Raw genomic sequence first — 57,671 nt, 5'->3', positions numbered from 1 at the left:
GAAGGGCTCTAATTAATGTTTGATCATCAAAGGTTCGTACTGTAGCCCCAAGATTCCCAATTCGCTCCCGAAAAGCTTCTATGGTAAAGTACACGACCTCTTCACCGCGTGAAATTAGCTCTTGCACAACGCCTATAGTTGGATTGATGTGTCCCTCTGATCCAATACAAATAAATAAAACGCGCGCCATCTCCATCACTCCTTAAGGCTGATTAAATAACAATCCTACGACAATATTTCATATCTTACGACTAACGTCCTCCATATTAACGCCAGCGCTTTAAAAATTTCATTTTCCATGTGTGTTTTATTGTACCTTTACAACGGGACGAGGCGTCAAAGGCGCATGCCAAGCAGCCTCGATGTCTTCAAGAACAAACTCCGTAGTGGCGATTTTAATGTTCTCTTCGGCGACCATATCAAATACACTTTTCACGGCTGATAGCATTTCAGACTTAGAAACACTCTTACCACCGCTACCCAGTAATTCGATTTTTGATGAGCGAAGAATTGAAGATGGGATTGTGATGCTTTCTTGTCCGGATGAAGTTCCAATGCTCACAAAACGTGTTGTGTATTCTGAATTTACCTTAGCGATAGCTGACATGATGGCAATGGCACTATCTCCCCAAAGATAATCCAAAACAACGTCCACACCTTCCGTTACAACTGACTTCATGGCGTTTTCGAACAATTCTTGTCCATCGTCGATAGTCATATCAAATGCAATGGCCACGTCAGCTTCGAGAGCTTGCAACTTTGATTCGCTCCGACCAGTAACTATAATCTTCTTTGCTCCCAAATACCTGGCAATCTTAACAGCTAAGCTGCCGGATGCCCCAGTTCCCCCATTAATCAGAACAGTTTGGCCAGGTTGAAAGCGAGCTCGAAATACCAATGCAGCCCATGATGACATAGCTGGGTTGGCGATAGCGGCAGCAGTAATATCATCAATTCCATCTGGTAAACGGACAATCTGCTTTTCGCTGACGACTGTTTGCTCAGCCAAGCTACCATAAGGAGCAGCAGGTAGCGCAAAGTATACGCGAGATCCATCTTCCAAAGTACCGACACCGTCAATACCGGCGATAATAGGAAAATTCATTTCTGATAAGTAATGCATACCCATTGAACCGAACTTGCTAACTCGACTCAAGGCTACTTGAGAAACGTTAATTAAAAATTGTCCGCTTGTTGGGACGGGTGAATCAAAATGACTAAATTCGGGAATTGCCCCCTTTTGTCTTACGATAGCTGCTTTCATAGATAACATCCTTCCCACTTGTATTATGTGCATATTGCACATAAATTACAATAACATAATTATGTGCAATATGCACGCATTATATTTTCTAGTAAGGGGACTTCCAGCGAAGCTGTCATGAAGTGTTCGAATCATCGTGGAAGAAAAAAATACGGATCGGGGAATACGAAAGATTCTGGCCAAATATTCAGAGGAAGCCGGACTTGTGCAAAAGCTGTCGCCGCACAGGAAACGGATGGAAGGCTATTCAGCCTGTGCGTCAGGGAAAGACAGGCCATGCGCTGCTCCAATGCAATCATTTCCATTTAATTGGAATTGGAAATTGCTGCTATGAATAATCTAGGGTAATATGAAATTAACATGATTTTGAAGGGAGTGAGCGGCATGAAACGCCGGGCTATTACTACTACTGTTATTTTAAAGGTGATTCTTAACTGAATATTGAAGGCAGACATTAGTCTGCCACTTTAAAGGATATTGCTGCTCATTTTTCTATTATTGAGAGGGTCTATTTGTTGTACCCTCTTTAAGGATTAAAAAGACCGCAGGTATAACCTTGCGGTCTTTTTGCGCGCAAAAATAAAGGAAATTTTTATGAAATGATAAGGAGAATGTCTATGTTGAAATTAAAATATCTTTTTAATAATGAGAATTTAGCCGAAATGCTTTTGGGAAACTGGGAATACGACAAGGAATCAATTGATATGTTTCAGTATTATAGAATATCTTCAAATGCTATTTATCCATTTCAGCTTGCAGGAAAAACCCGACTTTTGAGATTTGCTCCAAAAACAGAGAAAAGTAAAGAGAATATGTTAGCGGAACTCGATTTTATATCTTACCTCTGCACAAAAAGCTATGGAGCCCTTGAATCGGTTGTGTCAAAAAATGGGGAAGAGCTTGTGGAGGCGCAAACACCATGGGGTGATTACTATGCATCAGTATTTAAACGTGTATCAGGAGTACAGATTAGTAAGACAGATTTTAGTGATGGAATCGTATTTAGCTATGGAAAAGCATTAGGGAAACTTCATTATTTATCTAGTGAGTATGCACCTACTAACTACAAGAGATGGTCATACAGTGATGTATTGGCTTGGATTCAAGACGTTTTAATTGATTTCCCACAAGAAACGGCAGCATTAATGGAATCTAAACGATTGCATGAGTATTTTTCTTCTATTCCGACTACAAAACAAAATTTTGGGCTTATTCATTATGATTTTGAATGTGATAATGTCTTTTATGATGAAGCAACTGAATCTTGTAACGTTATTGATTTCGATGATGCAATGTATCATTGGTAAGTAATGGATATTGAACAGGCACTTGATAGTTTGAGAGACTGTATGCCAAGTGATATTTTTAATCAGAAAAAACAATGCTTTTTGAATGGATACCTTACTGAATATGCTATTTCAGAGGATTTTTCAGCTATTATGCCAGCATGCAGGAGGTTTGCTAATTTATATGGATATATTCGCTGTCTTAGGTCAATGTCAGAGAAGTGGGCTAACGAGCCTGAATGGTTAATAAACTTGAGAGAAATGATAATAAAATCCATGGACGAAGAATCTCTTTGTTTTGGTATGGAAATTCATTAGAACATGGAATTGATAACAAAACGGACTCGCCTTTATTTGAAGGTGAGTCCGTTTTGAATTTAAACATATATCGTTAGCCGCGTGGCGGTCCCATGGCTTGACATGCAACTAAATAGTTGCATATAATAGGGGCATGGATAAATTTACCTCGCAACTACAGACGAGAAGCTTTGGGCAGACCTAACGAACACCGGATTCACTAAGCAGTTTTTTCGGTCAAGAAATCGTTTCGCGAGGCGTATCCGAAAAGGATATTCGCAAAGATGAAGGTAGTATGGAAGTATTTAACAATGGCGGCTTGCTATTTGAAGGAGAGATGTCCAATGAAAGCATATGAAATACAAGGCGGTTTCGGAATCGAAAATGTGAAGGGGGCTGAACATCCCGTCCCGGTTCCCGGTCCTAGCGAAGTGCTCATCAAGATGCTGGCGGTTTCGCTTAACTCCCGCGAACGGGGAGTGATCGATGGATTGTTTGACCCGAACATGAAGCTGCCACTTATCCCTGTATCGGACGGCGTCGGCGAAGTTGTGGGCTTGGGGGAGATGGCGTCTAAGTTCAAGGTTGGCGACCGTGTGAGCGCGATTTTTACCCAGAGCTGGATTTCCGGCGAACCGACGAAAGTCAACTGGATCAGTACGCTGGGATATCCGCTGGGCGGGCTTCTAGCGGAATATGCCGTCTTGCCCGAGGAAGGATTGGTTCGCGTACCCGGGTTCTTAACGGATGAAGAGGCAGCCACTCTTCCTTGCGCAGGTGTGACGGCGTGGCATGCCATCGTCGAGGAGGGCAAGATTAAAGCCGGTGAAACAGTCGTCGTCCAAGGAACCGGCGGCGTCTCCTTGTTCGCGCTCCAATTCGCTAAACTCCATGGCGCTACCGTAATCATTACGTCGAGCAGCGACAAGAAGCTGGAGCGGGCGAAGGCGCTCGGTGCTGATTTCGGCATCAATTACAAGCAAACTCCCGATTGGGATAAAGCCGTTCTTGATTGGACGAAGGGCGTTGGGGCCGATCATATCGTCGATGTTGGCGGTGCGGCTACGCTGAACCGGTCGCTCTCTGCATTGCGAGTAGGCGGGCGGATCAGTATCATCGGCCTATTGACAGGAGCCCGTGCGGAATTAGACATTGGCCCAGCCATCCTGAGGAAAGCGCGGCTTCAAGCGATTAACATCGGCAGCCGAGACATGTTCGAGGCGATGAACCGTGCGATCGAACGCTGTGAGCTTCATCCCGTCGTTGACCGCGTGTTCCCGTTCGAACACGCCATTGATGCGCTTCGTTACTTGGGCACAGGTGCGTATTTCGGAAAGATTTGCATCGTATTTTAAGAGCCAACCAATAGACGGTGAAGGCCACTCGAGAGATCGTAGCGCAAGGTTTCTTTGACGGAGTGGAGAAAGGGGAAGAGAAATCTTCCCATAACATATCGAGGAGGAGATTACCTGTTATGAATCAGAGTTTTAGCACTTCTTTTACAGTAGACCAAAGCCCCGATGAAGTTTTTGCTGCCATCAACAACGTCCGCGGATGGTGGTCTGAAGAAATCGAGGGCAGGACCGACGAACTTGGGCAATTCAAGCATCACTATCAAGACATGCACCGCTGCACGATCCAAATTACCGAACTTGTTCCTGGCAAAAAGGTGGTCTGGCACATTGTGGACAACTACTTTAATTTCGTCAAAGACAAGAGCGAGTGGAAAGATACTGACATTGTTTTTGAAATCGACAAGAAGGGTGACCATACGGAAGTGCGCTTTACACACGTAGGCCTCATCCCCGCGTACGAATGCTACAACGTCTGCTCGGACGCCTGGGGCTCCTGCATAAACGGCAGCCTGCGCAACTTGATTACCAAGGGTAAGGACCAGCCCAACTAAAACGAGTAAATTGCAAATAAACACGGCATAGAAAACTCGTAAAAACGACAGCTATTATTTGGGTTGTAGTCGAAGACAAGTTGAGTTGACACAAAAACACCCTCATTCATAAAGATGATTGAGGGTGTTTTTGTGTCAAAAAGATGGGGGTATTATTACACGTAATGTGGTGGCCAAGATTGAACTAAATGACATTAAAGAAGACCAACATTCGAGAAGTTCACAAAAAAATAAGCGGCTATTTAATTTTCAACTTTACTGGCTATTACTGATGCGCAATACGTTTGCGGGTGTTGTCAGCTACGCTGGTATTACCCCAAAATGGTACTTCGTTTACGTGATATCTTAACTCTATAAACAACGTCGCAAATGCGTCAAAGTCAAGTGACTGCTGAGGAGCTCTCGCAGGCTTTTTTCTGTTGTGGACGGAACCATGAGGCTGCAAGAGCCAACAGGGAGGTCCCTATTAGTGCGATGATGACCCAGCGGTAACCATGAATGACGAAAGCAAAATCAACGGTCGAAATCGCGTTGTTCTTTCCGGAATACAGCACGTTCTTCAGGTGGACTGGCAGCGCTGCGCCGACGATGGTTAAAGAAAGCGCCGTACTCAGCACCTGGCCCAAGTTATATAGCATGGACCGCAGTCCATTCGCCACCCCTCGGCTTTGCTCTGGGACGGACGACATAATCTCCGTCGTATTGGGGGTAAGAAATAATCCGGTCCCGATCCCGATTAACAGCATGCCGCAAGCGGTGACCCCGTAGGTGAAATTGCCCCCGACTACGAGTAGGAGTAGTAGAAGTCCTGCTGTAGAAATGAGAATGCCAAGCGAGGCCAGAACTCTAATGGCTACCCTCTTGGTCAACATGCCGGCAATCGGAGAAATGACCAACATCCCTATCGTAATTGGAAGGATCCTGAGACCGGCATCGAGTGCGTTTTGGTGGAAGGCAAACTGGTAATACAGCGCGAAGAGCAGGGCGACAGCTGTGCGGGCAAAGGAATTAAAAAATGTAGCGATGTTCCCCATACCGAACGTCCAGCTTTCAAAAAGGCTTAAATCCAGCAAAGGTGATGCTGAACGATGCTCATGCCATAAAAATAAAGGGGTCAATATGGCGAATACTGCAAAACCTCCGATTACCTGCAAGTCTCCCCAGCCCAACTCTCCCCCCTCGGATAAAGCAATGATTAGACCGGCTAAAGCGACAAAGATCATGATGCCTCCATATCCGTCCACTTTTGAATGGGGCCGCGTTAGGGACTTCTCCCTTAGAATCCAGAAGCCCCAGATGAGAGCAATGATCCCGAAGGGGACATTAGACCAGAACACCCACCTCCAGCCCCAAGCGGTCGTGACCATGCCACCGACGACCGGACCAAGCACCTGTGCGACGGAAGCGGACAATATATTCAGACCGAGTCCGGTCCCGAGCTGCGATTGGGGAAACGCATCGGTGATTAGCGGTGTTGTGTTCGTCACCACGAGCGCACCTCCGGCAGCCTGTACGATCCGAAGAAGAATTAGTATCTCTACATTAGGCGCAAAACCAAGTAGTAGACTGGATACGGTAAAGATGGCCATTCCTATTAAATACATCCGGCTTCTTCCGAAAATATCCGAAATTTGTCCAAAGATTAAAATCAGGATGGTGTTTACCAGCATATAGGAAAGCAAAATCCAGCTGGAAGCTGTGGCATTTGCATGAAATTGCTGGCTTAATTCCGGCAATGCGACATTTAGCGTTCCGATATTAATCAGAACTAGGAAAGCGCCGAGACTGGTTACAGATAAAACAAACCAGGGGTACATCCGGTCGGACTTGGGGCTTCTCCTTTGAGTAATAGCGATCAACCTCCCACTATAAAGTAATGTTTTCTCCCGGTTTCTCGCTCCTTAAATATAGAAACGACCCCTGGAACCTGATAGATCCAAGGGCACATCTCAATTGGTTCAAGCTTCAGCAAGGGCAGAGATGATTTCCTGTGTTGTCCGATTACGCCCAATACGTGGAAAAATAAAATTTTTCACGTAATCGTACTCGGCTTGAGAAAATCCGGTCGTGGCATCGATCGCAAAAATTTGCTGATACCCTTGCATAAACGCTTCCCGCGCGGTCGTATCCACGCCAAGCCCAGTAGCGATTCCGCATAAGACGATGGTGTCGATTCCCCGACGGCGCAACTGCAGGTCGAGTTCTGTTCCGTAAAAAGCCCCCCATTGCTTCTTGGTGATGATATGGTCTGTCTCGACGACCCGCATTTCCGGGACGATTTCATCCCATCCCTCAGGCAGATTCAATGGTGGCGCAGGCGAATCCAACTTCGGTCTCGGGATATCCTTAAGGTCCTTGCTAGATACCCGGACCAGGGCAACCATCGAGCCTTGCTCACGGAAAGCATCTGCCAAGGCGGCAGCGTTAGATACCACCTGCTCGGCGGTATAAGGGGAGTATTGATTGCCTAGCCATTTTTGCAAATCAATGACAACCAACGCTGTTTTTTTCGGATCCAACAATTTTTCCATTCCGTATGTTCTCCTAACCAATTAGATTTGACCTTTAGTTTTATATATTAAACACTTGGTCATTTGACTTTATGTTTTATATTTTGTACCATCATTCATAAATAGTCAAGTGGGGAGATTTTGTTTATGAGTGTGACAAGGGAAGAAGTTGTAAAATCGGCGGCGAAGCTTTTTAAGGAACGGGGGTTTCTATCGACGACGATACAGGATATTGCCGAGGATTGCGGTATTGCCAAAGGAAGCGTCTATAAATATTTCCCTTCCAAGGAAGACCTTTTCAGTGAGGTGTTTGATCAATGCCATAACGACTATTTTGATCAGGTCGATGAGCTGACGCGACTTCCTGGACTCTTGCCGGAAGAACAGTTTGTGCAGCAGATTATTCTGCGATTCCGTTATTTTATAGAGTACAAGCATATACTGGTCGAATTTACGGAGCTCCCAATCCAACAAGACCCCAAGTTCCAACCGCTTAGACACAAGGTTAGGGGGCGGCTCATCCGATGGCATAGTGAGTGCTTGCTGCATGTGTACGGCGAAAAAATCCATCCGTACCTATGGGATTTGGTTTCCATCTATCGAGCGATTCTGAAGGAGTACCTATTTTGGATTGTCTATGAAGAAAAGTCGTTATCTCTCGAGGAAACGGCGAAGTTCATATTGGACAAGCTCAATGTGCTCGTTAAGCATACGATAGCTTCCGATTTGAAGCCTCTACTGAAACAAGCTTCGTTCGAGAGGTATTTAAGCTGGGGGCTTGCGGACCGCCAAGGGGAGAAGGAGCAGATTCTTACCGAACTGTTCCGGGAGCTGGATTCGGCCTTTAACGCTCTTCCGGTCGGTGCCGAACATCGTTCGGAGCTGAAAGAGCTTTACCATTTTATCCAGACGGAGGTTAGAAAAGCGGAACGGAATCTCCCGTTGCTACAAGCTTCGCTATACTATTTGGAAAGAGAGAAGGAGCTTAAAAGTCTGATCATCCAGTTGAGGAATATTATTTTTTCTTAAACTAAACCAATGGACTAAATCGGAAATAAAATCCAATGAGCTGAGTTTTCGAAAGTATATTTCGAACTAGACAAGGGGAAGTTTATTTTACCGCCGAATGCAAAGACTTCTCTGAAATATTGCCTCTGTTCGAGATCCGCGATGAGTCCGGGGTGGGTCGGCTGCCAGCCCAGCAGCTCGCGGGTCAGCGTGTTTTAGGTTACCCCTTCACAGCCCCGGCGGCAACACCCTTCACAATGTGCTTCTGCAGCACAATGAAAACAAGAATCGAAGGCAATACGGCCATCACCATGGCGGCCATTGTGTATTGCCAATCCGTCGTGTATTGCCCGACAAAGGTGTAGGCGGCAAGCGTCAACGTTCGGGTCGAATCGGACCCGTTCACCATGATGAGAGGAAGAAGGAAATCATTCCATATCCACATCACGTCCAGAATGACGATTGTAGCTGTTACAGGCCGCAATAACGGGAAAATGATTTGGAAGAATAAATAGACCCCAGATGCGCCATCCATCGTTGCACTTTCATCAATTTCCTTGGGAATCCCTTTCGTAAATCCTTGATAAATAAAGACAGCCAGTGGTATGCCGAAGCCCCAGTATTGAATCCCCAATCCCCATGTACTTTCCGAAAGATGAAATTGTTTGGCCAGCTTCAGAACGGTAATCATAATTGTTTGAAACGGAATGAGCATGGGCACGATGCAGTACATGTAGATGATGGCGCTCGATTTTGACTTCGTACGTGCCAGCTTATAGGCAGCCATCGAGCCAAATAAGATAATGCCAGAAACACCGAGCACGGTAATAATCAGGCTGTTGAGAAAAAGGCGTGGGTAATTGAGAGAGGTCCATACATAGGCATAATTGGCAAACTGCAGTTTGTGGGGCATGGCTAGCACATCGGTCATGACCTCGCCGAACGTTTTGAACGAATTGAGGAGCACGAGCAGGATCGGAAATAGGAATTGAAAGGCGATGACGACCATGATCGTTTCAAGGAAGATGAGTTGGCTTCGTTTCATTCGCATTAAGCCTCAACCTCCTTGCTTTTGAAATATCGCAGTTGAACAATAGTGATCAACAGGATTGCAACGAATAACAGCAAAGCTTTGGCCGTTCCATACCCATACCTATTGTTCTGGAAGGTGTCTCGGTAGATATCCAGCGTGATGCTGTAAGACGACCCTCCCGGTCCGCCTCCCGTTAATGACAAGATAATATCAAAGACTTTCAGCGCATTGGTTAAAGCCATGAAAACAGAAATGGTGATGGCCGGTGCCAAAAGCGGAAGCATAATCGTAAAGAATTTGCGCATAGGACCCGCGCCATCCACGGTAGCCGCCTCCAGTAATTCCATGGGAATGGCTTGCAGTCCCGCAATATAGATAACGATGTAAAAGCCAATCGACTGCCAGATCGAGACAGCAAGGATAGAAAGAAAAGCAAGTCGAGGCTCTCCAAGCCAGCTTAGATCGAATACCGCTAATCCTGTGAGAGTGCTGAGCGAAGCAAATCCTTGTGCAAAGATGAATTTCCAAATGAACCCAACAATGATGAGACTAATGATATAGGGAATAAAGAAAACCGTTCGAAGAAAGGTGGATGTTCTTAATTTTTGATCAAGCATGATAGCAAGCAGGATGGCAATTGCGTTAACAAGGATGATGTATAACACACTGTATTTCAATGTGAACAACGACGAATCAATGAAATTGGCATCACGGCTAAAAATTTGTTTGAAATTGTCCAATCCGATAAAAGTCGGGCTTTTTTGGATGCCATTCCATTCCGTAAATGAGTACCCCATGCTCATGAGGAACGGAATGAAGAAAGCAAATAGTACACAGATCACTGCTGGAAGGGTAAATAAACCGAATTCTACACGTTCCATTTTTTTATTTCCAATCCTTGTCATCACTTCACCTCAGATGTATAGTTGCCGTATAACTTTTATTATAGAGAAAGCATTTGGGGGTTTAAATGTACTTAAGTAGTCAACTAAGTGTAATAAGGTAAACTGGCAGGGGGCGGAAACACCAGATGAACAATGCGATCGCAGCGGTATTTCAACCGCTAATCAAGGCTTGTACCCGGAAACTCGTGATCAAGTTGATTTTGCTTTTTACTTCGATCATCGTTCTTGTCGTAGGGACCTTAACCTTCGTATCTTACAAAATGCTGGAGAAAGAATCAGTTGAGGCGAATCTGGCCGGAAGTACGAATAATTTAAGGCTGGTGAATAAAAATATACGCAATTATTTCGAAGAAATATCCCAATTTACAGCTCCGCAGTATCGGTATGAGCAGATTATGAACGCGCTTCGAAATGAGTCAAATGACTATACGTCCCAAATGTATTTGGAAGATTATTTACGCGTACTCTTTTATTCCAGAACGGATATTGATGTCATCGATCTGTATCTGATTGCAGAGAAGAAAGTCTATTCTCTAAAACGTGACGACAATACCGTGAGAATCACTTATAACGAGAACATTGCGAGCCAACCCTGGTTCATTCAGACGCTCGATGATAGCAAGAATAGACATGCGCAGTCTCTGCTTTCTAAGGAGCAAATGGGTTATGAAGGGCAGGATGAAGAAGCGTTTATGGCGTTTCACCGGGTGCTCCGCAACTTGGTAGACCGCAAGCCGAGAGCGATTCTATCTGTCGTGATGAATGATTCCTATCGCAATGAGATGATGATGGATAGTCGGATTAAGGAGGGGGAAGGACTCCTGCTGCTTGATGCCAACATGGTGCCGTATTACGGAAGTAACCAGCAAATGTTGACCTATTTGGACGATAAGTCATTCCGGAATCGTGTAATCAATTTAGCGCAAGGAGGGCAATTTACCTGGTCGGATCAGATAGAGAAGTATATGGTGATCGTCGATGTTGAAGAGCAGGAAGGCTGGCGAATGGTGAAGCTGCTGCCTTACAATGAGCTCTATAAAGCTGCCCAAACCAATCGAAATCTCAGTTATTCGATTGGTATTGTCATCTTGTTTTTCTCGATGTTATTAGTTATGCTCACGGCGAATGCGATAACGAAACCGATTAAGAAGCTCGCGGGGAAAATGAGAAGGTTCAGCGAGGGGGACTTCGATGTTGAAGCGGAAGTTAAAGGAAGAGATGAGATTGCTTATTTGACCAGTCAATTTAACCTCATGGTGATGCGTACTAGTAACTTGATTAATGAGAAATACAAAATGAAATTGGTTGAAAAGAATGCTATTTTGAAGGCTTTAGAAGCGGAGATTAATCCTCACTTCCTGTATAACGCCCTGCAGGCGATTTCGACGAAATCTTTGAAAAGCGGCGATGAGGATATGACAGAGATGATAGATGCTCTTTCATTAACTCTACGTTATTGCATTGGTGGCAAAGAGTTCGTTCTGCTGAGAGAAGAGATTGCGCATATTGAAAATTATATGGTGATTCAGAAGGCTCGTTTTGGAAAACGTATTCATTTCGTGTGTCAGCTTGCGGATGAATTGCTTGAGGTTGAAATTCCAAGGCTTTCGATCCAATCATTAGTAGAGAATTCGGTTAAGCATGCTGTCGAGAAAAGGGCGGCTCCCGTCACGATCACTATTACTGCACATGTCGATGGTCAGCATACGGTCATTCGCGTTAGTGACAATGGTCCTGGCATGCCTAACGATAAGCTAGAGCAGGTCCTTAATTCCTTGCGCGAGAATTGGGAGGATCGACAAGGAGAAAGCATTGGTTTGAAAAATGTACATACACGGCTTGAACTTATCTATGGCGAAGAGGCCGGAATTGATATTAAGAGTGATGAAACGGGAACAGAAACTCGTATGATGATGCCAATGAAGGGAGGCAGCGTGTATGTATAAAGTATTAATTATTGACGATGAAGAGCCGGTGAGAGAGGCCATCAAGATTTTGGGTAACTGGAGTATACTGGGAATAACAGAGATTTTTGAAGCAGAGAATGGTTTGGAAGGGTTGGAGGCTGTTAGGGAGCATCGGCCACACATCGTGTTGGTGGATATGCGCATGCCAGAGCTCGAAGGTCCTGAATTCCTTCAGAAGGCAGAGAATGAACAGCTAGATTTGGTAGCCATCGTGATCAGCGGGTATAACGATTTTAACTATATGCGGCAGGCCATTAAGTCGAATACAGTTGACTATTTGCTCAAACCCGTCAAAAAAAGTGAGATTAACCAAGCGCTGTCTGCTGCCATAACTCAATTGGAAGAGAAGCGTAAGCAGAAAGAAGAGTCTATTGAGCGTAATATGGCGATTAATATGTCTCTGCCTATGCTGAAGCAGCATACGTATTACTCAATCATTGAGAAGAACTTCAATCCGCAAACGATTAAAACCAATTTGACCTACATCCAACCGGATTATGCCAATTCCAGTCTGCAAATTCAAATGGTGCTGCTTCGCCTATTAAACTTGGAAACCATCGCTGCGTCCCGATTCAATAAGGAGATGGATTCACTCCATGATGCCGTTACGAATGTCATTAATGAACCGAATATCGATGACATGAGTTGCTTTAGCTTTGCGAATCCGAAGCTGCCGAGTGAAGTACTGATCGTCCTTTCCCACCAGGGGAAATCATCAACGGAATATCGGAACAAGGTCATTAGCATGATGAAGCGACTTGTAAGGAAGTTGGAGGAATTCATTGGTGTTGTTGCGGTTTGTGCCATAGGGCCGGTGTATCCCGATGTATTTTCACTGAGTGATGCTTATAAAGCATCCGAGCAGATTATGAATACGATTAATATGATAGATCGTAAAGAATTCGTTTTCACTGAGCCGGCCTCGCCGGAGAAGATCAAAGTGCATTCCATAGCGGCGAAGGCGCCCTTACTGCGCCAAGCTTTTGAGCATGACGGGTCTGGCATTCGCCATTCGATTATGAAAGATTATATGAACACGATTGGCTTATCTGGTTATTTAGGTTTGGGAAATGCCTATCGAAACCAGGAGGAGTTGAGCATGCTTCTCTACGATATTGCACTTGATGCAGGTGTGTCTCCTGATGCGCTCGTGCAAGCAACAGAGCCCTACAAAGGTACGATGAGCGCAGGGTTGGATTTTAAAAATGTCTCAGAGTTCGAGAAGTCCCTATTTCATCTTATGGATCATTATGGGGAGATGATCAGGACGGCTCTGCAGTCGAGTAAGGCCTTCAATGTGAATGAAATCAAGACCTACATTGACCGTCATTATTTTGAAGAAATCACCGTCGCAATGTTTACGGAAAAGTACTATTTGAGTCGTGAATATCTAATGAAGCTGTTCAAACAGGAGTTTGGATACGGTATTTATGAATATGTGCTGAAGGTCAGAATGGAGAAAGCGAAGGAACTATTGAATGATCCGACGCTAAAAATTCAGGTTATATCCGAATTGCTAGGGTATAGCAATAATAATTATTTCAGCAAAGCTTTTAAAAAATATTTTGAGATTTCACCTACGGAGTATCGCATTCATCAATGGGGAGATGCAAACTGAGCCTGATGGATTCCCACTTTATTACCCTAAACACATTACTTAATTGTATTTAGCCATGTAAACCGTTCAGGCATAATAAGGATGTAAGCAAGATCATCAAAGTGGAGGGGGGTATTATGCCAACGTTCATAAAGAAAGTACTTTCCGTTTCGGCTAGTGCAGGTTTAGCAGTCGGACTTTTGGCAGGATGCAGCAGCAGTTCAGAAGGAAGTAAGGAAACGGCAGCCGCCAAAGCAGCAGCAACAGTGTCACCTGTCGTTGAGAAAACCGCGACGATTAAAATGTTTATCGCTTCCCCGGAATATACGAATGCGTTCAATGCCTTCATCGCTGAATATAAGAAGGTGAAGCCGAATGTTAAGATCGAGCTCCAGGTTACACAAGCGGATTATCCGACGTTGCTAAAGACGAAGATTGCAGCTGCCGATCTGCCTGATGTATTTCAAACGACAGCTGGTGGCGAGCTGAAGCAGTATGGGGAGTACAGCGCTGATCTTACGAATGAACCACTCGCAGGCGTATTGACAGACAGCTCCAAGAAGAACATGACCTTGGATAATAAGCTGCTGGGCATCCCTTTCAAAATTAACTTGTTCTCACTGATCTATAACAAACAGCTTTTTGCTGACGCCGGAATCACGCAGCCTCCCAAAACGACTGCAGAATTCGAAGATGCCATCAAGAAGTTGGAGGCCAAAGGGATCACCCCTTTTGCTAATGGTTACAAAGAGTGGTGGGTTCAGAAACATATCTTCCAAAACTTCCTGGATGCGGAAAGTAGTAATCCCGAGCAGCTAGTGAATGATTTCATTGCGGGCAAAACGACATTTAAAGATCATCCGATTCTAATGAAATATTTCGATTTCGTTGATTTGACGGTGGCTCATGGATTGCCGAAGACACTGGAGAAAGATTTTGCCGCACAAACGAGTGATCTTGCGACGGGTAAAACAGCGATTATGACAGGTCAAGGTGCTTGGGCAGAAGAAGGCATTTTGAAAATTAAGCCCGATTTCCAGGTAGGGATTATGGGTTATCCAATCAATGATGATCCATCGAAATCAATGATTATTACCGGGGCAGATGCAGGCTTCCGCATCAATAAGGATTCCAAAGTGCTGCAGGAAACCAAAGATTTCTTCAACTGGTTGTATACATCGGATTACGGGAAAAGCTGGTTCCCGGATGTGGCGAAGATCATTTCACCGCTGAAAGATGGCAAAATACCTGAACTTCAGATGCCGAAAGCGATGGGCGAAATCTTGAAAACAGAAAAAGCGGGGGAATCTTCGGTTATTTATTCACTCGATAGCTTCCACCAGAAGTTCGGAGAAATTATGCAAGGGTATATCGGGAAAAGCAAAACAAAGGATCAAGCGATTGACGAAATTCAGAAGGCTTGGATTCAGTTAGGAGCTGCGAAGTAAACGGACGTGTTAGATCAGGTTATCACTCAGGGGGACACAGAGGTGTAACCCCCTAAATAACAAATAGGAGGTAAATAATAATGAGTAGAAAGACGTTTTTGATTAAGTCTGTGCTAGGTATCATGATTTTCTCTTTGATTATAAGCGTTTTACCAGTTTCGGCGTCCGCATCGTACTCTTTCACGAAGTCGGATTTGGAACGAACATTCAATGCCTTTTTAACCAACTATTACTTCAATGGCGGGGATTTCCGCACGACGTTGAACGATAGCGAGATCCACTTCTGGGAAGCGGCCTTCATTCGAGAAACGATGGTCGATGCCTCCTCTGTAACGGGCCAGTGGAAGGACAAAATTAGCGAAACCTATTATAGGTACGAGAATTCGCATTCTGCAGATCGGTTCGGAAATCCCAAATCGTGGATAGGGAATGATACGGATTGGAATGACGATTATTCCTGGCAAATCCAATTCGCCTTAGCTGCTTATGGGGCAACGGGTGACCAGCATATGCTCGATCAGGCCAAGTGGCATACCGACTTCTTCTATCGGGATTATTATGATACGACGTATGGCGGAGGCTTCTGGCGAGAGCGCGGAGTTGCTGATCAGAAGGATGTTCCGTCCAATGGTTTTGCGATATCAGCGGCTATTTTAGCGAAATATTATCCCAATGTGACGGTTCATAATAATCCGACTAATACGGATAAGACCTACTTGCAAATCGCCCAAGATACGTATACGTGGCTGAAAAGTGCCTTTATGGGGGCAGACGGAAGTATTCAAAACTCCAAATCGGTTGGACGGAATTGGGATAATAATCTGTACACCTATAATGCAGGTGTTTTCCTTGAACTAGCTGCATATCTGTACGATGCAACGAAAAACGTCAGCTACATCAACGATGGCAAGAAGGTGGCCGATTTTGCGAGGGATCATTTTACCGTTGGCAGTAAGAAAATTATCGTGTATGAAGATGCCGTGGGGGAATCAGGCCTGTACCGACCCGATCCGAATTCAAACTATGAGATTGTGTTCAAAGGCATTCTGATCAGAGGCGTTTACAAATTCATTATGCTTGCAGGACAGACGCAATACTCAGATTGGCTGAGCAACAACGCACAAGCTGCCTATACCAATAGAGGGACGAACGATCTCCTTTCCCCTGTGTGGGATCAACCTTTCGGAACGAACAGTCGAGCAACAGGTGTAGCTACAGGCCTAGCGGCGATGACGTATAGCCTGTTGAGTGGACAAAGTACGAAGCTTTCGGGCAAGGTAGAAGGGGAAGATGGCCGGAAGTACGGATCAGCTTATAATCAAGCCGATTCCAATGCTTCAGGTGGCTATGAAGTTGGAAGTATCGACCATACGGGGGCTGCCGTTGAATTCTCTAATGTGGCGGCAACCAACTCCATGACCATTGGCTACGCTTCAGCCTTGAATGGGGCCAAGCTTAGTCTCTACATCAATGGAGCCGACACGCAGGATGTTACTTTTTCCAATACAGGCAAATGGACGGGGGCTGGCGCCTACACAGAAAAGACGATTAATGTCACCATTCCGGATGGAGCCACAGTTAAATTTCAGTATGACTCTGGAGATGTCGCCGCTAATATTGATTATATAGTATTATCTGCGGCAGCTAGTGCTACTTTCTACCAAGATGCTGATTATGCTGGAAGTGCAGTCTCCCTGCCGAAAGGCAACTATACGTTAGCACAATTGAACGCTGCGGGGATTCCGAACGACTGGATGACCTCGCTCAAAGTACCGAGCGGCTGGACAGTTGACGTGTATCAGCATGATGACTTTGCCGGAACCATATGGACGTTCACCGCTAATAATCCGAATGTGGGGTCTGCGGTTAATGATCAAATGTCTTCTGTGAAAATATACTAAAGGCTGCCGCGAGGCCAATGTCATTAAGTTAAACTCAACGACAAGAGAGGGGAAAAATGGAATCCGAAACGACATGAAAAAAACACCTGTTGTTGGATGACAAGAACATTGTCCGAGTCAAGTCCGCGGAAATCGCGGATTTTCTTATTAAAGCAAGCAGTAGATAAGATGGATGGATTTTGAGGGACTGTATGTTTATGCAACTACTTTTGCTTCAACAGACAGGCTGGATAAGTAAGACATAATGTAAGAGGACAATAACATAGATCCATTTGAATCCGTGATTTGAGCGGATTTTTTACTGGTTTCCAATATTGGACATGAAGAAAATACCATTCCCGTAGTTGCTAAACGATACAGCTTGAGGGACTATTTAACATTGTACAATACATCTTTATGTCCTAAAATTCGGATTTCTTTACATGTTCATATTGAAACAAAAAATATGCGAAAACGGGCTACACAGACAGATAGGCTGTCGGTCAAAAACGGCTGTCTTTGTTCAACGAACTGGCAGGATAGTTCAAAACTTTTTAAAATAGGAAATAAATCGGTAAATTGAGGTTGAAAGATGATTAATTCTGCTGAAGAATTTGTTAGGTTAAGAATTAGCGAAACAATGGATGATTACCTGAAAGCGGCATGGGATGATGCACCTTTTGAGGTTTGGTTAGAAGTAATTAAAAAGTACCCTGATAACCAGGTGCCTCATCGACCTGCCTCGATCTTTGAAGTAACTGGCAGTTTGATGCAAAACACGGAGTGCCTGGTATTTCCCAGTTAGCAAACCGCAAGATGAAGTCACTGGATAGTTAGCTTGTTTTAATTGTGGGCTCTTCTGGGCTGCTTAGATGTACAGACGATTAAGAATTTATTTGATATTAATCCTTATTGTCATGGAGTTTATAAATTAAGGAGCATTCAGATTAATGAACTACTGTTTAGGATTCATTGATTGTATTTACATATATATATATGGTAAAATTTAGAACAAATACTTGATAAAGGGTACTTAGTGAATAAGAAAGATAAGATAGTTTTGGAGGAGAGAGAGTATGTATACGAAACAATTTCAAACCTTACTAGATGTCATCCAGGAAAGAAGCAAATTAACGGATCGAGGCATTCGTTTTATTGACGGTGACAACATAGAAACTTTTATATCTTATCATCAATTATTTATGGAAGCACGAGGTTATTTAGGCTATTTACAAGAGATAGGTATTAAACCCAAGCAAGAAGTTATTTTTCAGATACAAGAAAATAAACCCTTTGTAATAGCGTTCTGGGCTTGTTTACTGGGTGGAATAATACCTGTACCTGTAAGTGTTGGTGAAGATGATGAACATAAGTTGAAAGTATGCCGTATTTGGGAACTGCTAAATAACCCGTTTATGATTGCAACCGAAAAAGTGTTAACTAAAATAAAAAAATTCGCTTTAGAACACGAATTACCGGATTTCTATCATCAATTAGAGACGAAATCGGATATTGTGCATAATGAAATGTACAATTTTACATCTGCCCAATTTTATGAACCTGAGCCGGAAGAGTTGGCTTTTATTCAATTTTCTTCAGGATCAACAGGCGATCCCAAAGGTGTGATGCTCACGCATCGGAACTTAATGCACAATGCTTGTGGGGCTATAAATGTTGCAAAAATAAGTGCAAAGGATTCATTCCTTTCGTGGATGCCGCTTACTCATGATATGGGATTAATCGGATTTCACCTCGTGCCCATGGTGGTAGGCATTCAACAGTACTTGATTCCAACCGAATTATTTATTCGAAAACCCGTTCTATGGATGAAAAAAGTGAATGAACATCAAGTAACCATGCTGTCCTCCCCTAACTTCGGTTATAAATATTTCTTGAATTTTTTTCGTGCTGAGAAAGCTGTTGGCTGGGATTTGTCTTGTGTCAGAGTCATTTATAATGGCGCTGAACCTATATTACCCGAAGTATGTGATGAGTTTTTAAGCGTATTATCCAAATATAATTTGAAGAAAACCGCAATGTTAACGGTATATGGATTGGCTGAAGCATGTGTTGCAGTTGCTTTTCCAAATGTTGAAGAAGAATTTACTACTGTGTATGTACACCGGGATCATTTGAACCTGGATGAACAAGTGATTGAAGTAGAGAAAGATGCCGAACATGTGGCATCGTTTGTTGTCGTTGGACAGGCGATTGATTATTGTGAGTTGAAAATCTGTAATCAAGAGGGTCAAACAGTTCCAGACCGTGTTATTGGCAAAATTCTAATCAAAGGGATTAATGTTACCCAAGGCTATTATAATAATCCACAAGCAACAGAGAAATTGTTAACACATGATGGTTGGGTGTATACAGGAGATTTAGGTTTTATAATGAATGGCAATCTTGTCGTAACAGGACGGGAAAAAGATATTATTTTCATCAATGGTAAAAATATATACCCCCATGACATTGAACGTGTAGCGATTCAATTGGATGGCATCGAATTAGGCAGAGTTGCAGCTTGCGGTGTTTATGATCCTGCTAGCCATAGTGAAGAAATTGTCGTGTTTGTAGTTTATAAAAAGACGATTGAACATTTTCTACCCCTGATTAAAGAAATTAAAAAGCACCTATATATACACGGAGGGTGGAGTATCAAAGATATACTGCCCATTAAAAAATTACCTAAAACCACAAGTGGGAAGATTCAGCGATATCAATTAGCCAAGCAATATGAAGCAGGGGAATTTCTAACAGAGTCCGCATTAATTAATGAATGGGAAATGAATGTTCAAAAAGAAGAAACGACTCCTGTATCTATTGATGTTGTAGAAAACGAATTAATTTCACTATTCTCTGGAGTGATGGATGGGAAGAAGATCGCTCTAGCGGATAGTTATTTTGATATGGGGGCCAATTCGCTACAACTGGCTCAGATTGCCGAACGTATAGAACAAAAATATGGAGAGGAACTCTCCGTTGCGGATCTCTTTACCTATCCGTCTATATCCGCACTAGCAAGATATATTGCTAAAAGTAAGGACGAAACCATTCAAGTAAACAAGGCCACGGAAGACCATCCATCCTCAATAGATATTGCTATTATTGGAATGGCGCTGAATGTCCCGGGAGCGTCAAACACGAATGAATTTTGGGGCATTTTAGAAAAAGGTGCGCACCATATTCACGATTATCCTGAAAACAGGAAAAAAGACGCAACGGATTATTTACAATCGATTAGAAGTGAAATCAATGAAAACCAGTTTATTAAAGGCGGTTATTTAGACCAAATTGATCAATTTGATTATTCATTCTTTGGTTTAACGCCAAAAACAGCTCAATTGATGGATCCAAATCAACGAATATTTTTACAAACGGCATGGCACACGATTGAAGACGCTGGATATGCAGGCGATGGGATAAGCGGAAAAAACGTGGGCGTGTATGTGGGGTACTCTAAAGTCGGGTATGATTATGAACGGCTCGTGACGGCCAGTTATCCCGAAGAGATTAAACATTATGTCATTGGCAATTTACCTTCTGTTTTGGCGAGTAGAATCGCTTACTTCTTGAATTTGAAGGGTCCTGCGATTACAGTTGACACCGCTTGTTCCTCTTCTCTTGTCGCTGTTCATATGGCGTGCAAGGGCTTGCTCGTTGGAGATTGTGAAATGGCCATAGCAGGCGGGATTAGAACGGCATTGCTGCCTATCAGTGTTGGGTTAGATATGGAATCTCCAGATGCATTAACCAGAACTTTTAGCGAGGATGCTAACGGCACAGGCTTTGGTGAGGGCGTAGGCGCTGTGCTGCTGAAACCATTGCAGCAAGCCGTCGCCGACGGGGATCATATCTATGGTGTAATTAAAGGAAGTGCGATTAATCAAGATGGTAGGACAGTAGGAATTACAGCTCCTAATCCTGAGGCACAGACGAATGTGATTGAGCTGGCATGGAAAGAAGCTGGAATTTCTCCAGATTCGCTTTCCTTTATTGAAGCACATGGAACAGGGACCAAGTTAGGTGACCCCGTTGAGTTTAATGGATTGTGCAAAGCTTTTGAGAAATATACGAATCGGAAACAATTTTGTTCGATTGGATCAGTAAAAACAAACATCGGGCATTTATTTGAAGCAGCGGGGATAGCTGGATTAATAAAATCCGTTCTCATGCTTCAAAATAAGAAAATTCCGCCATTGGTTCATTTTGATAAGCCTAACCCACTAGTTAAATTTGAAGCTTCACCTTTCTATGTAAATCAAGAATTAACGGCTTTTGGTGATGAAAACAAGCCTTTAAGATGCGGGGTTAGTTCTTTTGGGTTTAGTGGTACAAATGCGCATGTTGTTTTAGAAGAATTTGTGCCTGTGAAAACAGAAAATAAAATGAACGATCAGCACAATTTGTTTGTTCTGTCTGCTACTAATGAACAGGCACTTGAAGAGCTGGTTAAAAGTTATCAGCACTATATAACGGAACACAGTGATGCGGCCATTCAACAAATTTGCTATACGGCGAGTGCAGGACGAGCTAATTTGGATTATTGTTTGGCAATTATAATATCAAATACCGAAGAGTTACATGAAAAATTAAAACGAATTGTGCGAGGAGATCGTAATCTCAAGGATGTGTATTTCGGTTATGGAAAAAAAGATAAAAAGTTCGTTTCCAATCATTTATATAAACAGGCAACGAGAGAGTCGTTGAATCAACTAGGCCAGCTATTTACACAAGGCGCGGTTATAGATTGGAACCATTTTTACGGACATGAAGTGATTCGAAAAATCCCCTTGCCATTATACCCATTTGAGCAGAAGAGATGTTGGATCGCAGTTAAACATCCCATTCCAACGGGAACCGGTTCAAATCGTAATGAGGTTCAAAAGGAGGAAAACACAAAGGATATTGAACTTAAGATAAAAAGCATTATCAGTCATGCTTCTGGAATTAAACTGAATGATTTGGATGCTAATGCCCATTTTCTCCAAATGGGATTGGACTCTATTATTCTCGAGCAAATCAGGAAAGAACTATTAGAACAGTTCGGCTTGGATATTCCTATGCAAATGTTTTTTGAAACCCTCATTAACATTCATTATTTAGTTAACTATGTTTCTGAGCATGCAATTGTAAAAGAAGACAGGGAATACACTGAAAATCATGCGGCAGCGAATCTTGCTCCTGAACCAGCATCATCTGTACAAGTATCTATGCCTGTTGCTTCCAATGCTTCGGAACAAGTTGTTCTGTCTGCCATTCATCTAATGGAATCGCAATTAAAAAGCTTGAATTTACTTTTAGGCGACCAGATGACTGCTGTGCAATCTCCTCTTTTGAAAGTCTCCAGTAATGAGGTTGAAGAGATCAAAGAGACCAAAGAAGCTAAAGTGATCAAACAAGCTGCACAATCTAAGGGAGCCAAGCCATTTATACCTTATCAATCTTTAAAAATCCATGAAGAGAGCGGATTTTCAAGTTCTCAGCAGCAGTATGCTGAACAATTTATTGCGAAGTATACCGCAAAAACAAAAGGTTCAAAGTTAAGAACAGATCAAACCCGGTTTGCTCATGCGAATAATCGCAATGTATCAGGATTTCGTTCTTATTGGAAAGAAATCGTGTATCCAATTATATCTACGAGCTCGGATGGTTCAAAGCTATGGGATTTGGATGGAAATGAGTATTTGGATTTGACAATGGGATTCGGGGTAAATCTATTTGGTCATAATCCATCTTTTATTAAACAAGTTATGGTAGACAGTATTCATGACCATTTACCTCCATTAGGGCCAATGTCAGACTTAGCAGGAGACGTCGCGGCAAAAATTTGCGATATGACAGGTGTAGAACGTGTCGCGTTTTATAATTCTGGCACAGAGGCCGTCATGGTTGCGTTGCGTTTAGCGAGAGCAGTAACGGGCCGTTCCAAAATCGTATTGTTCTCAGGGTCATACCACGGTACGCATGACGGTGTGCTAGGTGTAGCAAATCCTGGGGATGTGGTATCTTCCGCGCTCTCCATGGCTCCTGGAATTGTGAATAGCTTTATGAATGATTTAATTATTCTTAATTACAATAACCCGGAATCTCTGGATATCATTCAAAGTCTCGGCGATGAATTGGCGGCCGTACTTGTCGAACCGGTGCAAAGTCGTAGACCTGATGTGCAGCCAAGACAATTTTTACAGGAGCTTAGAAAGATTACAGAACGATCTGGAACTGCACTAATTTTCGATGAGGTGATAACAGGATTTAGAATTGCGTTAGGTGGAGCACAAGAATGGTTTGGCGTTCAAGCAGATCTGATCACTTATGGAAAAGTAGTAGGCGGCGGGATGCCGCTTGGAATCGTCGCAGGCAAAGCCGAATTCATGGATGCGGTGGATGGCGGAACCTGGAATTTCGGCGATCAGTCCTATCCCGTAGCTGCAGATAAGAAAACTTTCGTTGGCGGAACATTTTGTACACACCCCCTGACGATGAGAGTAACGCTAACCGTGCTGAATTATCTTCAATCAGAAGGAGTGAAATTATATAACGATTTAAATGAAAAAACGGATTATCTGGTAAAAGAACTGAATGATTTTTTCAAAAAGTTGAATGTTCCTATACACATGGTAAACTATGGCTCGCTTTTTAGATTTATTTCATTTGGGGATTTGGAAATGTTTTTTTACCATTTAATTTATAAGGGATTATATATTTGGGAAGGACGAAACTGTTTTATATCCACCGCTCATACGAAGGATGACATGGATACAATCATTAGGATTGTGAAAGAAACCATTGATGAACTTCGCGAGGTTGGATTTATATCTGGCGACGCACCCATTCCAGCTCCAAGTTTGATGGGAAATGAAACAGAACACGCCGCTGCTGGGATCAAGGGACAACAAGAATATCCACTTTCTTTGGAACAGAAGCATCTTCTTCTGACTTCCTTGCATGGGGAACATGCTAGTGCTGCATTAAATCAAAGTATTATTTTAAAAATGACAGGGCATTTAGATGCTCAACGATTGAATCAGGCAGTGAATCATATTGCGCAGCGTCATGATGCTTTGCGAACAATTATTCACGCAGATAGTGAAACACAACGAGTTAGACCCGTAATGGAATTTGAGTGTGCATGCATGGATTTCTCAAAAGATGTTCATGAGAATCAAGAACTGGAAATTTCCAACTGGTTATCTAACGATGCGAGTAAAGCGTTTGATTTACAATCTGAGGAACCTCTATTTAGAATCAGTTTGCTTAAACGAACAACGAATCAATATCTTATGGTACTTACTTTCCATCATATAATAGTAGATGGTTGGTCGATTGCTGTATTCGTTCAAGAACTGGAAAAAACATATTCGGCTCTTATTCAAGGAGCTCCTCTTGTACTGCCAGAGTCAACTTCATTCCGCGAATATTTAAACTGGCAGCAGATTGAACAGGAGAAAGGTACCTTTACACAAGGGATTCAGTTTTGGAAAGAGCAATTCTCCTTATCATTTCCTAATTTGAATTTACCAACGGTGCGAACCCGGGATGTTCAAAGAAGATATTCAGGAGAAAGATATTCGATTAAGCTGGATCGCCAATTAACAGAATCGCTGCGAACATTAAGTATTAATCATAAGAGCAGCTTGTTCGTAACGATGTTTGCGGCATTTCATTTATATTTGCACCAACTAACAGGTCAGTCTCATATTGTGATAGGGGTTCCTACGGCGGGACAGTCCCATATGAATAAAAATGTGCTTATTGGCAATTGTGTCAATATTGTACCTGTTCACACTACCGTTCAAACGGAGCAATCCATTGTGAACAATATGATTCACGTTAAGGAAACGTTAGCTAGTGTGATGAAACATCAGGCTGTTCCGTTGACGGTTGTCTCCGAACAATTTCCTGATTTGCCAATACCGGATGTTCGGATTTTATTTAATATGGATCGAACGATTCATCATCTTCATTTTGAACAGTTGGAAACCGAATTTATAGCGTATCCTATTAAACATGTTCCTTATGACTTATTTCTGAACATTACGGATGTAAGCCATGAATTGTGTCTGGATTTTGATTATAATACCGATGTTATTGGAAATGAAATGATGAGATTGTGGTCAGAAGGTTTGATTGGTCTGCTGCAAAATATGGTGAGTCATCCATGGATTGAGATTGCGTCCCTAACGTTATTTTCGGATGAACAACAAGAACATTTAAATGAGATGTACAACCGTTTTGTTTATGAGCGCGATTTGATCTCTAATCATATAACCGAGTTTGAAAGTCCAGTCAATGATACGGAGAGAAAGCTGGCGTTTATTTGGGAGGAACTGCTAACCGTAGATAAAGTGGGTAGAAATGATAATTTCTTTGATCTGGGAGGAAACTCGCTCAAGGCGACGGTTATGCTTTCGAAAGTGCATGAGCAGGTGCATCACAAAATTTCGATTGTACAATTTTTCAAGAATCAACATTTGAAGGAACTTGCCAGTTTGATTATAGGTGAGCAAGGTGAGCATGAAGAAGCTTTTATACCTATAGAGGTTTTGGATGTAAAGGAATATTATGAAACCTCTCCTGCACAGCAACGGATCTATTTTCTGGATCAATTTGAGCCCAATAGCATATTTCAGAACATGTGCGGGCATATCACAATTACAGGAAATATGGATGAAAGCAAATTAATTGCTTCCTTGCACAAAATGGTACAACGTCATGAAGCATTTCGAACATGGTTTCATCTTATTGATGGAGAGCTGTACCAAAGCGTGGCTCCATCCGTTGATTTTGAAGTGAAAAGGTCACAAATGAATGCGAGTCAATTTGATCGACATATGAAAGAATTCGCCCAACCCTTTGATTTATCAAAGGCTCCATTAATTCGCGCTGAATTCATTCGATTAGACCACGATCATGTAGAAATACTGATCGAGATGCATCATATTATTTCGGACGGATATTCCGTCAGCATTCTTGCGAATGAACTTATGGATGATTATGACGGAAAATATATTCCGCATGTTGAAGTAACATACAAAGACTATGTAGCTTGGCAAACTCATTTTTCGGCGGGAGAGTCCTTCAAGCAGCAAGAAAAATATTGGTTGAATCAGTTTCAAGGGGAGATTTCAAACCTTGATCTGCCTACTGATTTTGTCCGAACACCTCATTTGACTTCAACCGGATCAAGACTTTCATTCTTTTTAGAGGATCAATTGAAGGAGTCTTTGGGTAAGCTGGCCAAACAAACAGGCACAACATTATTTATGGTTTTATTGGCTGCGTATAAGGTGTTGCTTCATCAATATTCGGGCCAGGAAGATATTATTGTAGGTACGCCTATTTCAGGTAGAAATCATCCAGATGTGGAAAAAATGATAGGTGTTTTTATTCAGACAGTAGCTATCAGATCGCAACCGGTTGCGAATAAATCGTTTCGATTGTATCTCGAAGAAATTAAAAAACGATCCCTTGATGCATTGGATAATCAAGATTATCTTTTTGACAGACTTGTGGAGAAGTTGCACACACATCGGGATACAACAGGAACAGCGCTCTTCAATACGATGTATATCTTTTTAAATACGGCTTTAAATCAAAGGGAAGAAAAGGAATGTAAGTTTGAGGTTAAAGAATTAAATATGGGCGTCTCGTTGTATGATTTAATGTTAATCGTTGAAGATGACAACGACTCCATGGACATACACTTTAGCTATAAAACAGAATTATTTGCGCAAGAAACAATCGACAGGATGAAAACGCATTTTATCAATATACTTAGAAGCATTGCGAGTGAACAAGATGTTGTATTGTCAGACATCCAAATGCTTTCTAAAAGGGAACAAAACTATCTTTTAAAAGAATGTAACGACACTAAGATTGAGTATTCACGAGATAAGACGATTCAGCAGTTGTTCGAAGAGCAGTCAGAGCGAACACCCGATCAATTGGCCGTTGTATGCGGAGAGCAGAAATTGACGTACCGACAACTGAATGAACGAGCGAATCAGTTAGCGCGGACATTGAGAGCAGAAGGTGTACAAGCTGATCAATTAGTAGGTCTTCTGACAGATCGTTCAACCGAGATGATGATTGGCATCTTTGGGATATTAAAAGCGGGCGGTGCCTACGTCCCGATTGATCCGGATGCTCCAGAAGAACGTATCCAGTATATGTTGAAAGATTCGGGAGCCAAACTTTTAGTCACTCAAAGGCATCTTAAACAAGCTGTATCATTCAACGGAAAATACGTGGATTTAAACGATCAACAAGCCTACTCCGATGACAAATCGAACTTGGGGTTAGCAGAAGCTTCCAATCAGTTGGCTTATGTTATTTATACATCAGGTACAACAGGAAAGCCAAAAGGTGTTATGATCGAACACCGTCAGGTGCATCACTTAATTAAAGGTTTGTATAGCCAGGTTATTGATGCTCCAAATAAAACCTTGCATATTGCTTTACTGGCTCCTTATTATTTCGATGCATCTGTCAAGCAAATTTTTGGCGCACTACTGTTAGGTCACGCTTTGTTTATTGTGAAACAGGAAACGATTCTGGATGGGCAAGATTTATTGAATTACTATCGGCATCATCACATTGATTTAACGGACGGCACGCCTGCGCACTTGAAATTGCTTTTAAAATCAAACAACTTACAAGGCATATCGTTAACCTGCATGCTGATTGGCGGAGAGGCTCTTTCACAGCAAAGTGTAGTTGAATTAAGAGCATTATTTTCTGCAAACCGAATAACGCCGCCGACCATTATCAATGTGTACGGTCCGACAGAATGTTGTGTGGATGCGGCCACCTTTAAAGTCGTGCCAGAGCAGCTTGAATCAGCCAATGATCGAGCTTACGTGCCAATTGGCAGGACATTAGGAAATAACTGTCTGTATGTCTTGAATACAAAGGGGCATTTACAAGCAATTGGTGTAGCAGGAGAATTGTGCATTTCTGGCGATGGCGTAGGAAGAGGTTACTTAAATTTACCTGAGCTTACTGCAGAGAAATTTGTAGATGATCCGTTTGTGCAGGGAGAAAAGATGTACAAGACGGGCGATTTAGTAAGATGGCTTCCGGATGGCAACATCGAGTATGTAGGACGAATGGATCATCAAGTAAAAATTCGCGGATACCGAATTGAAATTGGTGAAATCGAAGCAGCGCTATTACGTATTGCGTGCATAAGAGAGGTTATCATCCTTGCGCGAGAGGATGATAATGGGGATAAATCGTTATGTGCCTACTACACAGCGGATTACACGCTAACGGTTAAAGAGATAAAAGAGATAATATCAAGTGATTTACCGAACTACATGGTTCCTGCCTACTTTATACGATTGGATCAAATGCCATTGACACCGAATGGGAAAATCGATCGTAGATCGCTTCCCGCTCCAGAAGAGAATATACAAACGGGGAACGAATATGTTGAGCCTCGAACATTGGTGGAACAACAATTGCTATCCATTTGGCAGGATGTGCTTGATGTAAATAAAATCAGTGTAAAAGACCCTTTCTTTGATATCGGAGGAAACTCGTTACGAGCAACAAAGCTAGTATCCAAAATAAATCAACAAATGAATACCCGTGTATCGGTAAGAAATGTCTTTGAATTACTCACGATCGAGCAGATGGCGCAGTTCATTGATCATATGGAGCGGCATATAGTTGCATCCATTCCCAAAGCGGTGGAGAAGGAATACTATCCTATCTCTTCAGCTCAAATGAGAATGTACATTATGAGTATAAAAGGCGGTAAAGAGCTTATTTATAACATGTCAGGCCTGTTTATGATCCAGGGGCCACTTGATCGTAAGAAATTAGAAGCATCGTTTCAACACTTAATTCGCCGTCATGAGTCTCTTCGAACGGCATTCAAAGTCATACACGGGGTACCTAAACAAATCATACTTCCCGAGGTAAACTTTGAAATTGAATATTCAGCGTCGACGGAAGAAGAGGCGGAGGAGCAAATTCAGCATTTTGTTCGTGTATTTGATCTGAGTCAAGCCCCCCTTCTGAGAGTGGGACTTATTGAATTTGAGCCTGAGCGTCATGTAATGCTTGTAGATATGCACCATATTATTTCAGATGGATTATCCGTAAACATTCTCATGACTGAAATCAGCCAGTTGTATAACGGAGCCGAGCTTGCCCCGCTGCGGATTCAATACAAAGATTATGCGGAGTGGCAACAAGATCACATTCAAAGCGAGCAAATGAAAAAGCAGGAACAGTATTGGTTGGATGTTTTCAGTGGAAATATCCCTTTATTGGACATGCCAACAGATTATGAGAGATCTCAAACCCTTAGTTATGAAGGAGATTTAATCGAGTTCGCGATAGAGGAACACATGGTTGAAGCTATGAGAAACATGGCAGTTCGAACAGGAACGACGCCGTACATGATTTTATTGGCAACCTATACGATCCTTCTATCCAAATATAGCGGGCAAGAAGACATTATAGTTGGAACGCCTATCGCAGGACGGACACATGCCGAGTTAGAGCCGATTATAGGTATGCTTGTGAATACACTTGCTTTAAGAAATTATCCTTTACGAGAAAAAACATTTACGGAGTATTTGCTTGAAGTTAAAGAAAATATGTTAAACGCATATGAAAATCAGGATTATCCATTTGAAGAATTAATCAAGAAAGTAAATATAACCAAAGATGAACGACGTAATCCGTTATTTGACACCATGTTTGTGTTACAAAATACAGATGTAACGGAAATTCAAATGAATGCTGTAACATGCGAGCCCTATGTTCAAAATAATAAGATATCTAAATTTGATTTAACTTTATACGTCGAAGCTTTTGATCATAAGCTGGATGCCGCTTTTGAATTTAGCACAACTTTATTTGAGAAAACAACGATTGAAGCGATGTCAAGAAATTTATTGTTTCTATTGACATCCATTTTTCAAAACCCGCATATCGAAATCAACAAGCTGAAGTTGGTTGAGGAATTAATAAACAGTGAACCTTTAGCAGATTTAATGGAAGTAGATTTCTAATGGTTCTTACAGTGTTGTTATTTTATTGAAAATCGGGGTGCTATATGTCAGTTTTTAGAGAGCAAGAATCTTTTTGGGCAGAACAGTTCGAAGCAGAAGATGGTCTTACTCATTTGCCTTCTTATAGAACGACTGTTAAACATGCAGGTGATACGAATAATCACCATTTTATTTATAAACCTTTATCATTCGAAGTTTCACAAAAAATCAAGTCGATATCCAAGCACTCAAATATGGCGATTTATGCCCTTTTATTAACTGGAATTCATGCTCTGCTTCATAAATATACGGGTGAGAACACTATCATCATTGGGACTCCAACCATGGAGGAGAAGAATAGCAACCTTTCGCTTTCTAATAAATTTTTAATATTAAAAAATCAAATAGATAGTGAAAGTTCATTCAAATCTTTATTTAATCAAGTGAAATCAGGCTTAAGCGAAGCCATTCAACATCAACGAATCCCTTTTAGAAAAATGGTTGAACGTTTGGATATCCAATATGATTCAAATCATTTGCCTATTATCGATACCATTGTTTCTTTACACGAACTTCATTCATTCGATTATGAAAATGACGTACATGCAGACACCATTTTTCATTTCTCGCTGGAAAATAATTTCATTAACTTGAAGTTATTTTATGATGAAGATCGTTATGAGCATAATTTTATGGTTCAAGTGATGGAACATCTGGACCAATTCTTTTCTGTCGCCTTAAATCAACCTGATCTGGAGATCAGTAAAGTGGGAATTCTTTCCGAGATCCATAGAAATAAGCTGTTAGTTGAATTCAACGATACGGCGGTGGGGTATCCACAGAATAAAACGCTGCATCAATTATTTGAAGAACAGGTGGAACGAACGCCGGATCACATAGCTGTGGTATTTGACAGTCAGTCACTAACGTACAAAGAATTAAATCAACAAGCAAATCATCTGGCCAGAACGCTCCGATCTAAGGGGGTACAAGCTGGTCAGTTAGTAGGCATTATGGCAGAACGTTCCTTAGAGATGGTCATAGGATTGTTTGGTATTTTAAAAGCCGGAGGAGCTTATGTTCCCTTAGATCCGGAATACCCGGAAGAACGTATTCATTTTACGCTAGCGGATTCGAATGTGACATGCTTGTTCCTGCAAAGTCATTTACAGAATCGAGTATCCTTTGCAGGGACATGCATCCTTATCGACGATGACAACAGTTACGAAAACAATGATTTGAACTTGGAGCCCGCAACGAGCCCGCAGGACTTGGCTTATGTCATCTATACATCGGGAACTACCGGGAAACCTAAAGGGGTTATGATCGAACACGGCAGCATTGTGAATTCCATCCAATGGAAATCGGAGTTTTACAGATTTTCTGGAGAAGACCGGGTATTGATGCTGAATCCATTTGTTTTTGATTCGTTTATTACCCATTTTTTTGGCCCCCTTAGTTCGGGATCAACGGTATATGTGTTAAATCAACAACAATGCAAAGATGCTGTAGCCATTAACACAATCGTCAAGAAACAGGGAATCACGCATATGCAAAGTCCACCTAGCTTTCTGATGATTTTATTGGAAAATGTGTGTGCAGATGATTGGGTTTCGATGAAAAATGTCGTCGTGGCCGGAGAGAAGATCATACCAGCCTTAATCCACAAATTGCAGCGAATCAATCCGCGCATCGAGATCTGCAATGAGTATGGACCAACCGAGAATAGTGTCGTATCAACGGTTCTTTCCATTCATTCCGGAGATCAAGACATTTCAATCGGGAAGCCCATCGCGAATAATAAAGTGTATATATTAGGGGAAAACAACGTTCTACAGCCTATTGGCGTACAGGGAGAATTATGCGTAGCAGGAGCTGGGCTTTCTAGAGGTTACTTGAATCGGCCAGACCTTACGGCGGAGAAATTTGTCGATGATCCGTTTGTTCCAGAGACCAAAATGTACAGGACGGGTGACTCCGCAAAGTGGTTGCCAGATGGAAACATAGCCTATATAGGGAGGATCGATCATCAAGAAAAAATACGCGGTTACCGGATTGAGCTAGGCGAAGTGGAAGCGGCTCTTTTAAAAATAAATATAGTTCAAGAGGTCGTCGTCATTGCCAGAGAAGATGCAGAGGGAACGAAGCAATTGTGCGCCTACCTGGTAGGAAAGAATGCGATAACGATAGGAAAACTGCGGGAAGAGTTATCCCAACTGCTGCCAAACTACATGATCCCGTCTTATTTTGTACAGCTGGACCAGATGCCGCTTACGGCAAATGGCAAAATCGACCGTAAAGCGTTGCCTGCCCCGAAAGAAAATAGGATAAAGGGGATGGAATACGAAGCCCCGCAAACTATTGTGGAACAACAGCTTGTATCCATCTGGGAAGTCGTATTAGGCGTTGAGCACATAGGGATCAGGGATAATTTCTTTGAACTTGGAGGGGATTCTATTAAATCCATTCAAGTATCTTCGAGGTTATATCAAGCGGGCTATCAGGTCGAGATGGAACATTTGTTTAAATATCCGACAATAGCCAGTTTAATTCCATATGTGCATCCGATAAGTGCGATGTCAGAACAGGGAATCATAACTGGAAATGTGATGTTGACCCCCATTCAGCATTGGTTTTTTGAGCAATATAAGGTGGCCGCCCATCACTATAATCAATCCGTGATGTTGGTTCGGAAGGAAGGATTTCACGAAGCCACATTGCGCCAGGCATTCAACAAAATTTGTGAGCATCATGATGCGCTTCGTATCGTATACGCTCAAACGGAAAGTGGTTATGAAGGTTTGAATCAAGGGACGGAGGATACCCTGTTATATACCCTTGAAGTGATAGATTTTAAACAAATCGCAGATCCTTCTCCACAGATTGAAAAGATAGCTAATGAAATTCAAATCAGTATCGATTTGCAAAAAGGACCCCTGATGAAACTTGCCTTGTTTCAATGTGCGGATGGAGATCATCTGTTGATCGTAATTCACCATTTAGTCATAGACGGAGTTTCGTGGCGAATTTTAATAGAAGATATCTCGATGGGATATGAACAATTACGTAACGAAGAACCGATTCAACTCCCCCAAAAAACAGGTTCTTTTCAATTATGGGCAGAACAACTGGCGTTGTATGCGGACAGTGAAGCCATGAAGCAAGAGCTTGAATATTGGAATCAAATCGAGCAAACAGCCTGTCATCCGTTACCTAAAGATGAGGAACAGGAACATGCATCAGTCAAAGATAGTGAAGAAATAACGTTGGAATGGACAGCAGCAGAAACGGAACAACTATTAAAACAAGCGAACCGTGCCTATAAAACGGAAATCAATGATTTGTTGCTAACCGCATTAGGGATGTCTATTCATAACTGGACAGGCATAAATAAAGTTCTTGTAAATCTGGAGGGGCATGGAAGGGAATCGATAATACCAAATATTGACATCACACGAACTATAGGATGGTTTACGAGCCAGTATCCTGTTGTACTAAATATGGAAGCAAGCTCAAATATGTCCTACCTCATCAAGACAATAAAAGAAAACCTGCGACAAATTCCGAAAAAAGGTATTGGTTACGGTATTTTAAGGTATTTAACTGGAAATCTGGATGATATTCAATTTAAGATGAATCCGGAAATTAGCTTTAACTATCTCGGACAATTTGATCAGGATATTCAAAATAGTGCGATGCAGCTATCTCGGTACTCACACGGAACTACAGCAAGCGAAAACCAGACAAGAAATCATCTTATTGATATAAATGGTCTGATTGTGGCAGGAAAATTGTCGCTTTCGCTTCGTTATAGCCGCACCCAATTTCGCCAAGAAACGATAGCTCAATTGGCTGCTTTATTTAGAGATAGTCTGCAAGACATTATTAGGCATTGCGTCGCGAAAGAGAAACCGGAATTAACCCCAAGCGATGTTTCGTTAAAAGGTGTAGCTATAGAAGAATTAGAGCAATTTGTACAGCAATCGGAGCACATTGGTGAAATCGAAAATATATACGCTTTATCGCCTATGCAAAACGGCATGTTTTTCCACAACCTGCTTCATTCCAATTCAAATGCATATGTGATTCAAACGACGCTGGATCTTCATGGGTCGTTAGATATGGACTCTTTCTCGAAAAGCTTGAATCATCTAGTACAGCGAAATTCCATGTTCAGAACTAATTTCCATAGCAATTGGAAGAATACGCCCTTGCAAGTCGTATATCGGAATAAACCGAATGGGCTTTTTTATGAAGATTTACGTGAAATGAATGAAGAAGATCGCGAAGCGTATGTTGCATGCTATACGAAAGCAGATAAAATAAAAGGCTTCGACTTGTCGCAAGATGTGCTTATGCGGATATCGATCTTGCGTACGGGTGACCAAATTTATCGTTTTATTTGGAATTATCATCATATATTGATGGATGGATGGTGTCTGTCTCTTGTTATCAAGGAGTTATTTGACGGATACTTTGCTATTCAAGAACAAAGGAAACCTGAGGACAAGGCGGCGGTCCCTTACAATCAATACATCGAATGGCTGGGAAGACAAGATAATAATAAATCGTTGACCTACTGGAGCGACTATTTACAAGGTTATGACGAGCAAACCACTTTGCCCAAAGAACATGCCATAGCGAAGAGTGAAGAGTATCGTTCTGAGAATATGATTTTTACTCTAAGTAAAGAATTGACCGGGCAGATGACACAAGTGGCCAGTCAGAATCAAGTTACGCTTAATACGCTATTGCAGACAGCGTGGGGCATATTGCTGCAAAAATATAATGGCAGTGAGGATGTTGTATTCGGGAGTGTTGTATCGGGTAGACCAGCAGCCATTATTGGAATTGAAAGCATAATTGGCTTATTTATTAATACAATTCCAGTACGTGTTCAGACCCAGGGAAATGAAACATTTACTGAAGTCATGAAGAGAAACCAAGAACAAGCTGTTGCTTCTCATCCTTACGATACGTATCCATTATATGAAATTCAAGCCATAACACAGCAAAAGCAAAATTTGATTGATCATATCCTGGTGTTTGAAAATTATCCGGTACAAGGGATTATGGAACAGTTTGGGGATCATGAGGAAACAGCACTTCGGATTATGAATGTCGAAGCGGATGAACAAACAAATTATGATTTTAATCTGATTATTAAACCAGGCGAAGAAATGAAATTAATGTTCTATTACAATGCGAACGTCTATGATCGAGCAAGCGTAGAACGAATTCGAGGTCATTTGGTTCAGATTATGGAGCAAGTGATCCGAAATTCACAAATCAGCATCCATGAAATTGCCTTCATAACACCACAAGAGCAGGCGCAAATTTTAGAAGTGTTTAATGATTCCATGGCTGAATATCCAATGGACAAGACGATTCATGGGCTATTTGAAGATCAGGTGTTACGAACTCCTGAACAAGTGGCGGTTGTAATTGAGGATAGGCACCTGACCTATAAAGAACTGAACGAGAAAGCCAATCAACTAGCAAGAACGTTGAAAGCCGATGGGGTGCAAGCAGATCAGTTAGTTGGGATCATCGCGGAGCGATCGTTAGACATGATCATTGGCATCATGGCGATTCTGAAAGCCGGCGGAGCCTATGTGCCGATTGACCCCGAATATCCGGAGGATCGTATTCACTATATGCTTGAGGATTCGGGCGTACATGTATTGTTGTCGCAAAGCCATTTACAAAAACGTATTTCTTTTGCAGGGAAGGTTGTCCTGCTGGATGATCCTGCGTTTTATCATGAAGATGATTCCAATCTGGAAATAGCCGTCGCGCCAACGGGATTAGCCTACGTGATTTATACTTCAGGAACGACAGGTAAACCGAAGGGGACGTGGATTGAACATAAAAATGTCGTTCGGTTATTGTTCAACAGTAAAAATGTATTTGACTTCCATGCGTCAGATACATGGACTTTGTTTCATTCCTTTTGTTTTGATTTTTCCGTATGGGAAATGTATGGAGCCTTGCTCTACGGCGGAAAATTAGTCATCGTGCCTCAAATGACGGCAAAAAGTCCTGAAAAATTCCTTCAATTGTTAATAAATGAGCAAGTGACGATATTGAATCAAACGCCAACTTACTTCTATCATCTCCTTCAAGAAGAGTTAAAAGATCAGGCAAGAGAGTTGCAAGTAAGAAAAGTAATATTTGGAGGAGAGGCGCTCAGTCCTTTGTTATTAAAGGATTGGAGGCTCAAATATCCACTTACACAGTTGATTAATATGTATGGGATTACTGAAACGACCGTTCATGTTACCTATAAAGAGATAACAGAAGTAGAAATCCAGGCAGGAAAAAGTAACATTGGCGTACCGATTCCTACTTTGCAAACTTATATTTTGGATAAAAACCAATGCATTCAACCTATAGGCGTGCAGGGAGAATTATACGTAGCAGGTGAGGGGCTTGCCAGAGGTTATTTAAATCGTCCTGATTTAACGGCAGAGAAATTCGTCGATAATCCTTTTGTTGCTGAAGGGAAAATGTATAGAACAGGAGATGCGGCGAGATGGTTGCCAGATGGAAATATTGAATATCTGGGACGGATTGATCATCAGGTGAAAATTCGGGGCTACAGAATTGAGCTTGGCGAAGTGGAAACGGCGCTTTTGAAAATAGATGCTGTTCAAGAAGCCGTGGTGATTGCTCGGGAAAATAAAGATGGGTCGAAGCAAATGTGTGCGTATTGGAAAGGAAGTAGCGTACTTGCAGCCAAGGACTTGAGAATGGCATTATCTCAAGGGCTCCCTGATTATATGATTCCATCTTATTTTATTCAACTGGAGCAAATGCCGCTAACATCAAATGGGAAAATTGATCGTAAAGCATTGCCTTCTCCAGAGGTTAGTATGCAAGTAGGAACAGCATATACGGCACCAAGAACTGTCATCGAGCAAACCATAGCTTCTGCTTGGGAAACTGTGCTTGGCGTTCAACAGATTAGCATACTTGATAATTTTTTTGAACTCGGGGGTGATTCGATCAAATGTATTCAGGTTTCCTCACGGCTGTTCCAAGCTGGCTATAAGGTTGAAATGAAGCATTTTTTCACATACCCAACCGTAGCTGAGTTAAGTTTACACGTTAAAGCTGTGACTACAATTTCTGATCAAGGGGAAGTTACGGGACAAGTGATGCTTACACCGGTTCAACGCTGGTTTCTTGATCAGAATATGGTGGATGCCCATCACTACAATCAGGAAATGATGTTTTATCGAGAAAAAGGATTTGAGGTCGGTTTTATTCGTGAAGTGATGAATAAGCTGGTTATACATCATGATGCTCTTCGTATGGTATACCGCCAGGCGTCTGGGGGCGAATATGAAGCGTGGAATCAGGGGATAGAGGAGGAGGATTTATTCAGCCTTGAAAGGATTGATCTTAGAACAGAAAAAAAACCTATACCTATCATTGAAAATAAAGTAAAGGAAATTCAGAGAAGCATAGACCTGCATCATGGGCCATTGATGAAACTAGGGCTGTTCCAGTGCGCGGAAGGAGATCATTTGCTCATTGTCATTCATCATTTAGTGGTAGACGGGGTTTCGTGGCGTATCCTGTATGAGGATATTCAAACCGGATATGATCAATTATTAAAAGGTCAAGATATTGTCCTTCCTCAGAAAACGGCTTCGTTTAAACTGTGGGCAGAACAATTGTCTATGTTTGCAAACAGTTCTGCAATGAAGCAGGAATATGCCTATTGGAGCGGGATCGAGCAGATTGACACCAATCCGCTGCCTAAAGACTATGATTGCGATTATACGATCGGGCAAGATAGCGAAACGATAGCCATGCAGTGGACGGTCGAGGAAACCGAGCAATTATTAAAGCAAATCCATCATACGTATAATACGGAAATTAATGATATCCTGCTAACAGCGCTTGGAATGGCTATTCATGATTGGACAGGCAGGGAAGAAGTCGTTGTGAATCTGGAAGGTCATGGGAGAGAGCAGATCATTCCGGATATGGATATCACGCGTACAGTCGGATGGTTTACGAGTATGTACCCTGTGATCCTTCCAATGAAAACCGGCATAGATGTATCGAAGAGAATTAAGACAGTTAAGGAAGGATTACGCCAAATACCAAACAAAGGGGTTGGTTACGGGATTTTAAGGTATTTGTCACATTTTCACAGAGAGTTCAATCTGGAGAGAAATCCTGAAATCAGTTTTAACTATATGGGACAGGTCAATGAAGGTTCGGAAAGTGACGGGATTAAATTTTCAACTTATTCTGGCGGTCCATCCGTAAGTGATAACAACAAAAGGCCGTTTGTACTTAATATGAACGGGATCGTCATAGAAGGCATGCTGTCGCTCACCATTAGCTATAGTCGAAAACAATATCGACGCGAGACGATGGAGCAGTTGGCTGGTTGTTTTAAGAAAAGTCTTCAAGAAGTGATTGTACATTGTGTTACGAAGGAAAGAGGCGAACTTACACCAAGTGATGTTTCATGCAAGACAGTGACCATTGATCAACTCGATCAATTAGTACAACAAACCAAGCACATAGGTCGTATAGAAAATATTTATTCGTTAACGCCTTTACAGAAGGAAATGCTTTTTGAAAGTATCCGAAATCCGGTTTCGGGAGCTTATTTTGTGCAAATTATGTTTGATATGCGGGGGGATTTCGATGTTGCCTCCTTTGCTCAGAGCTTGGATCATTTGATGCAAAGACATGCTATATTAAGAACGAATTTTTATAGTGATTTCATAGACATCCCTTTGCAAATTGTGTATCAGGAGAAGAAATTTGAATTTAACTATGAAGATTTACTCGATAGAAATGAGTTACAACGCGAGGCGTACGTTAACGCGTATATCCAGCAAAATAAGGCAAGGGGATTTGACTTGCAACAAGATTCATTAATTCGAATGACAGTGTTACGAACAAAAAATGATGAATACCGTGTCATATGGAGTTTTCATCATACGTTAATGGATGGTTGGTGCATGTCTCTGGTAAGCAAAGAAATTTTTGAAAACTATTTTGCGATCAGGGAGCAAAGAAAACCTGTAATGCCGTTGCTTACACCGTATAGTCAATTTATCGAATGGTTAGAACAACAAAGCAGCGAAGGGGCTATACAATACTGGAAACAATACTTGGAAGGCTATAAAGAACAAACGAAATTGCCTGGAGAAAAAATCAAAGCAAGGAATGAAAGACAAAATTCACAATCTCTGTACAGTTATTTGGATGATGAACTCATCCAGCAAATGAAACAGGTAGCGGAGCAGAATCAGGTTACCATGCACACGCTAGTACAAACAGCTTGGGGAGTTTTATTACAGCAATATAATGAAAGCAGCGATGTTGTCTTCGGAAGTGTCGTATCAGGAAGACCGCCGGTTATTCCCGGTATAGAAAGTATGATTGGATTATTTATAAATGCAATCCCTGTTCGTATTCAATCAAGCGGCGAAGAATCCTTTCTATCATTAATGAAAAGAAGCCAAGCACAAGCTGTCGAATCTCATCCATTCGATACGTATTCGTTATATGATATCCAAAATCTAACCGAGCAAAAACAAACATTGATTAACCATGTTGTTGTCTATCAAAATTTCCCTGTAGAAGAGCAAATGGAGGACTTGGGCAAAAATGGCCAAAATCCACTTGAAATTATGAATGTCGAGTGTGCAGAACACAATAGCTTTGATTTTACTTTGATCGTAAAGCCCCACGACAAGATGAAAGTGATCATGCTATACAATGCAAATGTTTATGATGGTTCCACAGTCAAACAGATTCAAAACGAATTTATCACAATGATCAGACAAGCGGTTACGAACTCGGAAGTTAAAATAAACGAACTTCGGTCACTTTCAATGTCTACCATTTAAATCATAGAACAATGAGTGAAGAACGAGCAGTGAAGGCTCGAATTGATTCTCAACTTTCGCACTTATGAGTGCGAAAGTTGAATTTAAAAGAGGAGCTGGCTTATTTGAAAAAAACTGCTTTTCTTTTCCCAGGACAAGGTTCCCAGTATGTTGGCATGGGAAAAAAACTTTTCGATCAATTTCCGATCGCTAAACAAACATTTGAGGAAGCGAATGAAGAGCTTGGCTTTAATTTGACTTCTTTGTGCTTTGAAGGGACGGTTGAGGAACTTCAAAAAACAGCCTATACGCAGCCTGCAATCTTAACGCACAGTGTTGCCGCATATCGGGTTTTTATGCAAGAAGTCGGCGTTCATCCCCATTATATGGCTGGACACAGTCTTGGAGAAATAACGGCCTTGACTTGTTCAGGCAGTATAGCTTTTTCAGACGCTGTAAAGCTTGTACATAAGCGGGGGACATTCATGCAGAATGCAGTTGCCCAGGGTGTAGGGGCGATGTCAGCTATTTCTGATGTGGATGCGCAAATCGTTAAAGAAGTCTGTAAGGAGATTGCGCCGGACAGTCATGAAGTTGTCATATCGAACTATAACTCGCCGAATCAAACCATCATATCAGGCACGGTGAAAGCCGTGGAGAACGCAGAGCATAAGCTTCAGCAGCAGGGAGCTAATGTGTTCAGGTTAAACGTCAGCGCTCCATTTCATTGCTCATTTATGAAAGAGGCGGCACAAGAGTTGGAGGCAGAGCTAAGTCAACTATCTTTTTTTGGCATGAAGTTTCCTATTGTATCCAATATCGACGCCGTACCCTATTCGGGATCAGAAGAAATCGTTCACCATTTAACTGCACAGATGGTGCTCCCTGTTCAGTGGAGTAACACAATGAGCTATTTAATCAAACAAGGTGTGGACACATTTATAGAATTAGGACCTTCGCATGTGCTCCGTAATATGATGCGAAAGACATTTCCCGAGGCAACCAGCTTCGCTTACGACATGGAGGAAGATGCCAAGGCAGTGAGGGAGTTGTTTCAGTCGGTTACGTATCCTTGTTTCGTATCGCGCTGCCTGACCATCGCAGTTTGTACGAAAAACAACAACTGGAACCAAGAAAAGTATCAAGAAGGTGTAATAACCCCTTATCGCCGTGTTCAAACGATGCTGCAAGAAATCAAAGAGCGGGGGGAAACTCCGACTTTAGATCAGAAGCGGTATGCTTTGGAAATGTTGCGTTCTGTTTTTATAACGAAACGAACACCCGCAAGTGAGCAGCAAGCGAGATTTCGTCAGTTATATGTGGAGACGAACGATATAGAAATGCTATCGGAAGCGGGGATATAAACCAGCTGCGCATTTTGCCGTCAAAGTTGGGAGCAGTCTTTCGTTCGATTTCCACCTTAAAGTAAACGCTAGAAACAAACGAGGCTGCTTACCGATTAAAGTCCGCGTAAACTAGGAGAGCGATGACACTTTGACGATAGTGCGGCCCGTGTGTTTTGTATAAATAAAGTATTAAACTCAAGCGGACGGCGTTGAACTAACGGGCAGCATTCCTATTATGAAGAAATACGAGGTTTGAGAAATAAAAAGACTCCTTGGTATGATGTATATGGATCCCAGTTGCTGGCCAGCGATCAGATCCAAATACAAAACCAAGGAGACTACAACATGCATTCTACTCAAAATGAAAGAATTAATCAAATCACTTCTTCTACTTTAATTATCGGAGTCGACATCGCAAAATTCAAACATGTGGCTCGTGCGCAAGACTTCCGTGGAGTCGAGCTCGGTAAGCCTGTTACGTTTGAAAACAATAGAGAAGGCTTTGAATTGTTCGTGAGCTGGTTCCGCGAGATATTAGCAGATCAAGAATTCCAGGACATTATCGTTGGGATGGAACCAACGGGCCACTACTGGCTGAACCTTGCTCATTTTCTAAAAGAAAAGCAAGTGAAATACGGTGTAGTGAATCCACTGCACGTGAAAAAAAGTAAAGAACTAGATGACAATTCTCCAACAATGAATGACATTAAAGATGCGAAAGTGATCGCACAGCTGGTCAAAGACGGGAGATACGCCGTACCGAGCCTTCCTAAGGGCATTTATGCCGAACTGCGGGAAGCGATGAAAATTCGCGAACACCTAACGACTGACGAGGCCGTAAACGCCTTCGTGCTTTGCTCTTTCGAGTGATGATGCCGTTAGTCGCAAAAAATGCAGCCTTCCGGGCCTTGCATGAGTATTACACCAAACGACAGGTGAATCCTCTCAAGAAGATGCAATCTCTCATTGCTTTGTGTAATAAGCTGATACGAGTCTTTTTCGGCATATTAACCAAAGGACACGTATTCAGTGAAGAAAAGATGATGCAGGATATCCCTCGATTTGCAGAGTTACCACAAGCAGCTTAAATAACGATACTCAGTGTTGATGATCTAAGCAAAGGAAAAGATAACAAGAAGCACGGATGAGTCGGAAAGGCACTATCCTTACGGACGAAGATCCTGTCGGGCAGCATATCTGACCTCCACCTCATGGACAGGTTGAATGAAGGAATGTGGGAGCGTAGACTCTGCGAGATGTGGGAGGGTTGACCGCCATGAGCTCATGTGGAGTTCCATAGGTGCAACCATTCATTACCATACCATCCGTTTTTTACTCAGGTGATTTAGGTAGAGAGTTTTTTTGCACTTCAGCAGACCCATAAATTTCTTCTTTCACAACTTAATTCCATAGAAATGTTATCTGCTTAAAAGTATTGATGGTTAAAAACCTGAGAAAACGAGAGTATTTAAGAGCTAAGCGTTTCTCCATAGAGGGAGGATAGTTACAAATAAAGGAAATGTTTCTATTGTAGAGAATAACTTCAAAAATACATTTTTGGGGGGTACTCGCATGTGGATATCAAATGAAGTAAGTCGAGGATTTCCACCTGATTTTAAAGTGAAGTATAGATTTTTTAAGCAAGAAGAAGGAGGTAGGAAAATACTTCCTAGACAAGGATATAGAAGTGATTTTGCTTTAGATGGGGATTTTTTAGAGACAGGAATTGAGTTGAGAGTCATCCACCCTGAGTTCGAAGATGAGAACGGAGACATAATTATTAATGAGAAACGTTCAGTATTAGAATCAGGCACTGCTAGAATGTGGATAATGTTTCCTAAAGCACGAGAGGAAAGACATATTCATGATATTAAAGTAGGACTTAAAGGATATTTCATGGAGGGACCAAGACGTGTTGCTGAAGCCGAGATTATAGAAATTATCGGTTTATTTACAAACCCTAGAACTGAATAGAGATGGCTTTAATGTTCCACTAACGAATAACCATAGTTCAATCACGACTTGACGGCAGCCGACTAATGAACGTAACAGCAGGATGAAACGGATGAAACGCGGGCCAACTGCCAAAAAAATCGAACAAAATAAATTCGAAATCATAGGAGAAACGGACATGAGAAAACTCGTATTGGGAAACTGAATCCCAGCGGTGCTTCGCGCATTGGCCCATTTTCACTGCTCTGTTTCAGAAGCTCTCTGGACAATGGAAGAAAACACCTGTTGTCGGATGACAGGAATATTGTCCGAAACAAGTCCGCGTAAATCGCGGATTTTTTTATTAATCGGATCAAGTTCGCTTCAACGGACAAAAGGACAAGAGCAAGAGTAATTCTGGGACCTGGCCTCAGATTCTCTATGACATATTCACAAAACCCGTATTTTATACATATGTCAATAAATCAGATTAATACCTTGTATCACAAGTATTTATATATATTGTTACACATCATATGATGTGTATTTTCGACCATCAAATAATAAGTTTCAAAAAGTCTCTACCTTTCTTTGGAGAACGCTGCCGATTCGCGTTTGGCAGCAGCCCTTCTTCATCACATTCTGGGCGCATACAAAGAAGGAACAGTTGCTGTCGGATGACAAGAACAGTCACTAATCGGGGAATCGGATCAAGTTCTTGTCAAGAACTTGAGACCAACCGTAAGTCACTTCCTGCTTTCCTTCTGTCAGTCCTTTCATCACTGCGTCCGCAAACTCTTCAACCGGTATACCGGCAGTGTTTGCCCCCGGCGCGCCAAGATCCGTATTTGTATGCGGCGGACTTATCTCGATTACTTCAATGTTATGCTTCTCCAACTGCTTTCTTAGAGACAATGTGAACGAATGTAGACCTGCTTTAGTCGCGTTATATACGGGAACTACTGCAAGCGGTACGTGGGAGAGACCCGAAGTCACATTCATAATAGCCGCATACTCTTTCCCAATAAAATGCTGTGTGAAGAGCATTGCCAAATGAATCGGCGCATCCAAATTCGTTGCAATTTCGGACTCAGTATTCTTCCAAGGCTCCCTCTCATCCAACTGTAGATAGCGCTGCATACCTGCATTATTGAGCAGTACGTTTACGTCAGGATGGTCATGCGTCACTTGTTCGTATAACGCGATGCGATCTTCTTCCTTGGAGACGTCAAACTTGTAGGTTTGAATCTCAGGGATTCTTGTCTTCGCTTCTGCCAACTTGTCCTCTCGTCTTCCGCAGATAATAACCTTGTTTCCGGTTTTTACAACCCTTTCAACTAACGCCAGCCCAATCCCTGCTGCGCCTCCAGTAATGAGAATTGTGTTCGAATTCAATTTTTTCATGTCAAAGCTCCTCTTTGTAATGTTATAAGTTATAAGTTCTCCTTGCTTAGTAAATCACGTTCATATGTGGCTATTTTTTCTTGAATCTTAATCAAATTCGCTTCTGTTTCCCTGATTTGTTGAAGAACGTTTATTTCTTGTTGTTTCATCATTTCCAATCGCTGCGGGATCGTACCAGCTCCCATCATAGACCAATTAATGAATTTTTTTATTTCTTTAATTGGCATTCCAGTACCCTTCAGACATAGAATCATTTCCAAATACTTGAGTGCATCGTCATCGAAAATCCGATCGCCATTCGCTTTTCGTTCGATAAAGGGAAGAAGTTCTTGCCTGTCGTAATAATGCAATTGAGAAATGGTCAGGTGATTTATTTTCGCGACTTGTCCGATTGTATATTTCATACTGGTTTACCTTGTTGTATTACCATGGGATAATTCCGTTTTCATTCAGAATTTTTCCGTTGTAATTTTCGTGGCTTAGAGCAAATTTTGTAATGATTTGTGCACTTTCAGCTGTTGTACGACCACCTGGTTTATTACCGTTAAGATCAGTTGTGGTAAAACCAGGTGTGATCCCTAGAATTTCAGGACCGTTATTGCCGAATTCTTTACCAAATGCCAGTGTTAATGAGTTAACAGCGGTTTTCGATGAGTTATAGCCTAATGCATTGATTGGTGCGGTTTGGCCGTTATCAAACATAGTTTGCGAAGCCATATCTGTAGTTAAATTGACAATTTTACCTCTTTGAGCCTTTTTGATTAATTGCAAGAAGGATTGAATCATTTGGAACGTCCCGAAGAAGTTTACATCAAAAGACTTCCTTAGCGTTTCCAAATTTATCTGGCTGGGCAAGGTACTATGGTCAAATGAGGCTCCAGCGTTATTTATCAGCAGATCCAGATGATCTGTTACTTCTTGAACCTTATTTACAGAATCATGAATGGATTGAACGTCAGAAATATCCACTTGAATAAATGTGACATTCGGAAAACCTAGGGATTCAACAGCTTCTCTTCCTAGTTTCTCATTTCGAGCCCCTAAGAATACATGATAACCTTGTTCAGCAAGTTGGCGAACAATCTCATATCCAATGCCCTTGTTAGCGCCAGTTACAAAAGCGAATTTTGGTATATTAAACACCTCCCCGTTGTTTTTTTAAGATCAAGCCACGAGTAAAGAATAATGCCTAAACCTTGGTTCAGGTCAAGTAGTAATATTTCCTTGTGTAAACAAAATATTCTGGATCTACCCGAACTTCCAAATTTAAAAAAGCGCAGGATCAACTTCTCCACTGCTTTTTGGGGTTCCGCTAAGCGAATAATGATCATGAAAAAGCCGGCTTCTCCTATTCTAAGGGTTAACCGGCTTTCACCTTTTATAGCAATCGAGGAGCACGGATACTGCCGGTTACACCATTCAGGGTTTTGGTTAAACGCATTTGCTTGAAGTTCGCTTTACGCCGCGCTTGAGAGACTTGGCTGACACCAAGCAATACGCTATCGGGAAGCCCTCCGAAACTGTTTAGCTAACGCACTACAGGAACGTACGCTATAAAATCAGTTTCAACGGAACATCGCAAAAATATATAAGCTGACGATAACTTAATCTTGAACAACTGAGCTGGCCGTATCTGTCGCCCCTTTTGCCTCACCGTGCCCTGCACCGAATAAGTTCAAAACCACTACTCCAATCACAATTAAAGAAATGCCAATGATGCTTCCTGTATTTATTTTTTCTTTCCAGATCAGCACTGAGATAAGCGCTGTGGCCACAGCTCCTACACCTGACCAGATGGCATAAGTCATGTTTAAGGGGAGTGTTTTGAGCGTTAAAGAGATAAAAAAGAAGGAAATAATAAACGCAACGATAGTGAATAAGCTTGGATATAATTTCGTAAACCCTTGTGAAGCTTTAAGCATTGAAGTTCCAATAAGTTCAGCAATAATTGAGACTGCCAAGAAAAGATATGCCATGATTCATTCCCCTTTATTTTTCTTCAAATCTTCTCCAGAAAGATATTACTCAAAGTAGTGTTTGTTTTCAGTAACCCATTGGGCAAATGTTCTTGCTGGATTTCCTGTTACTTTTTCTACTGTCGGTAAAACGGTATATGCGCTTTCAGGTGTATTCTTTCCCATTCCTATGATGAAGTATTCTATGAATTCATCATCAAAACCTTGATTTTTGGCGTCTTGTCTTACTTGTTCCTCAGTCAGTTCAACCAGCTCAATCGGTTTGCCGATAATTTCAGAAATCTGTGTAACCATACTCCTGTTGGATAACGATTGTGGACCTGTTAAAGCGTATATCTTTCCATGATGACCTTCTTCGGTGAGCGCTTTGACTGCAACAGCGGCAATATCTGCTTCGTGAATTCTGACGCTCAAAGCATCGGGGAATCCCGTTCTGGCAATCCCCTCTTTTTGAATGGATTCTGCCCAAAAATAAAGCGCATTCTTCATAAATTCTGCCGGCCTTAAGATTGTCCAGTCCATTCCACAATCTTGAATGATGTTCTCGATGGGGTTTCCTTCATAATCCATCAACGCTACAATCTTTTTAACGTTCGCTTCTTTTGCCATTTGAATGATGTTTTGGTTTGCCAAAAATCTGGCGTCAGTTTGTTCACTCTGTGTAATTAAAAAAAGGCTGTCAACAGATTGAAGATGCACTTCTAAGGTGTCAGGATGATCAAGGTCTCCTACAACAGTATGAACTTCAGCGGGAAGACTTGTGTTTTTAGAGGTACGAGACAATGCCCTTACCGCTACTCCTTCTGATAAAAGTTGTTTAACAATGTGTCCGCCAACTGTTCCTGTTGCCCCTGTCACTAGAACTTTCATTATAGATACCCTCCCGAGAATTAAATGATGTGGCATGTATGTTTGTTTGCTATATTGAACCTTACATGGTTATATTAAAGTATGGTGTAACACCATACTCAAGGAGGTTTTTATGGAGAATAATGCCAAATCTCATTTATCTACAGGACAATTCGCAAAAGTAATGGGTATTAGTAAGGATACTCTTTTTCACTATGATCGAATTGGTATTCTTTCTCCTGTATTTAAAGCTGAAAATGGATATAGATACTATTCAATTAATCAGATCGATGTATTCAAAGTAATTTCAATACTTAAGGATTTAGATGTACCATTAAAAGAAATACGGGAATATTTAGATAAACGATCACCTGAAGAGCTGATTGCCCTGCTTGATAAAGAAGAGGCAATGTTGGATGCGAAAATTAAACATCTACAAAAAATGAAAAATATAATAGCAGAGAAAAAACAAATTACAAAAGCGGCAACTATGATCAATTCAAATGAGTTTGTTATTCAGGAAATTAATGAGGAGTTTTTGGTAATAACAGAAGCTGATCCTTATACAAATGATAAAAGCATTTACGATTCCATGATTAAACACGAAAAATACTTGAACTTGTATAATATTGATTCCTTTCACACGGTAGGTTGGATGAGAGATATAAAAAGCGTTTTAGCAAATGAGAAGTTTAATTATGATTTTCTTTATACGAGAGTTCATGCTCAATCCAACCATTCAAATTTTAAGCGAGAAAAAGGACTATATTTATCCGCTTATCATACTGAGGGCTACTCGAGCGTAAGTGACACTTATGACCGAATAATAAAATATGTTAGTGATAAGATTATAGAAATACAGGGGTATTTTTATGAAGATGTTTTGTTAGATGATCTTTCAGTTCAAGGCTATGAGGAGTATTTAATTAAGATCTCTGTTCGTATTTCAAAGATGTAAATCAGAAAGTAAATTAAACTATCCTCCCCTATATCATGCAGTGGATTCAATGGGTAAAACCATTGATTTTAGGTGAAGTGAAAAGTGTGATATGAAAACCGAGCAACGATTATTTGAGAAAACTTTATCCTCAAATCATGCACAAATTCCAAGAGTAATTACAAATTACGGTAGATAAGAACCCTGCTTATCCAGTGGCTGTAGGAAATCTAAAGAATAATAATAAACTGCCACATGAAACACAGATAAGACAGACGAAGTATCTCAATAACATCATAGAACAGGATCATCGTTTCATCAAAAACGAACGAACCCAATGCTTGGATTTAAATCATTTCTGACTGCAGAGCAAACGATTCAAGGAATTGAAGCGATGCATAGGATCAAAAAGGGGCATGTCGAATGTAATCATTCGTCGCCCCTTTTTGTCGTTCAACTCATCCATCAGTTATTCGGTTTAATCGCATAGAATTTCGATTGACCGAACGGTCGTCTGGATCTTTTGATTTCTTGGACCAGAACCGAATCTTTTCAAGAAGATGTTGAACTTTTAGATTCAATCCCTGGTATAGCCAACTGCTGTCTTCCTCTGCCTGATTTTCCCTATAATCAGTAGCAGCAAGGGCAACCCGATCATGTTGACAGGAAGTACAAACGGAACCCAATAATGGTTCAAATAACTGCCTGTCGCCTCGGAGACATCCTGGGGGATGAACGCAAATACCGTAACAACCGGGGCAATAAACCAGATCATGTTCTTCCAATTTGCCACTTGTAAAAACTGAGCCGTTCCGTAACTGGCAACAAACATATAAATAGATAATTTAATGAATACGCTGGCGATCCAGATAACAACGGCAAGCGCGTCCAAGTTTTCAATAAAACTGAAGATAGCGATCTTTTTTGTCATTTCGAAAAATGGGTACCACATATTGGAGGAGAGATTGACACCTAAAGTTAAAATGACCATGACCATCGACAACAGCACACCAAAACTTGCAACTATAACACCCCAAATCACATATGAGGATCCTTTGCCGGGAGTAAAAAGAAACGGTGAAATCATGACGAATTCAACGGCATGTCCAAGGTAGGAAGCGGAGGGTAGAGAGCCCTTGAAGATAGCCGTGGTACCGCTGTCCGCATAAAAGGGCAGCAGACGATTCCAGTGGATGTTGCCCAGGTTTGTGGCCAGAACCAGCAATATCATCAAAAAAATTAAGGGTCCCAATATTTCGCTGACCCGTCCGATTCCATCTATCCCACCGGAATAGGTCACATAGATAACGACCAGGACCATTGGCACTATGATAAATACTCCCGGAGTTGAATTCAGAAGCAGAACTCGGAGTAGATCGCTAAACTGACGAAGAACAACGGGAATGATGGTATACCATTGGACAAGATAGATAACGACGACGATCTTGCCGAGCCATTTCCCCATAATTGTTTGACTGAATTGAATGAAGGTCTGCTCCGGATGAAGGAGCACAAGCTTTGTAGTCACCACAGCAATCAGCACGGCAATGCATCCCGCAACAAGCATGGAGACCCATGCATCCTGCTTAGCAGCCTGCAAACCCGGCGTGAACGTCATCAGCAAGGTCATGCCAATATCCATAATGGTGGTCATCCAGAACACTTGAATTCCGCTCACTTTCATTGTTATCATCCTTCCTTGGTTGATTCGTTCTACTTTTTCAGGTGCGCAGGCGACTGGGTTCGGCCAATACGTTGAATTTTGAGGTCAATCTTAACAGTAACCGGAACCCCAGGGTAAATGTCTTTCCATTGATCCTTATTTTGCTTCCAATAAGAGGCGTATTTAATATGAATTTCATCCCCAAAACCAAAAATGTCTGCCTTTAACTCCTTTTGTGCGCGATGGAGCGTACTTTGTATTTGTTCTTCGATCTCACCCATTACCTTGCTTTCCACGTGTTTTAAATTTTCAACTTTGCTCAAATCCAACTTTGTATCGTTTTCAAACACTCTTACCTTGGCTTTGAAGACAATCGTCATTTCGGGCATGCCATTATTTATTTTGGTGAGCAAGTTCGCTTTAGATTGCAATACTTCAACGCCAACGGTTCCCTTAAAGCCTTTCACTTGTGGTTCAACCTGTGCTGTTAGTTTGCTACGTTTGAGTTTCCCTCTGCGCCAGATTAATATCTTCTTTTCATCTGGCGTTAAAAATCCGACCAGTTTATTTTCTTGATAAACGGCCGCTTCATCAAGATTGAACTCCCCCTCTCCACTCTTGCTGGTGAATGCCTTTAGGGCTCCAGTTACAGCGGATCTCCCGGAAGAGGATTGCACATCCATAAATTCATCCATTTTGACGGATAAACCGAGTCCGTTTAATTGCATTTTTTTAAGAGCAATAGCCGGTATGGCTTCCAGCTGGTACTGCGTTTGTAACGCTTGTTTGGCGGTTGTTCCATTTGCAGTCAGAAAATAACTGTTATACCGGCTGCCAGGTGAACGCATCAGTTGATCTAAAATCTGATCTATACCATGTCTGGCGTATTTTTCACCAATGATGACCACCCCTCTGTGCCCAAAAAAGATTTGCCGGGACAATCGCTTCTGCAATTTATGCAAAATATCCGCACCGTTCCTTCCTTTATCCGAGATGACCAAGACCGTTCTTTTACCGCCCGTTCTGCCACCTTGCATAGCACTGGGCATTTCTGTAGGAAGAGCGATTTGCAGTGTTACCTCAGCTTCCCCATTCTCCGCAAGATCGAGACCGCTAGCGAGCACAAACGCAAGATCGTTAACCTCGCTCCGATCCCAACAGCCCGTCATTAAACTGAAACTAAGGATGAGTGCTATCGTTTTATACCCTTTCATACGGCTCATTGTTTCTTCAACTCCTATTTCGGGCGAACACGATTTTGACGCTTGTGCATGACCCACCACGGAGCTCTTACGAATACATCCAATAGTCTGGATAATTGAAACGGAGCGAGGGGCGACATGTAATAAACGCCGAAGGAACGCAGGTTAACGAGATGAATCAGTAGCGCAATCATAGCAACGCCAAAACCGTACAAGCCGAGGATGCCTGCAGATATCATGAGCGGAAATCGCAAAATACGAATCGCCTGACTCATATTGTTACTCGGAATCAAGAAGGAAGCGATTCCTGTCAAAGATACGACAATAACAATGGGCGCCGATACGATACCTGCCTGAACAGCAGCTTGTCCGATCACAAGCACGCCTACGATACTGATCGTTTGGCCAACTTGTTTGGGAAGGCGGATTCCCGCCTCGCGAATCGCTTCAAAAGCAATTTCCATCATCATGATTTCCACCAATGTCGGAAAAGGAACCGGCTCCCTTGCCGCCGCAAGAGACAAAATCAAACTTGTGGGTATCATTTCCGGATGAAACGTGTCCACAGCAATATACAAAGATGGCAAGGTTAAAGCGATGAAGGTAAACAAGTACCGAAGCCATCGTAAAAATGTTGAAATAATGAAGTTCGTATAATAGTCCTCCGCCGTTTGGAATGCATGCCAAAACGTAATGGGAGCGATGAGTACCATCGGAGTTCCGTCCACCAGTATGGCAACTTTCCCTTCAAGCAGTGAAGCCGACACGACGTCAGGCCTTTCGGTCATTTGGATCACCGGAAAAGGGGAATAAGGCGCATCACGGATCATTTCTTCTATGTAACCCGATTCCAGAACAGTATCCATATCCAGTTGCGATATGCGATTTCTCACTTCAATGATCACGGTTGGTGATACCACGTTTTCTATATAGGCGACAACGACCTCCGTTTGTGAAACCTCCCCCACCTGCATCTGTTCCATCTTCAACTGAGGTGTTCGGATTTGCTGACGGATTAAACCCATATTGATGTCAATGTTTTCAATAAACCCAACTTTCGGACCGCGAATCGTCGCCTCCATATTGGGCTCCTGCAGCTCACGATGCAGTTTTTCTTGCATGCCTATGGACAGAGCCTGGTTGGAAGATTCCACAAACAGAACCACTTGTCCCTTGATGATTTGCTTAACCGTCTCTTTCTTATTACTAACGATTAATGTCTGCACTATGGGAAGCAGCTCACTTTTCATCTGTTCAATAAGCTGGGTGAACGTATCTGATACCAAATTCTTATTATTCAAAAGCGTTTTCAATAATTCATCATCCAGTTGTTTGGTATTGACCAATTCCCTGAAGAAAACCAGCATACAAGGAATCGAATTAAATAGATGTACTTTTCTCACTAACAGATCAGAACAATTTGAAAATGTCTGGTTTAGCCAAGTCTCATTATCATCCAGATTATTTGATAATTCCCCTTCAATTTCACCTGCTGTTGTAACTTCAATCCACTCTTGCTTAATTTTCCTTGGCCAAGGTAGCACTCCTTTAAATGGCATATGTCTTCACACCCTTTGAGTTTATCGGAAAGAAGAGGTTACTGAAGGTATTATCATTATTCATCTTAAAGTTTCTCCCTGAAATGGGATAAATATCATTGGTATATTTCTCCTGAGCCCTTGGCATCTTAATGTTTATGAAATAGGAAGGATGAACAACAACATGAGTAACGGGTTAATTGGGAAAATCATTGGTTTTATATGTATTGTTGGCCTATCGGGTCTGGTACTTTATTATACGGTTTCCAAGAGTTAACTAAATTACCCCACAAAGTGACGTGAGGCTTTGATGCCTATTCCTATTTATTTGCTGGGCCTCGAAACGAATAAACAGGCAAGCAGGATATTCACTCCTGACCTGCCTGTTTGGTTTAACTAAAATAGGTTTTGGCTAACTTCTCAGCCATACGTGTCGCCAACGCCTGTGTTGTCAGCGTCGGATTGGGTCCTCCAATTCCGTTATAATGAACACTGTTATCGGCAATATATAAACGCTTAACTTGAAAAGCTTCGCAGTTCGTATCCACAACATATCCCATGCGCATCGTGCTTTCGATATGGAGCAACCAGCCAGCCGGAGTATCCGATCTGATGATGGTTCTAGCGCCGGCTTGCTTTAGAATTTCAGCTGAATGTTTGGCTAATTGGTCGCGCCGTTGCAGCGTTTTTTTGCTGGGGGCGTAATGAACGACCGGAATCGGCCCGTGTTCGTCCTTCAACAACGGATCGACCGTTACCCTGTTGTGATAGAGCGTTTCATCATCCGCAAGAATCAGCATGCTCATCGTTCGGCGATAGTTCATCATCAGTTCTTTGAGCTCGGGACCGACGACCCGCCCGCGTATATCCCAAGGCGCCCCCGGCTCTGGCGGGTTCAGGGCATTGTAGCCCGCATCGCTGAAGCCATAGGTCACAAATGCGTGTAAGCCTGGACTCAGACCGGAAACCTGAGTGGAGCCAAGCCCCGGGATATCAACTCTGCCCCCGGAGGTGTGGCCTACAAAGGGATCAACGGTAGGAATTCCCATAATGTCGATCAGGTCCTTTTCGTCGAATACGCCCGACACCCAATCGAAATAATGAATCGTCAGCCCTCTTCCCACCCATTCGTTGTAAGGCAGCCCGGAATTCATCCAAAGACGCGGTGATTCGATGCAACCGGCTGCCATAACAACAGTCTTGGCCTTAAGCTCGCCGATCTCTCCTGTCCAGGTATCACGGAATTGCACGCCGGTGGCATGAAGTCCTTCTTTTGGATCGTGACCCGTCAAAATTTTGATCGCAAAGGAATTGGGACGGATCGAGACGTTTCCTGTTTTGAGTGCAAGGGGGATATAACTAACAAGCGTACCCCGTTTGGCAATTTTGTCAACGGTGGGACCGGCCGTGCAACCGTTAACGCAATGTCCTCTCATCGTGCACCCTTCCATCTCATGCAATTGATCCATCGAATAATTCGGATCCATGAGATGCTCGTTTGGGGGCAGAATCGCATTGGGATGCGGGCGATATCCCGGGGTTACGACATCAAGCGTCGGAATAAGTGGCCAACCAGCCTTCTTGGCCCCGTAGAAAAACAGTTCTTCTTTCGGAGCCATCGGCGCAAACTGAACAGGCAGCGTTGCCTCAGCTTTCTCATAATAGGGGACCAGCTCACGGTAACTGATCGGCCAGATGTTGTTGACGGCTGAAGGAAAAGCGCGCGGTGATTGCGCCCAGTAATGCTGCGTCGTTCCACCGACTCCCGAGAGCTGCCAAATATCGCCCCTCTGCCGCATAATTCGGTGCCAAGGTGTGCGCCGACGGTCGGCCGGTCCAAAGCGAAATGCTCCCGATACGCCGTCGTTTATGTTATTTTCATAGGAATTGTAGATTTTCTTGTAGAGTCTCACATCCAGATCAGCGTGACTGGAGCTCCACTCTGCGCCGCGCGCTCTATTGGGGTCCGGCCACTTGCTGTTCCCATACCATGGGCCAGCTTCCAAAACCAAAACTTTAAGTCCCAGCTCACCGAGTTCCTTGGCCGCGACAGCTCCGCCGCCGCCGGACCCGATTACGATTACGTCAGCATCAAGCATCTGAGGCCTCCATTCCTTTCCGTTCAATCGTCAGTAAATAACCACGTACTGCACGATACCCTTTCGACACTCCTGGATAACCAACCTGACTCCAACTTATTGGAAAATATTCCAATCTTCGCTGCGTCGGTGTCTTCAGTCGTGTGGACCCGTATGCCGACCATTCCGAATAAAAACCAAACATCGTTCCTCTGTTTAAATAATCAACTATAAATGTGACGAGGCCGCCATCGTCTTTATAAGGGGGCGGTAAGCATCCAAGATCTACATCAAGCTGCTCCAGCATCGCTAAGACCCGTATACGATCACGGCACGAGAGGCTGACGAATGGGCAGCCTCCCCAAGCTACATACAGTCTGGGATCCTGCGCTTTGCCCGATGCGATAAGCTGAGCCGCACCGGCATTGAGAAGCATTGCCGTAGATGACGCCAGAGGAATATCGGCTAAATAGTAACCCACAAAAAGCGAAAGATTGTGATCCAATTCCCAGATCATATAATCGTGAATACCCAGTTCTACGGCACCTGCGGCTTGCTCTGACCAATGTATGGCTGATTCAGACGTATTGGGGACTATCGCTTCGACCAACGCGATAAAAGTTGTCCGGATGTGTTCACTTGCCATCGCATCGTATGCATGCATGGGGAATACATCATCCTTTCTTCATCATCCTGAATGTTCTCGATCCTTATATATACATAAGGATGAAACCAATTATGTTTGATTCCCCATATCGTTGGTCTGCGGCGCTGCAGGGCGCCATGACTGGAACCACGATAAGCCTTTTATTTCTATTTCGCTCACTAACTGCCTTCCCACGATCACGAAAAACCTGAAGCTGTACCTCAGGTCCTTGTCTAAAACCCTACGTCCAGGCATGGGGAGGGAATTGGATTTGGGGTTCGAGTTTCCTTTCACAGTTTGTCCAGCCCTTATTAGACCAGTACTCTATATCGTTTTGCATCTACGGGGAAGGTATATTCTTAGTGTCCATTATTGGAAAACATTACAACTTCTTATCTTTTGGAAAGGACAAGAAGTTGTATCCATAAAATAAAAAATCCGCGTAAAACGCGAAATCTAATGCATATAATGCATATATTTTCTTGTCCTATATCACCATATAATCTTTCAAGTTGTTGAGCTGCCTGGTGAGCCGCACCTTGCGATTAATCGTTAGATACAGATTCTGCCCCTTGACCGGCTTGGTCAGCTTCATATCGCTGACGACCTCCTCAGAATCCTAATACTTAAGCGTGGGATCCGATTGATCCGCGTTGATTTTTTTGTAAAAATCCAGATTCTCCTTGGCTCCCTTCATCTTGTTCATATAGCCGACCAATTGAACAGCGACCCGCTCAGGACTGTACTGGCGGATGCGCTCCTCCACGATCTCCATGTCCGGATACTCGTCGCGGTGCTCGCTAAGATAGGCGATCTCTTCTTTTGACAGTCCCGATTTGATCCGTCGTTGTTGGAATGGCAGATGCGCTCTGCCTTTGATGTCCATAGCCTCGATAACTTTCTCAGTTGTCAACGGCTTGGAATTCGCTTCGCCTTTTTCGTTAAACAGCTGCACGAGTTTTGCAGCCAGCGTCTCCGCCGCTTCTTGCTTAAAGCCTGTTTTGAAAGTTAAAGTATAGGGACTGAGTTGAGATCGAATATGCGATCTACTGTCCCGCCGAATCGTAAATATTGCCGCTGATGGGCGGGATGGATACGCCCTTCGTGATCATGCTTGTCTGGCGTTCCTAGAGACTCGGACCCTCGACGAACTGTAGATAAGCAAAACGTACGATTAATGAAGAGAACAGGAGAAATGTAAGCCATGAAAAAGACATTTAACCTTAATACTGAAATGGCGACGGTTTCGAACTTTTTCTTTCGTACTTCGGTTTTATCATTAATTTCCATACCGTTCTCATTCCGTCACTCGATGCCCACCCTTTATTTGTCATATATTCAGACGAATTCCTTTTTAGAGTGGTTCAATCTTTATCCCTGCACAATAAGTATAAGCAGCCTTACGGGAATGGCGGGTATCCGAACTCAATACCAAGTTATTTTTCAAAATTTACGCTTCCGAATCCATGAGATCGATGAATTCCCGGATCGGCTGTCGTCTATATAAACGAAGGCATAAATGAACACAAACTAATTTGACGAAGAGGTGTTTTGAAAATGGCATTAACGTCCGCATTTACGAGCTTCAACCTGCCAGTAAAAAACGTAGAACAATCGAAAGCGTTCTTCACCGGACTCGGATTCGAGTTCAACCCGCAATTCCCCGAGAACGAGAATTCGGTAGCCATCGTGATCGGCGACAACCTGCAGGTCATGCTGATCAATCAAGCATTCTTTAATACGCTCACGGAGAAGGAATCCGTCGATACGAGCAAGTATGCGCAGATGACGATCGCATTGGCCTTCGAGAGCCGGGAAAAGGTCGATGAAATCGTGAATACCGCGGTCTCCTTGGGCGGGAAATTGCACGCTGAACCTGAAGATCATGGGTTCATGTATCATTGGGGCTTCGTGGACTTGGACGGCCATCTGTGGGCCATTAACTACATGAACATGGATGCAGCACAAGGTTAAGGCTAACGGAGAGAACGCACGTACTAGGGTTCAAAAAGAAAGACGCCGGGCATCTTCCCGAGGCCACTGAAGAACTTATGTTTTTTTACGGCGTCTCGCATAAGTTGCAAAAAAGACATCTACCTCCATTTTTTAGGGGGCGGATGTCTTTT

The 57,671-nt window shown here is 42.4% G+C and carries 34 protein-coding genes and 2 pseudogenes (1 of these 36 running past the window's edge); 19 read left to right on the top strand and 17 right to left on the bottom strand.

The window, feature by feature from the left end; genetic code table 11:
• Positions 1 to 190: the 5' end (the start) of a macrolide family glycosyltransferase gene (locus tag ABRS97_RS00175; protein ID WP_367810876.1), read on the bottom strand. Its footprint begins 1,013 nt before the window's first position; only the first 190 of its 1,203 coding nucleotides appear in the window; the start codon lies at positions 188 to 190; its stop codon lies off the left edge, out of view.
• A gap of 117 nt (positions 191 to 307) precedes the next feature.
• Positions 308 to 1,264 (bottom strand): quinone oxidoreductase family protein, encoded by a 957-nt coding sequence (locus ABRS97_RS00170; RefSeq protein WP_367810875.1) that lies wholly within the window; start codon positions 1,262 to 1,264, stop codon positions 308 to 310.
• Positions 1,265 to 1,881: 617 nt separating this feature from the next.
• On the opposite strand from ABRS97_RS00170, the gene ABRS97_RS00165 reads away from it, so the two are divergent.
• The 4 genes from ABRS97_RS00165 to ABRS97_RS00150 all read left to right on the top strand — a co-directional run bounded on the left by ABRS97_RS00165 (position 1,882) and on the right by ABRS97_RS00150 (position 4,753).
• Positions 1,882 to 2,571 carry a phosphotransferase enzyme family protein gene (locus tag ABRS97_RS00165; protein ID WP_367810874.1) on the top strand — a complete coding sequence of 230 codons (690 nt, stop codon included), beginning with the start codon at positions 1,882 to 1,884 and terminating at the stop codon, positions 2,569 to 2,571.
• Positions 2,572 to 2,613: 42 nt separating this feature from the next.
• Positions 2,614 to 2,868, top strand: a complete 255-nt coding sequence (locus tag ABRS97_RS00160; protein ID WP_367810873.1) for a hypothetical protein — start codon at positions 2,614 to 2,616, stop codon at positions 2,866 to 2,868.
• Positions 2,869 to 3,191: 323 nt separating this feature from the next.
• Entirely contained in the window at positions 3,192 to 4,202 is a 1,011-nt protein-coding gene (locus ABRS97_RS00155) for a zinc-dependent alcohol dehydrogenase family protein (protein WP_367810872.1), read from the top strand.
• A gap of 119 nt (positions 4,203 to 4,321) precedes the next feature.
• Entirely contained in the window at positions 4,322 to 4,753 is a 432-nt protein-coding gene (locus ABRS97_RS00150) for an SRPBCC family protein (RefSeq protein ID WP_367810871.1), read from the top strand.
• Positions 4,754 to 5,133: 380 nt separating this feature from the next.
• Here ABRS97_RS00150 and ABRS97_RS00145 read toward each other — a convergent pair whose 3' ends face one another.
• Both ABRS97_RS00145 and ABRS97_RS00140 read right to left on the bottom strand, forming a co-directional pair.
• On the bottom strand, positions 5,134 to 6,612 hold the full coding sequence (locus ABRS97_RS00145) for an MFS transporter (protein WP_367810870.1): 1,479 nt from the start codon (positions 6,610 to 6,612) through the stop codon (positions 5,134 to 5,136).
• 99 nt (positions 6,613 to 6,711) lie between these two features.
• Positions 6,712 to 7,284, bottom strand: coding sequence for an isochorismatase family protein (locus tag ABRS97_RS00140; protein ID WP_367810869.1), 573 nt, complete (start codon positions 7,282 to 7,284; stop codon positions 6,712 to 6,714).
• A gap of 126 nt (positions 7,285 to 7,410) precedes the next feature.
• Between ABRS97_RS00140 and ABRS97_RS00135 the strand changes: the two genes are divergently transcribed.
• Positions 7,411 to 8,292 carry a TetR/AcrR family transcriptional regulator gene (locus ABRS97_RS00135; RefSeq protein WP_367810868.1) on the top strand — a complete coding sequence of 294 codons (882 nt, stop codon included), beginning with the start codon at positions 7,411 to 7,413 and terminating at the stop codon, positions 8,290 to 8,292.
• A 199-nt stretch (positions 8,293 to 8,491) separates the two neighbouring features.
• Here ABRS97_RS00135 and ABRS97_RS00130 read toward each other — a convergent pair whose 3' ends face one another.
• Positions 8,492 to 9,322 (bottom strand): carbohydrate ABC transporter permease, encoded by an 831-nt coding sequence (locus tag ABRS97_RS00130; protein WP_367810867.1) that lies wholly within the window; start codon positions 9,320 to 9,322, stop codon positions 8,492 to 8,494.
• Positions 9,322 to 10,209 (bottom strand): carbohydrate ABC transporter permease, encoded by an 888-nt coding sequence (locus tag ABRS97_RS00125; RefSeq protein ID WP_483312396.1) that lies wholly within the window; start codon positions 10,207 to 10,209, stop codon positions 9,322 to 9,324. Before ABRS97_RS00125 ends, ABRS97_RS00130 begins: the two co-directional genes overlap by 1 nt.
• A gap of 125 nt (positions 10,210 to 10,334) precedes the next feature.
• Between ABRS97_RS00125 and ABRS97_RS00120 the strand changes: the two genes are divergently transcribed.
• The 10 genes and pseudogenes from ABRS97_RS00120 to ABRS97_RS00075 all read left to right on the top strand — a co-directional run bounded on the left by ABRS97_RS00120 (position 10,335) and on the right by ABRS97_RS00075 (position 43,294).
• Entirely contained in the window at positions 10,335 to 12,155 is a 1,821-nt protein-coding gene (locus ABRS97_RS00120; protein WP_367810865.1) for a sensor histidine kinase, read from the top strand.
• Positions 12,148 to 13,794, top strand: a complete 1,647-nt coding sequence (locus ABRS97_RS00115) for a response regulator transcription factor (RefSeq protein ID WP_367810864.1) — start codon at positions 12,148 to 12,150, stop codon at positions 13,792 to 13,794. Before ABRS97_RS00120 ends, ABRS97_RS00115 begins: the two co-directional genes overlap by 8 nt.
• Positions 13,795 to 13,910: 116 nt before the next feature.
• Complete coding sequence (locus ABRS97_RS00110; protein ID WP_367810863.1) at positions 13,911 to 15,221, top strand: ABC transporter substrate-binding protein; 1,311 nt, start codon at positions 13,911 to 13,913, stop codon at positions 15,219 to 15,221.
• Between the two features lie 80 nt (positions 15,222 to 15,301).
• Positions 15,302 to 17,122 (top strand): glycoside hydrolase family 76 protein, encoded by a 1,821-nt coding sequence (locus ABRS97_RS00105; RefSeq protein WP_367810862.1) that lies wholly within the window; start codon positions 15,302 to 15,304, stop codon positions 17,120 to 17,122.
• Positions 17,123 to 17,693: 571 nt separating this feature from the next.
• Positions 17,694 to 17,906 carry a hypothetical protein gene (locus ABRS97_RS00100; RefSeq protein ID WP_367810861.1) on the top strand — a complete coding sequence of 71 codons (213 nt, stop codon included), beginning with the start codon at positions 17,694 to 17,696 and terminating at the stop codon, positions 17,904 to 17,906.
• 271 nt (positions 17,907 to 18,177) lie between these two features.
• Positions 18,178 to 30,129 carry an amino acid adenylation domain-containing protein gene (locus tag ABRS97_RS00095; protein WP_367810860.1) on the top strand — a complete coding sequence of 3,984 codons (11,952 nt, stop codon included), beginning with the start codon at positions 18,178 to 18,180 and terminating at the stop codon, positions 30,127 to 30,129.
• Positions 30,130 to 30,173: 44 nt separating this feature from the next.
• Entirely contained in the window at positions 30,174 to 39,995 is a 9,822-nt protein-coding gene (locus ABRS97_RS00090) for an amino acid adenylation domain-containing protein (RefSeq protein WP_367810859.1), read from the top strand.
• 77 nt (positions 39,996 to 40,072) lie between these two features.
• Positions 40,073 to 41,338 carry an ACP S-malonyltransferase gene (gene fabD / locus ABRS97_RS00085; RefSeq protein ID WP_367810858.1) on the top strand — a complete coding sequence of 422 codons (1,266 nt, stop codon included), beginning with the start codon at positions 40,073 to 40,075 and terminating at the stop codon, positions 41,336 to 41,338.
• A gap of 327 nt (positions 41,339 to 41,665) precedes the next feature.
• A pseudogene (locus tag ABRS97_RS00080) lies at positions 41,666 to 42,408 on the top strand (IS110 family transposase).
• A 484-nt stretch (positions 42,409 to 42,892) separates the two neighbouring features.
• Positions 42,893 to 43,294 carry a hypothetical protein gene (locus tag ABRS97_RS00075; RefSeq protein WP_367810857.1) on the top strand — a complete coding sequence of 134 codons (402 nt, stop codon included), beginning with the start codon at positions 42,893 to 42,895 and terminating at the stop codon, positions 43,292 to 43,294.
• A 651-nt stretch (positions 43,295 to 43,945) separates the two neighbouring features.
• On the opposite strand, the gene ABRS97_RS00070 is transcribed toward ABRS97_RS00075, so the two are convergent.
• From ABRS97_RS00070 to ABRS97_RS00060, 3 genes are read right to left on the bottom strand one after another with little or no spacing between them, the layout of a single operon-like run.
• Positions 43,946 to 44,656 carry an SDR family oxidoreductase gene (locus tag ABRS97_RS00070; protein ID WP_367810856.1) on the bottom strand — a complete coding sequence of 237 codons (711 nt, stop codon included), beginning with the start codon at positions 44,654 to 44,656 and terminating at the stop codon, positions 43,946 to 43,948.
• A 29-nt stretch (positions 44,657 to 44,685) separates the two neighbouring features.
• Positions 44,686 to 45,060, bottom strand: a complete 375-nt coding sequence (locus ABRS97_RS00065) for a MerR family transcriptional regulator (RefSeq protein WP_367810855.1) — start codon at positions 45,058 to 45,060, stop codon at positions 44,686 to 44,688.
• A gap of 19 nt (positions 45,061 to 45,079) precedes the next feature.
• Complete coding sequence (locus ABRS97_RS00060; protein WP_367811390.1) at positions 45,080 to 45,790, bottom strand: SDR family NAD(P)-dependent oxidoreductase; 711 nt, start codon at positions 45,788 to 45,790, stop codon at positions 45,080 to 45,082.
• 262 nt (positions 45,791 to 46,052) lie between these two features.
• Between ABRS97_RS00060 and ABRS97_RS28155 the strand changes: the two are divergent.
• Positions 46,053 to 46,175 (top strand): annotated as a pseudogene (locus ABRS97_RS28155) (Tn3 family transposase); the annotation flags it as partial.
• An 85-nt stretch (positions 46,176 to 46,260) separates the two neighbouring features.
• On the opposite strand, the gene ABRS97_RS00055 reads toward ABRS97_RS28155, so the two are convergent.
• Both ABRS97_RS00055 and ABRS97_RS00050 read right to left on the bottom strand, forming a co-directional pair.
• The gene (locus ABRS97_RS00055) at positions 46,261 to 46,632 is read right to left on the bottom strand and encodes a DMT family transporter (RefSeq protein WP_367810854.1); all 372 of its coding nucleotides are present in this window, start codon (positions 46,630 to 46,632) and stop codon (positions 46,261 to 46,263) included.
• Between the two features lie 45 nt (positions 46,633 to 46,677).
• Positions 46,678 to 47,502: an SDR family oxidoreductase gene (locus tag ABRS97_RS00050; protein ID WP_367810853.1), complete on the bottom strand. Its 825-nt coding sequence runs from the start codon at positions 47,500 to 47,502 to the stop codon at positions 46,678 to 46,680.
• Between the two features lie 112 nt (positions 47,503 to 47,614).
• On the opposite strand from ABRS97_RS00050, the gene ABRS97_RS00045 reads away from it, so the two are divergent.
• Positions 47,615 to 48,439, top strand: coding sequence for a MerR family transcriptional regulator (locus ABRS97_RS00045; RefSeq protein ID WP_367810852.1), 825 nt, complete (start codon positions 47,615 to 47,617; stop codon positions 48,437 to 48,439).
• A gap of 164 nt (positions 48,440 to 48,603) precedes the next feature.
• Complete coding sequence (locus ABRS97_RS00040) at positions 48,604 to 48,780, top strand: DDE-type integrase/transposase/recombinase (RefSeq protein ID WP_483312402.1); 177 nt, start codon at positions 48,604 to 48,606, stop codon at positions 48,778 to 48,780.
• Positions 48,781 to 48,995: 215 nt separating this feature from the next.
• Here the strand turns inward: ABRS97_RS00040 and ABRS97_RS00035 are convergent, their stop codons facing one another.
• The 6 genes from ABRS97_RS00035 to ABRS97_RS00010 form a co-directional block, all read right to left on the bottom strand.
• The gene (locus ABRS97_RS00035; RefSeq protein WP_367810850.1) at positions 48,996 to 50,102 is read right to left on the bottom strand and encodes a GerAB/ArcD/ProY family transporter; all 1,107 of its coding nucleotides are present in this window, start codon (positions 50,100 to 50,102) and stop codon (positions 48,996 to 48,998) included.
• 29 nt (positions 50,103 to 50,131) lie between these two features.
• Positions 50,132 to 51,304: a Ger(x)C family spore germination protein gene (locus ABRS97_RS00030; RefSeq protein WP_367810849.1), complete on the bottom strand. Its 1,173-nt coding sequence runs from the start codon at positions 51,302 to 51,304 to the stop codon at positions 50,132 to 50,134.
• A gap of 14 nt (positions 51,305 to 51,318) precedes the next feature.
• Positions 51,319 to 52,842 (bottom strand): spore germination protein, encoded by a 1,524-nt coding sequence (locus ABRS97_RS00025; RefSeq protein WP_367810848.1) that lies wholly within the window; start codon positions 52,840 to 52,842, stop codon positions 51,319 to 51,321.
• Between the two features lie 371 nt (positions 52,843 to 53,213).
• Positions 53,214 to 54,920, bottom strand: a complete 1,707-nt coding sequence (locus tag ABRS97_RS00020; RefSeq protein WP_367810847.1) for a GMC family oxidoreductase N-terminal domain-containing protein — start codon at positions 54,918 to 54,920, stop codon at positions 53,214 to 53,216.
• On the bottom strand, positions 54,913 to 55,563 hold the full coding sequence (locus ABRS97_RS00015) for a hypothetical protein (RefSeq protein ID WP_367810846.1): 651 nt from the start codon (positions 55,561 to 55,563) through the stop codon (positions 54,913 to 54,915). The genes ABRS97_RS00020 and ABRS97_RS00015 overlap by 8 nt, the downstream gene beginning before the upstream one ends.
• Positions 55,564 to 56,164: 601 nt before the next feature.
• Positions 56,165 to 56,584 carry a hypothetical protein gene (locus ABRS97_RS00010; protein WP_367811389.1) on the bottom strand — a complete coding sequence of 140 codons (420 nt, stop codon included), beginning with the start codon at positions 56,582 to 56,584 and terminating at the stop codon, positions 56,165 to 56,167.
• 518 nt (positions 56,585 to 57,102) lie between these two features.
• Here ABRS97_RS00010 and ABRS97_RS00005 point away from each other — a divergent pair.
• Positions 57,103 to 57,519 carry a VOC family protein gene (locus ABRS97_RS00005; protein WP_367810845.1) on the top strand — a complete coding sequence of 139 codons (417 nt, stop codon included), beginning with the start codon at positions 57,103 to 57,105 and terminating at the stop codon, positions 57,517 to 57,519.
• Positions 57,520 to 57,671 lie beyond the last annotated feature (152 nt).

The sequence above is a fragment of the Paenibacillus tabacirhizosphaerae genome (assembly GCF_040812395.1).
Taxonomy (GTDB): domain Bacteria; phylum Bacillota; class Bacilli; order Paenibacillales; family NBRC-103111; genus Paenibacillus_E.
Note: the sequence above shows the minus strand (reverse complement) of the source record. Positions and strands in the feature narration are given on the sequence as shown.

Coding starts and splice junctions, on each gene's coding strand:
- ABRS97_RS00020 (WP_367810847.1), bottom strand. CDS start 54,920: ATGCTTGATGCTGACGTAATCGTAATCGGGTCCGGCGGCGGCGGAGCT.
- ABRS97_RS00140 (WP_367810869.1), bottom strand. CDS start 7,284: ATGGAAAAATTGTTGGATCCGAAAAAAACAGCGTTGGTTGTCATTGAT.
- ABRS97_RS00125 (WP_483312396.1), bottom strand. CDS start 10,209: ATGACAAGGATTGGAAATAAAAAAATGGAACGTGTAGAATTCGGTTTA.
- ABRS97_RS00135 (WP_367810868.1), top strand. CDS start 7,411: ATGAGTGTGACAAGGGAAGAAGTTGTAAAATCGGCGGCGAAGCTTTTT.
- ABRS97_RS00070 (WP_367810856.1), bottom strand. CDS start 44,656: ATGAAAAAATTGAATTCGAACACAATTCTCATTACTGGAGGCGCAGCA.
- ABRS97_RS00105 (WP_367810862.1), top strand. CDS start 15,302: ATGAGTAGAAAGACGTTTTTGATTAAGTCTGTGCTAGGTATCATGATT.
- ABRS97_RS00160 (WP_367810873.1), top strand. CDS start 2,614: ATGCCAAGTGATATTTTTAATCAGAAAAAACAATGCTTTTTGAATGGA.
- ABRS97_RS00100 (WP_367810861.1), top strand. CDS start 17,694: ATGATTAATTCTGCTGAAGAATTTGTTAGGTTAAGAATTAGCGAAACA.
- ABRS97_RS00130 (WP_367810867.1), bottom strand. CDS start 9,322: ATGCGAATGAAACGAAGCCAACTCATCTTCCTTGAAACGATCATGGTC.
- ABRS97_RS00065 (WP_367810855.1), bottom strand. CDS start 45,060: ATGAAATATACAATCGGACAAGTCGCGAAAATAAATCACCTGACCATT.
- ABRS97_RS00005 (WP_367810845.1), top strand. CDS start 57,103: ATGGCATTAACGTCCGCATTTACGAGCTTCAACCTGCCAGTAAAAAAC.
- ABRS97_RS00025 (WP_367810848.1), bottom strand. CDS start 52,842: ATGCCATTTAAAGGAGTGCTACCTTGGCCAAGGAAAATTAAGCAAGAG.
- ABRS97_RS00090 (WP_367810859.1), top strand. CDS start 30,174: ATGTCAGTTTTTAGAGAGCAAGAATCTTTTTGGGCAGAACAGTTCGAA.
- ABRS97_RS00170 (WP_367810875.1), bottom strand. CDS start 1,264: ATGAAAGCAGCTATCGTAAGACAAAAGGGGGCAATTCCCGAATTTAGT.
- ABRS97_RS00150 (WP_367810871.1), top strand. CDS start 4,322: ATGAATCAGAGTTTTAGCACTTCTTTTACAGTAGACCAAAGCCCCGAT.
- ABRS97_RS00155 (WP_367810872.1), top strand. CDS start 3,192: ATGAAAGCATATGAAATACAAGGCGGTTTCGGAATCGAAAATGTGAAG.
- ABRS97_RS00165 (WP_367810874.1), top strand. CDS start 1,882: ATGTTGAAATTAAAATATCTTTTTAATAATGAGAATTTAGCCGAAATG.
- ABRS97_RS00035 (WP_367810850.1), bottom strand. CDS start 50,102: ATGAAAGTGAGCGGAATTCAAGTGTTCTGGATGACCACCATTATGGAT.
- ABRS97_RS00045 (WP_367810852.1), top strand. CDS start 47,615: ATGGAGAATAATGCCAAATCTCATTTATCTACAGGACAATTCGCAAAA.
- ABRS97_RS00075 (WP_367810857.1), top strand. CDS start 42,893: ATGTGGATATCAAATGAAGTAAGTCGAGGATTTCCACCTGATTTTAAA.
- ABRS97_RS00120 (WP_367810865.1), top strand. CDS start 10,335: ATGAACAATGCGATCGCAGCGGTATTTCAACCGCTAATCAAGGCTTGT.
- ABRS97_RS00110 (WP_367810863.1), top strand. CDS start 13,911: ATGCCAACGTTCATAAAGAAAGTACTTTCCGTTTCGGCTAGTGCAGGT.
- ABRS97_RS00095 (WP_367810860.1), top strand. CDS start 18,178: ATGTATACGAAACAATTTCAAACCTTACTAGATGTCATCCAGGAAAGA.
- ABRS97_RS00055 (WP_367810854.1), bottom strand. CDS start 46,632: ATGGCATATCTTTTCTTGGCAGTCTCAATTATTGCTGAACTTATTGGA.
- ABRS97_RS00115 (WP_367810864.1), top strand. CDS start 12,148: ATGTATAAAGTATTAATTATTGACGATGAAGAGCCGGTGAGAGAGGCC.
- ABRS97_RS00015 (WP_367810846.1), bottom strand. CDS start 55,563: ATGCATGCATACGATGCGATGGCAAGTGAACACATCCGGACAACTTTT.
- ABRS97_RS00030 (WP_367810849.1), bottom strand. CDS start 51,304: ATGAGCCGTATGAAAGGGTATAAAACGATAGCACTCATCCTTAGTTTC.
- ABRS97_RS00050 (WP_367810853.1), bottom strand. CDS start 47,502: ATGAAAGTTCTAGTGACAGGGGCAACAGGAACAGTTGGCGGACACATT.